The sequence below is a fragment of the Thermophilibacter sp. ET337 genome (genome assembly GCF_024733715.1).
Taxonomy (GTDB): domain Bacteria; phylum Actinomycetota; class Coriobacteriia; order Coriobacteriales; family Atopobiaceae; genus Thermophilibacter.
Genome location: NZ_JANRHO010000005.1, coordinates 114587 through 160779 on the forward strand (window position 1 = coordinate 114587; position 46193 = coordinate 160779).

General features: G+C 67.9%; 46 protein-coding genes (1 of these 46 cut by a window edge). 40 read left to right on the top strand and 6 right to left on the bottom strand.

Annotation, left to right across the window (positions count from 1 at the left end; translation table 11 throughout):
• The 10 genes from NW198_RS06170 to NW198_RS06215 all read left to right on the top strand — a co-directional run.
• Positions 1-115, top strand: the end of a protein-coding gene (locus NW198_RS06170; RefSeq protein ID WP_258340429.1) for a NifB/NifX family molybdenum-iron cluster-binding protein. 248 nt of this gene lie to the left of the window's left edge; 115 of the gene's 363 nt are visible here — the last part of the coding sequence; the start codon falls outside the window, past its left edge; the stop codon is at positions 113-115.
• A 20-nt stretch (positions 116-135) separates the two neighbouring features.
• Positions 136-855 (top strand): sirohydrochlorin cobaltochelatase, encoded by a 720-nt coding sequence (locus NW198_RS06175; protein WP_258340430.1) that lies wholly within the window; start codon positions 136-138, stop codon positions 853-855.
• Positions 856-1022: 167 nt separating this feature from the next.
• Positions 1023-1571, top strand: a complete 549-nt coding sequence (gene yfcE / locus NW198_RS06180) for a phosphodiesterase (RefSeq protein WP_258340431.1) — start codon at positions 1023-1025, stop codon at positions 1569-1571.
• A 159-nt stretch (positions 1572-1730) separates the two neighbouring features.
• Complete coding sequence (dnaK, locus tag NW198_RS06185) at positions 1731-3632, top strand: molecular chaperone DnaK (protein WP_087313865.1); 1902 nt, start codon at positions 1731-1733, stop codon at positions 3630-3632.
• 118 nt (positions 3633-3750) lie between these two features.
• Positions 3751-4545: a nucleotide exchange factor GrpE gene (gene grpE / locus NW198_RS06190; RefSeq protein WP_258340432.1), complete on the top strand. Its 795-nt coding sequence runs from the start codon at positions 3751-3753 to the stop codon at positions 4543-4545.
• Between the two features lie 113 nt (positions 4546-4658).
• Positions 4659-5630 (top strand): DnaJ C-terminal domain-containing protein, encoded by a 972-nt coding sequence (locus tag NW198_RS06195; protein ID WP_087313869.1) that lies wholly within the window; start codon positions 4659-4661, stop codon positions 5628-5630.
• Positions 5614-6075, top strand: a complete 462-nt coding sequence (locus tag NW198_RS06200) for a heat shock protein transcriptional repressor HspR (protein WP_258340433.1) — start codon at positions 5614-5616, stop codon at positions 6073-6075. The genes NW198_RS06195 and NW198_RS06200 overlap by 17 nt, the downstream gene beginning before the upstream one ends.
• A 158-nt stretch (positions 6076-6233) precedes the next feature.
• On the top strand, positions 6234-8900 hold the full coding sequence (gene clpB / locus NW198_RS06205) for an ATP-dependent chaperone ClpB (protein WP_087313879.1): 2667 nt from the start codon (positions 6234-6236) through the stop codon (positions 8898-8900).
• Positions 8901-8982: 82 nt separating this feature from the next.
• Entirely contained in the window at positions 8983-10716 is a 1734-nt protein-coding gene (locus NW198_RS06210) for a PASTA domain-containing protein (RefSeq protein WP_258340434.1), read from the top strand.
• 3 nt (positions 10717-10719) lie between these two features.
• Positions 10720-10887: a hypothetical protein gene (locus NW198_RS06215; RefSeq protein ID WP_158094541.1), complete on the top strand. Its 168-nt coding sequence runs from the start codon at positions 10720-10722 to the stop codon at positions 10885-10887.
• A gap of 33 nt (positions 10888-10920) precedes the next feature.
• Here NW198_RS06215 and NW198_RS06220 read toward each other — a convergent pair whose 3' ends face one another.
• A complete protein-coding gene (locus NW198_RS06220; protein ID WP_258340435.1) occupies positions 10921-11370 on the bottom strand; it encodes a hypothetical protein in 450 nt (149 codons plus the stop codon).
• A gap of 292 nt (positions 11371-11662) precedes the next feature.
• Between NW198_RS06220 and NW198_RS06225 the strand changes: the two genes are divergently transcribed.
• A complete protein-coding gene (locus tag NW198_RS06225; protein ID WP_087313886.1) occupies positions 11663-12094 on the top strand; it encodes an Hsp20/alpha crystallin family protein in 432 nt (143 codons plus the stop codon).
• A 60-nt stretch (positions 12095-12154) separates the two neighbouring features.
• On the opposite strand, the gene NW198_RS06230 is transcribed toward NW198_RS06225, so the two are convergent.
• Entirely contained in the window at positions 12155-12967 is an 813-nt protein-coding gene (locus tag NW198_RS06230) for an MBL fold metallo-hydrolase (RefSeq protein ID WP_258340436.1), read from the bottom strand.
• Between the two features lie 152 nt (positions 12968-13119).
• On the opposite strand from NW198_RS06230, the gene tilS reads away from it, so the two are divergent.
• From tilS to NW198_RS06260, 6 genes are all read left to right on the top strand, one after another.
• Positions 13120-14652: a tRNA lysidine(34) synthetase TilS gene (gene tilS / locus NW198_RS06235; protein WP_258340437.1), complete on the top strand. Its 1533-nt coding sequence runs from the start codon at positions 13120-13122 to the stop codon at positions 14650-14652.
• A gap of 16 nt (positions 14653-14668) precedes the next feature.
• On the top strand, positions 14669-15217 hold the full coding sequence (hpt, locus tag NW198_RS06240) for a hypoxanthine phosphoribosyltransferase (RefSeq protein WP_087313891.1): 549 nt from the start codon (positions 14669-14671) through the stop codon (positions 15215-15217).
• A gap of 81 nt (positions 15218-15298) precedes the next feature.
• On the top strand, positions 15299-17278 hold the full coding sequence (ftsH, locus tag NW198_RS06245) for an ATP-dependent zinc metalloprotease FtsH (RefSeq protein WP_258340438.1): 1980 nt from the start codon (positions 15299-15301) through the stop codon (positions 17276-17278).
• 293 nt (positions 17279-17571) lie between these two features.
• The gene (locus NW198_RS06250; RefSeq protein ID WP_087313895.1) at positions 17572-17901 is read left to right on the top strand and encodes a hypothetical protein; all 330 of its coding nucleotides are present in this window, start codon (positions 17572-17574) and stop codon (positions 17899-17901) included.
• 96 nt (positions 17902-17997) lie between these two features.
• Complete coding sequence (locus NW198_RS06255; protein ID WP_258340439.1) at positions 17998-19182, top strand: pyridoxal phosphate-dependent aminotransferase; 1185 nt, start codon at positions 17998-18000, stop codon at positions 19180-19182.
• Between the two features lie 36 nt (positions 19183-19218).
• The gene (locus tag NW198_RS06260) at positions 19219-20046 is read left to right on the top strand and encodes a phosphatase (RefSeq protein WP_258340440.1); all 828 of its coding nucleotides are present in this window, start codon (positions 19219-19221) and stop codon (positions 20044-20046) included.
• A gap of 223 nt (positions 20047-20269) precedes the next feature.
• Here the strand turns inward: NW198_RS06260 and NW198_RS06265 are convergent, their stop codons facing one another.
• Positions 20270-21346: a hypothetical protein gene (locus NW198_RS06265; protein ID WP_258340441.1), complete on the bottom strand. Its 1077-nt coding sequence runs from the start codon at positions 21344-21346 to the stop codon at positions 20270-20272.
• A 373-nt stretch (positions 21347-21719) separates the two neighbouring features.
• Between NW198_RS06265 and NW198_RS06270 the strand changes: the two genes are divergently transcribed.
• Positions 21720-22499 carry an exodeoxyribonuclease III gene (locus NW198_RS06270; RefSeq protein WP_087313902.1) on the top strand — a complete coding sequence of 260 codons (780 nt, stop codon included), beginning with the start codon at positions 21720-21722 and terminating at the stop codon, positions 22497-22499.
• A 21-nt stretch (positions 22500-22520) separates the two neighbouring features.
• On the opposite strand, the gene NW198_RS06275 is transcribed toward NW198_RS06270, so the two are convergent.
• Positions 22521-23474, bottom strand: coding sequence for a patatin family protein (locus NW198_RS06275; RefSeq protein ID WP_258340442.1), 954 nt, complete (start codon positions 23472-23474; stop codon positions 22521-22523).
• A gap of 193 nt (positions 23475-23667) precedes the next feature.
• Between NW198_RS06275 and NW198_RS06280 the strand changes: the two genes are divergently transcribed.
• The 3 genes from NW198_RS06280 to NW198_RS06290 all read left to right on the top strand — a co-directional run bounded on the left by NW198_RS06280 (position 23668) and on the right by NW198_RS06290 (position 26459).
• A complete protein-coding gene (locus NW198_RS06280) occupies positions 23668-24405 on the top strand; it encodes an NAD-dependent protein deacylase (protein ID WP_258340443.1) in 738 nt (245 codons plus the stop codon).
• Positions 24406-24498: 93 nt separating this feature from the next.
• Positions 24499-25947 carry a dihydropteroate synthase gene (folP, locus tag NW198_RS06285; protein WP_087313965.1) on the top strand — a complete coding sequence of 483 codons (1449 nt, stop codon included), beginning with the start codon at positions 24499-24501 and terminating at the stop codon, positions 25945-25947.
• Positions 25938-26459 carry a hypothetical protein gene (locus tag NW198_RS06290; RefSeq protein ID WP_258340444.1) on the top strand — a complete coding sequence of 174 codons (522 nt, stop codon included), beginning with the start codon at positions 25938-25940 and terminating at the stop codon, positions 26457-26459. The genes folP and NW198_RS06290 overlap by 10 nt, the downstream gene beginning before the upstream one ends.
• 30 nt (positions 26460-26489) lie before the next feature.
• On the opposite strand, the gene NW198_RS06295 is transcribed toward NW198_RS06290, so the two are convergent.
• Positions 26490-27269, bottom strand: a complete 780-nt coding sequence (locus NW198_RS06295; RefSeq protein WP_087313910.1) for a type III pantothenate kinase — start codon at positions 27267-27269, stop codon at positions 26490-26492.
• Between the two features lie 183 nt (positions 27270-27452).
• Between NW198_RS06295 and rpmE the strand changes: the two genes are divergently transcribed.
• A complete protein-coding gene (gene rpmE, locus NW198_RS06300; protein WP_087313912.1) occupies positions 27453-27869 on the top strand; it encodes a 50S ribosomal protein L31 in 417 nt (138 codons plus the stop codon).
• A gap of 100 nt (positions 27870-27969) precedes the next feature.
• Here the strand turns inward: rpmE and NW198_RS06305 are convergent, their stop codons facing one another.
• Positions 27970-29382 carry a hypothetical protein gene (locus NW198_RS06305; RefSeq protein ID WP_258340445.1) on the bottom strand — a complete coding sequence of 471 codons (1413 nt, stop codon included), beginning with the start codon at positions 29380-29382 and terminating at the stop codon, positions 27970-27972.
• Between the two features lie 248 nt (positions 29383-29630).
• On the opposite strand from NW198_RS06305, the gene prfA reads away from it, so the two are divergent.
• The 18 genes from prfA (at position 29631) to NW198_RS06395 (ending at position 46138) form a co-directional block, all read left to right on the top strand.
• Positions 29631-30695 (top strand): peptide chain release factor 1, encoded by a 1065-nt coding sequence (prfA, locus tag NW198_RS06310; RefSeq protein ID WP_258340446.1) that lies wholly within the window; start codon positions 29631-29633, stop codon positions 30693-30695.
• A 365-nt stretch (positions 30696-31060) separates the two neighbouring features.
• The gene (prmC, locus tag NW198_RS06315; RefSeq protein ID WP_258340447.1) at positions 31061-31972 is read left to right on the top strand and encodes a peptide chain release factor N(5)-glutamine methyltransferase; all 912 of its coding nucleotides are present in this window, start codon (positions 31061-31063) and stop codon (positions 31970-31972) included.
• On the top strand, positions 31972-32619 hold the full coding sequence (locus tag NW198_RS06320) for an L-threonylcarbamoyladenylate synthase (RefSeq protein WP_204204598.1): 648 nt from the start codon (positions 31972-31974) through the stop codon (positions 32617-32619). The genes prmC and NW198_RS06320 overlap by 1 nt, the downstream gene beginning before the upstream one ends.
• 128 nt (positions 32620-32747) lie before the next feature.
• Entirely contained in the window at positions 32748-34001 is a 1254-nt protein-coding gene (gene glyA, locus NW198_RS06325; protein ID WP_258340448.1) for a serine hydroxymethyltransferase, read from the top strand.
• 77 nt (positions 34002-34078) lie between these two features.
• Positions 34079-34726 (top strand): uracil phosphoribosyltransferase, encoded by a 648-nt coding sequence (gene upp, locus NW198_RS06330; RefSeq protein WP_087313920.1) that lies wholly within the window; start codon positions 34079-34081, stop codon positions 34724-34726.
• A gap of 122 nt (positions 34727-34848) precedes the next feature.
• Entirely contained in the window at positions 34849-35139 is a 291-nt protein-coding gene (locus tag NW198_RS06335) for a hypothetical protein (RefSeq protein ID WP_087313922.1), read from the top strand.
• A gap of 21 nt (positions 35140-35160) precedes the next feature.
• Positions 35161-35970, top strand: coding sequence for a F0F1 ATP synthase subunit A (atpB, locus tag NW198_RS06340; RefSeq protein WP_258340449.1), 810 nt, complete (start codon positions 35161-35163; stop codon positions 35968-35970).
• 109 nt (positions 35971-36079) lie between these two features.
• Positions 36080-36283 (top strand): ATP synthase F0 subunit C, encoded by a 204-nt coding sequence (atpE, locus tag NW198_RS06345; RefSeq protein WP_075278954.1) that lies wholly within the window; start codon positions 36080-36082, stop codon positions 36281-36283.
• A gap of 30 nt (positions 36284-36313) precedes the next feature.
• Positions 36314-36919 (top strand): F0F1 ATP synthase subunit B, encoded by a 606-nt coding sequence (atpF, locus tag NW198_RS06350; protein ID WP_258340450.1) that lies wholly within the window; start codon positions 36314-36316, stop codon positions 36917-36919.
• The gene (locus NW198_RS06355; RefSeq protein WP_258340451.1) at positions 36906-37382 is read left to right on the top strand and encodes a F0F1 ATP synthase subunit delta; all 477 of its coding nucleotides are present in this window, start codon (positions 36906-36908) and stop codon (positions 37380-37382) included. The genes atpF and NW198_RS06355 overlap by 14 nt, the downstream gene beginning before the upstream one ends.
• On the top strand, positions 37383-39047 hold the full coding sequence (atpA, locus tag NW198_RS06360) for a F0F1 ATP synthase subunit alpha (RefSeq protein WP_258340452.1): 1665 nt from the start codon (positions 37383-37385) through the stop codon (positions 39045-39047).
• 3 nt (positions 39048-39050) lie between these two features.
• On the top strand, positions 39051-39965 hold the full coding sequence (gene atpG / locus NW198_RS06365) for an ATP synthase F1 subunit gamma (RefSeq protein ID WP_258340453.1): 915 nt from the start codon (positions 39051-39053) through the stop codon (positions 39963-39965).
• Complete coding sequence (atpD, locus tag NW198_RS06370; protein ID WP_087313931.1) at positions 39965-41449, top strand: F0F1 ATP synthase subunit beta; 1485 nt, start codon at positions 39965-39967, stop codon at positions 41447-41449. Before atpG ends, atpD begins: the two co-directional genes overlap by 1 nt.
• 4 nt (positions 41450-41453) lie before the next feature.
• Positions 41454-41888 (top strand): ATP synthase F1 subunit epsilon, encoded by a 435-nt coding sequence (gene atpC / locus NW198_RS06375; RefSeq protein ID WP_087313933.1) that lies wholly within the window; start codon positions 41454-41456, stop codon positions 41886-41888.
• A 12-nt stretch (positions 41889-41900) separates the two neighbouring features.
• A complete protein-coding gene (gene murA, locus NW198_RS06380) occupies positions 41901-43184 on the top strand; it encodes a UDP-N-acetylglucosamine 1-carboxyvinyltransferase (RefSeq protein WP_258340454.1) in 1284 nt (427 codons plus the stop codon).
• A gap of 42 nt (positions 43185-43226) precedes the next feature.
• Positions 43227-43649, top strand: coding sequence for a metal-dependent transcriptional regulator (locus NW198_RS06385; protein ID WP_258340455.1), 423 nt, complete (start codon positions 43227-43229; stop codon positions 43647-43649).
• A gap of 187 nt (positions 43650-43836) precedes the next feature.
• A complete protein-coding gene (locus tag NW198_RS06390; protein ID WP_258340456.1) occupies positions 43837-44742 on the top strand; it encodes a UTP--glucose-1-phosphate uridylyltransferase in 906 nt (301 codons plus the stop codon).
• A complete protein-coding gene (locus tag NW198_RS06395) occupies positions 44735-46138 on the top strand; it encodes a phosphoglucomutase (protein WP_258340457.1) in 1404 nt (467 codons plus the stop codon). The genes NW198_RS06390 and NW198_RS06395 overlap by 8 nt, the downstream gene beginning before the upstream one ends.
• Positions 46139-46193 lie beyond the last annotated feature (55 nt).

A 46193-nucleotide genomic window follows, 5' to 3' on the forward strand; every position in this document is an offset into this window, starting at 1 on the left:
GGCGGGCATCACCGTCTTCTTTGAGAACCAGACGCCTGGCGTGGGCGACGTCGCTCAGATGGCCGCCGCCGGCACCCTTCCCGTCATGGGCGAGGAGCACGCCTGTCACCACTAGTTGACAGGGGGACAGTCCCTTTGTCACGTTATGCGCTTGTCATAGCTGGGTGCCTTTCCGGGGAGCGCGGGGACGCGGGCGTCGCGGCGCTGGTGGACGAGCTGGCTGCGGCGGCCGGTGCCGACGTTGTCCTGCGCGCCCGTACGGGCGGGCGACCCGTGGGCGCCTCGCTGCCCGAGGTGCTGGTGGATCTGCGCGAGCGCGGCGTGCGGCGTGCACTCGTGGCCGTCACGCACGTGGCCGACGGCCGCCTGCAGCGCGAGGCTGCGGGCGCGGCGCGCGCCGCGGCCCCCGGCTTCGACGAGCTCCGGCTTGCCTCGCCCCTTCTGGCGAGTGGCGAGGACCTGGCCGCCGTTGCTCGCGCGCTGGACGAGGCGCTGCCCGCGGAGCCCGGGCGCGTCGTGGCGCTGGCGGGCCACCGCGGCGCCGAGTGCGAGGTCGCCCTCGCCCGGCTGGAGGCCGCGCTGCGCGCCCGCGGCCGGGGCGACGTGCTGGTGGACGCGCCCGACCGTCTGGCGGCGCGCCTGCGGGAGCGCTCCGGGCGGCGGGTCCTTCTCGCCCCCCTCCTCATGGCCCTCGGCCATCACGCCCGTCATGACGTGCTGGTGGACCTGCGCGCAAGGCTGGAGGGTGCCGGCCTTGACGTCGCCATCTGGCCGCATTCCCTCGCGGAGCTGCCCGCCGTCCGAGGGCTCGCGATCGCGCACGCGCTCGCCGCGGAGCGGATTATGGTGGGATAGAATGGGCGCGGCCGGTGCGTCTCGCCGCGCCCCCGAAAATTAACGGACACGAGCGGGGCTTCTCGGCAACCTGTCATCAAAGCCAACTGGGAGAACGCTGTTACCCCCAGAGCTTCGTGTCCGTTAATTTTCCGACCCTCCGGAAGACCGCGTCGAAAGGACCGCCCATGAAGCTCGTCATCGCCTCAGATATCCACGGCGCCGCTGACGCCTGCGCCCGGCTCATGTCCGCCATCGAGGCGGAGTCTCCCGATCGCGTGGTCCTTCTGGGCGACCTGCTCTATCACGGACCGCGCAACGACCTCCCCGCGGACTATGCGCCAAAGCGCGTGATAGAGATGCTCAACTCCATCGCTGACCGCGTGATCGCCGTGCGAGGCAACTGCGAGGCCGAGGTCGACCAGATGGTCCTCAACTTCCCCTGCATGGCCGACCACAACATCCTGGTTGACCCCACCGCAGACGGCGACCCGTACACGCTCTTCCTCACGCACGGCCATGTCTACGGCCCCGGGTATCACAACAGCGTGGACGCATGGCCCACGCTTCACGAGCGCTCGGCCCTGGTTTATGGCCACACGCACATCAAGGTGAGCGAGAAGAACGAGGAGCGCGGGGCATGGGTCTTCAACCCCGGCTCGGTGGGCATTCCCAAGGACGGCTCGGCCAGCTACGGCGTCTACGAGAACGGGCGCTTTGAGCACCGTCTGCTGTAGGCGTCTCTGCCTCAACTCCACATGACAAAAAATCTCATATGTGGAGACTTAGATAATGTATAGAATCGAAGCGCATGGGGGATAAACTCCACCGTACAGAAAAGGAATCACGCGAAGGGCCGGCGCACGCCGTCCCGCGCACAACAAAGGAGAGCAACCATGGGCAAGATTCTTGGTATCGACCTGGGCACCACCAACTCCGCGATGGCGGTCCTCGAGGGCGGCGAGCCCACGATCATCGTCAACGCCGAGGGCGACCGCACCACCCCGTCCGTCGTCGGCTTCCGCGCCGACGGCGACCGCATCGTCGGCAAGGCGGCCAAGAACCAGGCCGTCACCAACCCCACCAACACGGTCTTCTCTATCAAGCGCTTCATGGGCCGTCGCTACGACGAGGTAGGCTCCGAGCTCAAGACCGTCCCGTACAAGGTCAAGTCCGGCACCGGTTCCCGCGCCGTCGTGGAGATCGAGGGCGAGGACTTCACCCCGGAGCAGATCAGCGCCATGATTCTCTCCAAGATGAAGGCCGACGCCGAGAAGTACCTCGGCGAGCCCGTCACCGACGCCGTCATCACCGTCCCGGCCTACTTCAACGACGCCCAGCGCCAGGCCACCAAGGACGCCGGCAAGATCGCCGGCCTCAACGTCCAGCGTATCGTCAACGAGCCCACCGCGGCCGCGCTGGCCTACGGCCTCGACAAGAAGGGCATCGACCAGAAGGTCCTGGTCTTCGACCTGGGCGGCGGCACCTTCGACGTGTCCCTGCTCGACCTCGCCGACGGCGTCGTGGAGGTCCTCGCCACCAACGGCGACAACCACCTCGGCGGTGACGACTGGGACCAGCGCGTCATCGACTGGCTGGCCGACAAGTTCCAGGCAGACAACGGCATCGACCTGCGCAAGGACCCGATGGCCCTGCAGCGTCTGAAGGAGGCCGCGGAGAACGCCAAGAAGGAGCTCTCCTCCGCCCAGCAGGCCCAGATCAACCTGCCCTTCATCACCGCTGACGCCACCGGCCCCAAGCACCTCGACTACACGCTGACCCGTGCCGAGTTCGAGCGCATCACCCGCGACCTTCTCGACCGCTGCAAGGGCCCCGTCACCAAGGCGCTTCACGACGCCAACCTGCAGCTCTCCGAGGTCAACGAGGTCATCCTCGTCGGCGGCTCCAGCCGCATGCCCGCTGTTCAGGAGCTCGTCAAGCAGATGACCGGCAAGCAGCCCAACATGTCCGTGAACCCGGACGAGGTCGTGGCCGACGGCGCCGCCGTCCAGGGCGGCGTCCTCACCGGTGACGTCTCGGGCATCCTGCTGCTCGACGTCACCCCGCTGTCGCTGGGCGTCGAGACCATGGGCGGCGTTATGACCAAGATGATCGACCGCAACACCACGATCCCCACGTCCAAGACTGAGATCTACTCCACGGCGGCCGACAACCAGACCTCCGTCGAGATCAACGTCCTGCAGGGCGAGCGCGAGATGGCCGCGGACAACAAGTCCCTCGGCAAGTTCAACCTCACCGGCATCCCGGCCGCCCGCCGCGGCGTGCCGCAGATCGAGGTCACCTTCGACATCGACGCCAACGGCATCGTGAAGGTCACCGCCAAGGACAAGGCCACCGGCAAGAGCCAGCAGATCACCATCTCCGGCTCCACTGCGCTCTCCGACGACGAGGTCGATCGCATGGTCAAGGACGCCGAGGCCCACGCCGAGGAGGACAAGAAGCACAAGGACGAGATCGAGATCCGCAACCAGGTCGACAGCCTCGCCTACTCCACCGAGCAGACCCTCAAGGACCTGGGCGACAAGGTCCCGGCCGACCAGAAGAAGGCCGCCGAGGACGCCGTGGCCGAGGCCAAGAAGGCCCTCGACGGAACCGACGTCGACGCCATCCGCGCCGCGGGCGACAAGCTCCAGGAGGTGGGCCACAAGCTCGCCGAGGTCGTCTACTCCGCCACGCAGGACCAGGCCGCTCAGGGCGGCGCCAGCGCGCAGGGCGGCTCCGCGGACGACGTGGTGGACGCCGACTACGAGGTCGTTGACGACGACAAGAACAACTAGCTCGGGGCCGGCGCAACGTACTTGAGATCGGGGGCGGCCGCGGCTTCGCGACCGCCCCTTCGCAGAAGGTGGCAAGGGGAGCGCCCCTTGACCCATCGGAATGTTTGAGGAGGGTGACGTGAAGGTGCCCATCGAGGTAGAGGACGAGAAGAACAAGGCCGTGGAGCCCGAGGAGACGGAGTCCGTCGAGACCACGTCGGCCGAGCCGACGGAGGCAGAGGACGGGGTCGATGCCGAGGCCGCGGCCGTCGAGCCGGAGGATCCTGGCGACAAGGACGAGGAGGCCGAGGAGCGCGCCCGCGTCGAGGCCGCCATCCGCGCCGGCGAGGAGGCCGCGGAGCGCGAGCTCGCGGCCGACGCCGGCAAGCTCCGCGAGGAGCGCGACGAGCTCCAGAAGAAGCTCTCCGACGTCGAGGACCAGATCGAGGCGGCGAAGAAGGAGGCCTCCGAGGCCACCGATCGCATGCTGCGCCTCCAGGCCGACTGGGAGAACTACCGCCGCCGTACGGCGGCCGAGCGCCTCGCCGAGAAGGAGCGCGCGGCCGAGGGGCTGGTCACCAACCTGCTCCCCGTGATCGACGACATTGAGCGCGCCATCGAGCACGCCGGCGCCACGGAGGACAACGATCAGCTCAAGCAGTTCGTCGACGGCGTGAGCGCCGTGCACGCGAAGATGCTGAGCGTGCTTTCCAAGGAGGGCGTCGAGCCCATCGACCCGGCGGGGAAGGCCTTCGACCCGCTTGCCCACCAGGCCGTCGGTCGCGTGGAGGACAAGGACGCGTTTGACGAGACCGTCGCGCAGGTTTACCAGAAGGGCTACAAGATGGGCGAGAAGGTCATCCGCACCGCCATGGTGACGGTGACCTACGGCGGCCCCAAGCGCCCCGCGGAGCCTGAGCCCGAGGAGGAGTAGCCCTTCGCGCCCGGACGCGCCTGTGAATTGGGGACAGTCCCCAATTCACATAAAAGTTTTCTGTAAATTGGGGACTGTCCCCAATTCGCACACCGAGAGGAGGCTCGTGCAACATGGCAGGTAAGCGAAGCTACTACGACGTGCTCGGCGTCAAGCGCGACGCCTCTGACGATGAGATCAAGAAGGCGTTTCGCAAGCTCGCCGCCAAGTACCACCCCGACGCGGGCGGCGACGAGCAGAAGTTCAAGGAGGTCAGCGAGGCGTACACCACCCTCTCCGACCCGCAGAAGCGCCGCGAGTACGACCAGCTGCTGATGTTCGGCGGCATCCCGGGCGCCGACTTCGGCGGCTCGGGCGGCCGCGGACGCTACACCTACACCACCAACGTGGGCGGCGACTGGTCCGACATCTTCAACAACATGCGAGGCGGCGACGGCGGCTTCGGCGGGTTTGACTTCTCGTCGATTTTCGGCGGCGCCGCGGGGGCGCGCGCCGCGAGTAACCGGCCGACCAAGGGCAGCGACCTCACAATGTCCGTGGACGTGTCCGCCGAGGAGGCCTTCCGCGGCGCCACGCGCAAGGCCACCTATCGCGTCCCCTCGACGGGCGAGGAGCAGACCCTCACCATCAAGATCCCCGCGGGCGCGGTGGACGGCGGCAAGCTGCGCTACCGCGGCCGCGGCGAGTATGGCACCAACGGCGGCGACCGCGGCGACCTCGTGATCACCACGCACGTGGCCGAGCACCCGCTCTTCAAGCGCGACGGGGCCGACGTCCGCATGGACCTGCCCGTGAGCGTCTTCGAGGCCGCCCTCGGCGCGACGGTGGACGTGCCCACGCCCGACGGAACCGAGGTTCGCCTCAAGGTTCCCGCAGGCACGCAGGACGGCAAGACCTTCCGCTTCCGCGACCTGGGCGCCCCCAACGTCAAGCGCAAGGGCTCGCGCGGCGCGCTCTACGTAACCGTCCGCGTGAAGGTCCCCACGATGCTCACCAAGAAGGAGCGTGACGCTCTCGAGGCGCTGCGCGACGCCGACGCACGCGACTATCGCGAGGAGGTCAATCGCTATGGCACGAGGTCGTGACGAGGCCAGCGAGGGAACCGGGCGCGACAAGCCTCTCTACATGATTAGCGTGGCCGCCGAGCTCACCGGCATGCACCCCCAGACCCTGCGCGTCTATGAGCAGAAGGGCCTGGTGACGCCCGGGCGCTCGCGCGGCAACACGCGCCTGTACTCGCAGTCCGACATCGACCGGCTCAACCTCATCTCAAAGCTCACCGACGAGGGCATCAACCTCGCGGGCGTGGTCCGCATCCTCGACATGCGCGAGCGCATGCTCGAGCGCGAGGACGAGCTCGAGGAGCTGCGCCGTCGCGTGCGCGAGCTCGAGGACGAGGTTCACGAGTACAAGATGCAGGAGAAGATCACCGCGCTCGCTCGCTACGACAGCGCCGGGAGCCCCGAGCAGGTCATGCGCCGCCTGCTGCTGGGCGGCGGACGAGACGAGGCCGAGAAGGACGAGGCGTAGGCCTTGCGCCCTTCTCGGCCCCCTTCTTTTGGCGGCCGTCTGCCCTTCTCGCCGTCATATAGAAAATCTACTATGTAGACGCTTAGATTTGCGTATAAGGCCCCGCTCGCCGGGTATAACTGCCTGTGATAAACAGCAGACCCAAGAAGGGGGCAACCATGAGACTCGACAAGTGGGCCGTCACGGCCCAGGAGGCGCTGCAGGCGGCCGTCGGCATCGCAACCGACGCAAACGCGGGGCAGCTCATGCCCGTTCACGTGCTCAAGGCGCTGCTGAGCTCCGGCGAGCACAACATCCGTGCCATCATCGAGCGCGTGGGCGCGGACCCGGCCTCGATCGAGGCCCAGACAGACGAGGCCATCGCACGCCAGCCGCGCGTCTCCGGTGACACCGCGCAGATGGGCATGGCGGACGCCACCGTGCGCGTGGGCAACGCCGCGGAGAAGCTCGCCGCCAAGATGGGCGACTCCTACGTCACCTCCGAGCACCTGCTCTGCGCGCTTGCCGACGACAAGACGGACGCCGGCTCGGTCCTCAAGGCCGCCGGCGTCACGGCCAAGCGCGTCGAGGAGGCGTACAACACCCTGCGCGGCGACGAGCGCGTGACCAGCCAGGACTCCAAGCCGGAGTTCGAGGCGCTCGAAAAGTACGGCCGCAACATCACCGACCTCGCCCGCCAGGGCAAGCTCGACCCCGTGATCGGCCGCGTGGAGGAGATCCGCCGCACCATCCAGGTCCTCAGCCGTCGCACCAAGAACAACCCGGTGCTCATCGGCGAGCCGGGCGTGGGCAAGACCGCCATCGTGGAGGGCCTCGCCCAGCGCATCGTGAGCGGCGACGTCCCTTCGACCCTGCGCGACAAGGACCTCGTGGAGCTTGACATGTCCGCCCTGGTGGCCGGCGCCAAGTACCGCGGCGAGTTCGAGGACCGCCTCAAGTCCGTGCTCAAGGAGGTCGAGAAGTCCGACGGCCGCATCATCCTGTTCATCGACGAGCTGCACACCATCGTGGGAGCGGGCGCCACGGAGGGCTCCATGGATGCCGGCAACATCCTGAAGCCGGCTCTCGCGCGCGGCACGCTGCACGCCATCGGAGCCACGACGCTCGACGAGTATCGCAAGTACATCGAGAAGGACGCGGCGCTCGCCCGCCGCTTCCAGACCGTCATGGTCTCGGAGCCCACCGTCGAGGACACCATCTCGATCTTGCGCGGTCTCAAGGAGCGCTACGAGCAGCACCACCGCGTGCGCATCACGGACTCCGCGCTCGTGTCCGCAGCGGACCTCTCCAACCGCTACATCTCGGACCGCTTCCTTCCGGACAAGGCCATCGACCTGGTGGACGAGGCGGCGAGCCGCCTGCGCATGGAGCTCGACTCCATGCCGGCGGACATCGACGCCGTGGATCGCCAGCTCACGCAGATGCAGATCGAGGAGCAGGCCCTCATGAAGGAGGAGGACGCCGCCAGCAAGGAGCGCCTCGAGACCCTGCGCGGCGAGATCGCCACCACCCGCGAGAAGCTCGACGGCATGAAGGCCAGCTGGGAGAACGAGAAGGGCGCCATCGACCGCGTGCAGGACCTCAAGTCCAAGATCGAGGACGCCAAGGTCGAGATGGAGCGCGTGACCCGCGAGGGCGACCTCGCGCGCGCCTCCGAGCTGCGCTACTCCACCATCCCCGGGCTCCAGCGCGAGTACGAGGAGGCGGAGGCCGCCCTCACCGCCAAGCAGGAGGCCGGGGGGCTCCTCAAGGAGGAGGTTACCTCCGAGGAGATCGCCGAGGTCGTGAGCTCGTGGACGGGCGTGCCGGTCTCCAAGATGATGCAGGGCGAGATGGACAAGCTCAAGAACCTCGAGTCCGAGCTGCACAAGCGCGTGGTGGGCCAGGACGAGGCCGTCTCGGCCGTGGCCGCCGCCGTGCGTCGCAGCCGCGCGGGCCTCTCCGACCCCAACCGTCCCATCGGCAGCTTCTTCTTCCTCGGCCCCACCGGCGTGGGCAAGACCGAGCTCGCCAAGGCGCTCGCCGAGTGCCTCTTCGACGACGAGCGCGCGCTCGTGCGCATCGACATGTCCGAGTACATGGAGAAGTTCAGCGTCCAGCGCCTCATCGGCGCGCCCCCGGGATACGTGGGCTACGACGAGGGCGGCCAGCTCACCGAGGCCGTGCGCCGCAGGCCCTACTCCGTCATCCTGCTCGACGAGATGGAGAAGGCGCACCCCGACGTCTTCAACATCTTGCTGCAGGTGCTCGACGACGGCCGCCTCACCGACGGTCAGGGCCGCGTGGTGAGCTTCAAGAACACGATCATCATCATGACGTCCAACGTCGGCAGCCAGTTCATCGCCGGCGTGAGCGCCTCGAGCGACCCGGACGAGGTCCAGCGCCAGGTCAACGACGCCCTGCGTCAGACCTTCAAGCCGGAGTTCCTCAACCGCATCGACGACGTGGTGGTCTTCCACGCCCTCGGCCTTGCCGACATCGAGCGGATCGTGGACATCCAGCTGCGCGACGTCCGCTCCCGCCTCGACCGCGACCGCATCCAGCTCGAGCTCACGCCGAGCGCCAAGCAGTCGCTCGCCCTCGACGGCCTTGACCCGGTCTACGGCGCGCGCCCGCTCAAGCGCCTCATCCAGCGCCAGGTCGTGGACAACGTCGCCAACCTCATCATCGAGGGCTCGCTCGGCGAGGGCGACGTGGTTCGCATCGACGTGGGTCCCGACGAGCGTCTGTTCGCCACCCGCGACGACGCCGCCTCCGAGCGACGCCGCTCGGGCGCGCAGCCCGCGCCCGACGACGAGCCCATCGAGCCCGACGCCATGGAGTAGCCCAAAAGGGGCGAGGGAGCAGTTCCCCCGCCCCTTTTTCTGGGTAGGATAGTGTCACGTTCAACGGATGGTTGGAGGGGGCATGGCGGTCTCAGGCGAGAAGAGCGGGCGAGACGAGAAGGACCTGCGGGACGAGACCGTCGCGATCCCCGCCGACCCGGACGCCACGGTGCTGGCCGACGCCGCGCCCGCCGACCCGGACGCCACGGTGCTGGCCGACGCCGCGCCGACCACGATGCTTGATGACGGCCTGCCCACGACCGTGGTGCCGCGCGATGACGCCGCCCCGACGACCGCCCTCGACGCGGGCGACGGGATCGACGCCCTGGATGACCCGTACTTCTCGCCCGCCGCTCCCGAGGACCTCACGTCCGTCCGCGAGCCGATGGTCTCCATCCCCTCGCCGGTCCAGAGCCTTCCCGAGCGCAAGCGGCGCCTGCCGGCCTGGGCGATCGCCCTCATTGTCGCCGTGCTGCTCGCCCTAGGCGGGGGCGTGGCGTACTACACCTACGACCAGGAGCTCTGGGGCGGCAAGACCGTCCCTGCGGTCCTCGGCATGACGCAGGAGGAGGCGACCGCCCTGCTCGAGGGGATGGGGTTTGTCGTGAACGTCGAGCCGGTCGTCTCGGATGATGACCACGGTACGGTTCTGTCGTGCAGCCCTGATCCGGGCGTGCGCGCCGACCCCAAGGACGGGGTCACGCTCGGCGTCTCCTCCGAGCGCGTCGTCCCCAAGGTCGTGGGCCTTGACGAGGAGGCCGCGCGCGAGGCGCTTCTCGCCGCGGGCGCCCAGAACATCCAGGTCAGCTCCGAGGGCTCGAGCCAGCCCGCGGGCACGGTGATCTCCGTGACCCCCGGCGAGGGCGAGCCGTTTTCCGCGGAGGATCTCGTGACGCTCGTCGTGGCGCGCGCCTACACCGTGCCGGACGTCCTCGGCAAGTCGCTCGAGGAGGCGCTCTTTGACCTCGAGCAGGCCGGGCTCACCGGTACCGTCTCCTATGTCGACTCTACCTCCGAGGGCGGCACCGTCATCGAGACGGTCCCGGGCGTGGGGACCCAGATCGCCGGCGGCTCCGCCGTCGAGCTGCGCGTCGCCGTGGCCTATCCGGACGAGGCCTATGACCTCATGGCCTACTTCGGCGTGCCCCCCGAGGCGCTCTCGACCTATCTCACCCAGAGCGGCTACACGCTCGAGTACGGCGAGCTCTATGCGTCGGGCGGCAACGCCCACGCGGCCTGGTCGGGCTCGCGCGGCGACCTCCTGCAGATCTCCAACTACCCCGAGACCGGCCACTATGCCGGAGGCTCGCAGGTCGACGTCCTCGCGCAGGGCGCTGGCGTGGGAGGCGTGCGCTACGCGTTCTCGGCCGACACGCTTCCGACCGGCGGTGGCAGCGTGTCCGAGGAGGGCCTGCGCGCCGTCATGGCCGCGTGCGGGCTCGAGGGGCTGGAGGACGCCTGCACCCAGGACGACATCGTGGCGCCCGGCGTCAACGAGAAGAAGACGGAGGAAGAGCCTGCGGACGAGGAGCCCTCCGGGGACGCGGGGAATGAGGGCGCCCCCGAGGCGCCCGAGAGCGAGGCGGGCGAGAACGGGGGGCAGGCTGCGGCCGAGCAGACCAGCTCGCCGAGCTTCATCTGCGGCTGCGGGCGGCAGGACGGCTACGTCTGGGCCGTCATCATCGGCGGGCGCGGGGAGAGCACGAGCGTCGTGGCGCTTGTCGCCCCGTCGGCGCACTTCGACACCGTTGACCTGTCGCCGTTTGGCGGCAGCGTCTGCGACTACATTGCCTACATCGACCTGTACACGGGGTGAGACATGGACGAGAAGAACGCGAAGAACGAGAAGAGCGCGAAGCTCGACCCCAGGGAGCGTCCTGACAAGGAGTTCGTCCGGGCCGAGAACGAGGACGACGACGGGTACGACCCCTACTCCGACCGCAGGCCGGAGCCCGAGCCGCTCTTCGAGCGCGACCCCTGGGCGTGACGTGCGGAGAGCGCCTCGGGAGGTGCCGCGTGCCTAGCTCGTGGCACCCCAGTTGGTCTGCATGTAGCCCCACAGGTAGTAGACCACGATGGCCAGGATGGCGAGGACAAAGACCAGCGCGATGAAGGTCTTCACGCGCGTCTTGCGCTCCCGCGAGACAAAGATGTCCCGGCGCCCCTTGGGGATCTCGAGATACTGGCCGTAGTGGAGGTCGCGGCGGAGCTGCTGCCCCTCGGTGCGGGAGCGTCGGTAGGCGCGGCCCGAGAGCGCCCCGCCGGGGGCGGTGTACCCGGAATCGTGCGTGACGGGGATGCTCTGCTCCTCGTCTTCGGCAAGGTCGTCGATGGGCTCGACGCTGCGGCGCGGCGGGCTCGTGCGAACGAAGGGCGCGGGCGAGGGGACCTGGTCGACCCCGTCATTGGCGCTCTGGGCGCCCTCGACGCTTCCGACCTCGGTGTTCTCCAGCTCGTTCTCGTTGGCCATGGTGCCTCCTGCCGGGTACGAACAGCAATGCTCCAATTCTATTCCAGCGCAGGCGTCCTGCCATCCCTCAGGACAAAACTATACAAACCGTAAGAAAGGTCGTGCCGCGCGCTCTTCTCGGCACTTCTCGTCCCTCGAAGGGATTCAGCAATATCTAAGTAAGGTCGACTTAGATATGGTGAGTATGTGTCGCTCAGAAAACATTGGTTCTAGCGTATAAAGACGGGCGATGGGGGAACAAGAAGAAGTGAGCAACGGGTGCAAGGCACCAATCACAAGGGAGTGATCGATTATGGCAAGCATGGTTCCGTATGATCGTTACACGCGCGCGCTTCGCAACTGGCCGTTTGATGCGCTCGACAGCTTCTTCGACGCGCCGTTCGCCCCGCTTTCCTCCACGGCGGCGAGCTTCAAGATGAACGTCGAGGACGCGGGCGACAAGTACGTGGTCACCGCCGAGCTTCCTGGCGTCAAGCGCGAGGAGATCGACGTCGAGCTCAACGAGGGCCGTCTCTCCGTCTCCGTTGACAAGAAGGAGACCGAGGAGGAGAAGGGTAAGAACTACCTCTACAAGGAGACCTCGGACTGGAGCGCCACGCGCGGCGTCTATCTCAAGGACGCGGCCGTCGCCGGCCTCTCCGCCAAGCTCGAGGGCGGCGTCCTCACGGTCAACGTCCCCAAGCAGGTCGAGAAGACCAACGTCACCAAGGTCTCCATCGACTAGCCTTCAGCCGCAGAGCGTTCATACTGGGCCGGCGCCTTCGGGCGTCGGCCCTTTTGCGCCCTACCACACGGTGAGCGGCCAGTCCTGCGCGGCACAGCAGATCGTGAGGCGGCCGTCGGGCGTGCGCGCCTCGGGGCGACCGTCCTCGCCGCTCGCGACCTCGGCGCCAACCGCCTCGGCGAGCGTCCTCACGCAGACGCTCGGCCGGTTGTTCTCCTGCGAGAGATGCATGGCAACCACGGTCTCGGTGTCGTCGCACGCCAGCGTGCCGAGCGCCTCGGCCGTCTGGGCGTTGGAAAGGTGGCCCGTCGGCCCGGCCACGCGCGCCTTGAGGTAGCCCGGGTAGCTGCCCGTCGCGAGCATGCGCTCGTCGTGGTTGGACTCGAGCGCGAGGATACGCGCGCCCGTCAGGGCCTCGAGCGCCTCGTCGCCAAGTCGGCCCGTGTCCGTGCAGAACCCGAGCGCGTCGTCTGCCGTGGAGAAGCGAAAGCCCACGGGGTCGGCCACGTCGTGCGAGGTGGGGAAGGTCCGCACGCGCATCCCGGCGAGCTCGAACTCATCCGAGTGACCCACGATTGTGAACGGCAGCCGGGACAGGTAGCTTCTCGCCGCGGCGGTGCCCGCCGTCGTCAAGAGCTCCCCGTCGAAGTGGTTGCAGAAGACCGTGAGGCCGCCCACATGGTCGGAGTGCTCATGGGTGAGCAGGACCGCCACCACGCGGCTCAGGTCCAGGCCAAGCTCGTCCGCCCTGCCGAGCAGGGCGCGGTGCGAGATGCCGCAGTCCACGAGCACAAGTCCGCTCGGCCCCTCCACCACGGCGGCGTTTCCCTTGGAGCCGCTGGCAAGGACGTGCAGGTGAATCTCGGGGGTCATGTCGGTCCTCTCGCTGTCGTACACTGGGTCCGGGCAAAATAGGATACATCCGTTTGGCTCGCCGTCTCGTTTGCCCAGGTACGCATCACGCGACCCCAAGCGAATGCATGTTATTTTGCAGCTCCCTAGGGTAGCCGTTATGGAGGTATCGCATGCCGAGCGTCTCTCGTCGATACGCCAACGCCAGGAGTCGCTTTGACCGACCGAGCGGCCAGCCTGACGAGAGCCTTGCGGCTCCCGTCGTGCTCATGGTCTCGGGCGGCGCCGACTCGACCGCCTTGCTCGTCCTCGCGGCGACCTCGAGCCTCGACGTCGATGACGGGCGCGGGGTCGCTCGCATCGCGCGCGAGCGCCTGCACGTCCTGCACGTCAATCACGGGCTTCGGGGAATCGATGCCGAGGAGGACGAGGAGTTCGTCCGAGACCTCGCGCAGCGCTACGGCATCCCCTGCACGATCCGTCGCGTCGACGTCGAGGAGCTCGCCGCGGCAGGGGACGGCAACGTCGAGAACGCCGGTCGCATGGCGCGCTACGCCGAGGCGACGCGCCTGGCCAACGACCTCTCGGAGGCCTTTGGGACGCCTCGCTCGGCGGCGCGCATCCTCACGGCGCACACCGCCGACGACCGTGCGGAGACCTTCTTCATGAACGTCATCCGCGGGACGGGCGCCGCGGGCCTCTCGTCGATCCCGCGCCGGCGCAACCGCATCGTGCGCCCCCTGCTCGACCGGACCCACGCCGAGCTCTGCGACCTGCTGCGCATGCGCGGCATCGTCTGGTGCGAGGACGCCACCAACGCCGACACGCGCTATCTGCGCGCCTTCGTCCGGCACGAGGTCCTGCCGGTGGCGCGCGGGAGAAACCCGCGCGTGGTGGCCAACCTCTCGACGACCTGCGACATCCTCTCCGACGAGGACGCCTATCTCACGGCGGTCTCAGCCCGCGCCCTCCGAGACCTCACGAGGAGGGAGGGAACGGGCCTGCTCGTCCTCGACGCGGCGCGACTTGCGGCGACCGACGTCGCGATCGCCCGCCGCGTCGTGCGCACGGCCATCCTGACGGTGTGTCCGGAGGCCCGTCTCGAGGCGCGCCACGTCGCCGCGGTCCTCGAGATCGTCGCGGCGGGGGAGGGCGCCGCCAACATCCCGCTGGGAGCCGAGGCGCGCGTGGAGCATGGTCTTCTCGCCCTGCGCTCCCGCATGGCGCCGGCCGTCCCGACGGCTGCCTGGCTCGAGGTGCCAGGGCGACTCGTCCTTCCCGGCGGGCGCGTGCTGTCCGCCCGTCTCCGTCCGGCCCCCGAGGCAACCGACGTCGCCGCCTATGCCCGCTCCCATGCGCTCGAGTGGTCGGGCGAGTCCGTTCTTCTCGATGCCGTGCAGGCTGGGGTCGACCCCGCGCGCGGGGGCAGGCTTTGGGTGGACACGCCCCATGCGGGCGAGCTGCTCTGCCCGCTCGGAATGCACGGGCAGTCCAAGAAGCTCTCCGACCTGCTCGGCGAGGCGCGCGTGGACCGGGACGAGCGCGCCCTCGTCCCGGTGGTGCACGCGTCTCCCACGGGTCCGGTGGTGTGGGTCGCGGGCGTTCGCGCCGACGAGCGCGCCCGCTGCACGTCGCAGACGAGGTGGCTGCTAGAATTGACCCTGACGCACGACGAGACGGGACCGTCCGCGCCGGACGGCCGGTGAGAGGAGAGGAGCGCGCATGGAGGCACTGCATCCGGACGTCAAGGAGACCCTGCTCAGTGAGGACGAGATCAGGCAGATCGTGGCCCGCATGGGCGAGGAGATCTCGCGTGACTATGCCGACAAGAACCCGCTGGTCGTGGCCGTGCTCCGCGGCGCGGTGGTCTTCATGGCAGACCTCATGCGCGCCATCGACTGCCCCATCGGCATCGACTTCATGGCTGTCTCGAGCTACGGCGACGGCGCCAAGAGCTCGGGCGTCGTGCGCATCGTCAAGGACCTCGACACCAAGATCGAGGGGCGCGACATCTTGATCGTCGAGGACATCCTCGACTCCGGCCTCACGCTCTCTTATCTCATGGAGCTTCTGCGGGGCCGTGGCCCCGCCTCCGTCGAGGTCGCCGCCTTCCTCGTGAAGGACGTCCCCGGCAACACGCCCGCCGTCAAGCCGCGCTACGTGGGAGCCCACGTCCCCGACGAGTTCATCGTCGGCTACGGCCTCGACTACGCCGAGCGCTATCGCAACCTGCCCTACATCGGCGTCCTCAAGCCCGAGGTCTACCGGTAGCCTGACGTCCGGGAGCTTGTCCGCCGGGTTCATCCGGCCCGCTCCCCGCCTTGACCGCCAGTCGCACGCAAGGAGAGTCGCTTGCCCGAGAAGAACAACCATCCGCTCGGCCCCGAGGGGCGCACGCGCTCCGCGGTGTTCACCACCGCGGTCGTGGTCGCGATCATCCTCTACCTCGTCTTCTCGGGCGGAGGGGGCGGCCTGTCGGGCGGCAGGCGGACTGACGCGCTCGCGACCAACGAGTTCGTGACGGCCGTGAGCGAGGACCGCGTCGAGAGCGTGACGTACCGGACCGACGACGGCAGCGTCTCCGGCTCGTACTGGCACAGCGAGGCAGAGCGCGAGGACGGCGCGGAGGCGACCAACTTCACGAGCGTCTATGTGGGGTCGGACTCCTTGGCCGAGCTGATGGCGGAGCACCCCGACGTCACCTACAAGATCGACACGAGCGACTCGAGCATGCTCGAGACCGTGCTTATCTCCGTCGTCCCGACGCTTCTGCTCGTCGGCGTCTTCGTGTACTACATGAGTCGCATGTCCTCCCAAAACGACAAGACGATGGCGTTTTCCAAGACGCGGGCCCTCACCTCGGAGGCGCAGCGCCCCAAGGTGAGGTTCGCGGACGTCGCGGGGGTCGACGAGGCGGTCGAGGAGCTCCAGGAGATTCGCGACTTCCTCTCCGACCCCGAGCGCTATCACCAGATGGGCGCCCGCATCCCGCGCGGCGTCCTGCTCGTGGGCCCCCCGGGCACGGGCAAGACGCTGCTCGCCAAGGCCGTGGCCGGCGAGGCGGGAGTCCCGTTCTTCTCGATCTCCGGCTCGGACTTCGTGGAGATGTTTGTGGGCGTGGGCGCCTCGCGCGTCCGTGACCTCTTCAAACAGGCCAAGGAGGCAGCTCCCTGCATCGTGTTCATCGACGAGATCGACGCGGTGGGCCGCCAGCGCGGCGCGGGTCTGGGCGGCGGTCACGACGAGCGCGAGCAGACCCTGAACCAGCTGCTCGTCGAGATGGACGGCTTCGAGGAGAACTCCTCGGTCATCCTCATCGCCGCCACCAACCGCCCCGACATCCTTGACCCGGCGCTGCTGCGTCCTGGCCGCTTTGACCGTCGCGTGACCGTGGACCGGCCCGACGTGGCGGGGCGCGAGAAGATCTTGCACGTGCATGCCGAGGGCAAACCCTTCGACGGTGACGTCGACTTCGCTCGGCTCGCCAAGGTCACGCCCGGCTTCACGGGCGCCGACCTCGCCAACCTGGTGAACGAGGCGGCTCTGCTCGCTGCCCGTCGGCGCAGGGGCTCCATCGGCGAGGGCGAGGTCGAGGAGGCCATGGAGCGCGTGATGGCGGGTCCCGAGCGCAAGAGCCGCGTCATCACCGAGAAGGAGCGCCGCGTCATCGCCTATCACGAGTCGGGTCATGCGCTCGTGGGGCACGTCCTGGAGAACTCCGACCCCATCCACAAGATCTCGATCGTGAGCCGCGGCCAGGCGCTCGGTTATACGATGCAGGTGCCCGAGGAGGACCACTTCCTCGAGACGCGCGACAGCATGCTCGACCAGATCGCCGTGCTCCTCGGCGGCCGCACGGCCGAGGAGCTCTTCTGCGACGACATCACCACCGGCGCCTCCAACGATCTCGAGCGCGCGACCAAGCTCGCCCGCACCATGGTCACGCGCTACGGCATGAGCGAGGAGCTGGGGACGCAGGTCTTTGGCGAGGCCCAGCACGAGGTCTTTCTCGGCCGCGACTACGCCAACCGCCAGGACTACTCCGCGGAGACCGCCAAGCGCATCGACGACGAGGTCGAGCGCATCATGCGCGAGGGGCACGATCGCGCCCGCCAGGTCCTCGAGGCACGCTCGGCCCAGATGGACACGATGGCGCACGTGCTCCTCGAGCGCGAGACGGTCGAGGGCGACGCGGTGAAGGCGCTGCTCGACGGCAGCTGGGACGCCCACGTCGCCGCCGAGGGGGCGAGCGGCTCCGCGGCCGGTGCCCAGGAGGCCGGCGTCCGAGAGGCGGGCGCCCAGGAGGCGGACGCCCAGGAGGCTCGCGCATAAAAAAAGTGAGCAGGGCCCCTGCTTGTGTATTCATCGTGTGCAAGCTACCTGCACATAATCTGAAAGATCTGAAAAAGTGCTCAGGGGGGTACTCACCTTATGACCCCCTGTAGCAAAACAGCACATAATGGGGTGGCACCAAGGGTGGCCCCTAACCGGGCATACTCAAATAACGAGCAGGTCAGGTGGTATATAAGCGGCAAGCCAGCCCGCCTTCGATGATACCGTTTGCACGCAGGGCCAAAAGATTTTGCCTAGGGCCCCCAACAAGCGTGCAGGGAGGTGTCTGGCTGATGGCGCGCAAAGTCGAGTTCGAGATCAAGCTCACCATCAACGAGACCGAGCACCGCCTCCTGCACTGCCTCGGCGAGCTCGCTCCAAAGCAGGGTCAGGTCGCTGCGGTCTCGGCAAGCAGGTTCTCCTCGCTGCTCAACACGAGCGTGGCGACGGTCAGAAGGTCATGCGAGTCCCTCGACGAGATGGGCCTCATCTCCAAGCGCGGGAAGGTGCGCGAGGACGGCGGCAGGGACGCCAACGAGTATGTCATCACCCTGCTCGGATGGGAGGTCCTGCGCAGCAAGGGCTACATGCGGCCCCGTCATCCGGAGGACGAGCTCTCATAGTCCTTCTCGCCCGCCGTCTTGCCTTCGGAGCTGTCCCGCGCGAGTACAATGGCCTTGCAGCACAGAGCGAGCAGACACGTTGCGCGAGGAGGCCCCATGTCCATTAACGAGAAGAGCCGCGCCTACGGGGCGCAGAAGTCGTCCATCCGCGAGATTGCGGCGTATGCCGGGGCCCGCAAGGCCCAGATCGGCGCCGAGAACGTCTTCGACTTCTCTCTTGGCAACCCCTCCATCCCCGCACCCGACTCCGTTCGCGCCTCGATCGAGCGCTGCCTGGCGCTTCCCGCCACGCAGCTTCACGGCTACACGCCCGCCAGCGGCCTGCCCGCCGCCCGCGAGGCCGTCGCGGCGAGTCTCTCGCGGCGCTTTGGCGAGGGCGCGGCGTCCGCGGACGACCTCTATCTCACCTGCGGGGCCGCGGCTTCGCTGTCCATCACGTTCCACGCCGTCGTGAACCCCGGCGACGAGGTCATCGTGATCGCCCCGTACTTCCCCGAGTATCGCGTCTGGATCGAGACCGCGGGCGCCACGTGCGTCGAGGTGCTCGCCGATCCCCAGACCTTCCAGATCGACGTCGCGGCCGTCGAGGCGGCGCTGACCGCGCGCACCAAGGCCGTGGTCATCAACTCCCCGAACAACCCCGTGGGCTCGGTCTACTCCCGCGGCAACCTCGAGGCCCTCGCCGCCGCCCTCGCTGACGCCGAGGCGCGGCTCGGCACGGCGATCTACCTCGTTGCGGACGAGCCCTATCGCGAGATCACCTACGGCGCCGAGGTGCCCTGGGTGCCCTCCGTCTACGACCGCTCCATCGTGTGCTACAGCTACTCCAAGTCGCTCTCGCTCCCGGGCGAGCGCATCGGCTGGGTGCTCGTGCCCCCCACCAACCCCGATCACGACGAGCTCGTGCTCGCGGTCGCGGGCGCTGGGCGCAAGCTGGGCTTCGTGTGCGCCCCGGCGCTCTTCCAGCGCGTGCTCATCGACTGCGTCGACGAGCCGAGCGACGTGGAGGCCTACGCGCGCAACCGCCAGGCGCTGACCGAGGGCCTCGCCCGCCTGGGCTACGAGTTCATCGCGCCCGAGGGGGCCTTCTATCTCTGGGTCAAGGCGCTCGAGCCCGATGCCAGCGCGTTCTTCGAGCGCGCCAAGGCCCTCGAGCTGCTCCCCGTTCCCTCGGACTCCTTCGGGTGCCCGGGCTGGGTCCGCGTGGGCTACTGCGTCTCCTACGAGACCATCGTGAACTCGCTGCCCGCCTGGGAGGAGCTCGCCAAGTCCTACCGGTAGCGCGGAGGGCCCGCCCTTTTCCGCATGAGGAGAGCCATGTACGAGAACCGCTGCGACACGCACACCCACACGCTCTATTCCCGCCACGCCTACTCGACGGTGCGCGAGAACGTGCTCGCGGCACGCGACGCGGGCCTCGAGCTGCTCGGCGTGACGGACCACTTCAGCGACATGCTCTTCCCGAGGACCGACCTCGCCCATGCCGACCTGCGCGACTACCAGCACTTCATCAACATGCGGGTCTGGCCCCGCGTCTGGGAGGGCGTGCGGCTCCTTCATGGCATGGAGGCGGACATCCGCGCGCTCGACGGGAGCCTCTTCGGTCAGGCCATCGAGGTCGCCTCGGACATCACGGGGCGGCCGGCGCGCTCGGCGGCGTCCCTTTACGCCCGCGCGTGCTCGGGATGCGACTACGTCATCGCGAGCGTTCACTACAAGGACTTCGCCGAGGGCGCGTCGCTGGCGCAGACCACCGAGATGTACCTCGGCGCCCTCGCGCAGCCCAAGGTGCTCGTGCTCGGCCATACCGGGCGCGCCGGCGTTCCCTTCGACGTCCGCGAGGTGGTGGGGGAGGCCGCCCGCCTCGGCAAGCTCATCGAGATCAACGAGCACAGCCTCGAGACCGCCCGTCCCGACGGGCGCACCCACACGAGCTGCCGGGCCATCGCCGAGACGTGCGCGGAGCTGGGCTGCCAGATCGTCGTGAACACCGACGCCCACATCAGCAGCTCCGTCGGCAGGACGCCGCACGCGCTCGCCCTTCTCGAGGAGATCCGCTTCCCCCAAGAGCTCATCGCCACGCGCTCCGCCGAGGCGTTTCTTTCCGCCATGGCCGGCGCCGGGCTCACGGTGCCGGAGTTCTAACGGGTCCTCGGCCTCGGACCCCAGCCCTGCGCCCGCCGCGTGTTCGACCCTCGCTGTCCGTGTGGGTGGCGGGCGAGTTTTGTACGGCGAGAATGCAGCCCTCTCGGTACGAGCCAGTGTTTCCGCAGGTCACGCTGTTCCACTTTACCGAGAAGAACGTGCTCGCCGTACATATCTCGATCGAGTATGGCACGGCGTTGTCGGGCGGGGCGCATCCGTGCCCCTATACGTCTGGCAGGCTCTCCCAGTCAACGAGCACGCTCGCGCGCAGGTCTTCCTGAGCCCGCTTCTCTCGCTGGGTCCTCTCTTGACGCTCGACGCCGAGCTTCTCGGCAAGGAGCCGAGAGAACGCTTCAAAGCGTTGCGCATTCTCCATTTGCGCGTAGGTGAGCTGAATCACCTCGATGCCCATCATCTGGAGCGCCGTTGACCTGTCCGCGTCGGAAACCGAGCTCCTTGACCCAAAGTGATGAGAGCTGCTCTGGCACTCCACGTCAACGTCGCCGCCCTCGCGCTCCCAGAAGAGATCGCAATAGCAGCTGCTCAGGCCGCACAGCCTTTTGGCGTCCGCCGAGAGGGTGACGCGGCGGTTGTGCTCGAGTCCGAGGTAGCCCTCGCCACCGTGACGCACGCTTTCTGCCAGCAGCATGCCCGCCTGCGCCTCAAAAGGCGAGGCGGCGCCCACCCGAGCGCGTCGCGCCGCTTCGGTCAGCGCCCTCTTTCCTCGGGACGAGGCGAGCGCGAGATGGTTTTGCAGGCGGTCGAGGCTGAGCAGGGGAGGACGCGACCAGAGCCCCGTCAGCTTCCCGCCGTTGTTTCTTGCGGCCCGCCAGCCCCGATACGCTGGAAGTCGATTGTGGTCTGCCAGCTCCTGCAGCACCTTGGCAAGCGGGCCGGGAGCCTGGTAAACAGAGAACGTCCCCAGAAGCTCCGAGAGGAGAAGGGCTGTCCGAACAGCGTCTGCGCGAACCGCGAGCTGCTGGAGCGCGAGCTCGGGGGAGACGACCTCAACCCCCTCGCGGATGACGCTCGTCGAGTTGTCGGGAAGCGTCGCTCCCCAGACGCGTGGCCGAATGACCCCCGACGGCCTTCGGTCCTCAGGGGTTGCCGCCAGCACATCCACCGGTCCTCCGTAATTGGTGGCAAGCAGAGGAAGCGTGCCTGCGACGCGCAGCCCGGCGATGCCGCAGTGCGACCTGCGACCAGTTAGTCCGTAGGAGCTGGAGACGAGCTCGGATGACTCCAGCAGCTCAAGGCGGAGCGCTCTGATCGTCCCGACGTCGAGCAGGGCACGCAGCATGGGATCATCCTCCGGGCCCGATGCCAGGAGGCGCGCTATCGGCGGTGTGCGCCAATAGAGAAACGCGGATCTGTCGCACAGAATCGTCTCCATGAAGTGACGCTAGCACCAACGTGACGGGCGCGCTTGCGGCGTGGGTCGAACCCGTGCCGCGATTCTCGAGAAATGTATGGCGAGAAAGTTCTTCTCGCCCGAGGGCAGGGCTGTGAGCTGGGAAAAGAATCGATGAAATGTGGGATGAGGGTATTTCGCCGTACAAAAGTCGCGCGGGTGCCCACCGCCGTCAGCTTGCGGTACGTTTCGCAGGCGGCGCGCTTTCGCCGGCGGGCGGCAAACGGGTAAGATGGCGGGGACCCCGAGCGGAAGGATTCCCATGCCGAGCCCACGCGAGCTGCGCCTCGTCTCCTGGAACGTCAACGGCCTGCGCGCCGTCATGAAGAAGGATCCGAGCTTCACCGACGTCGTTGCCGCCACCGACGCCGACGTGTTTGCCGTCCAGGAGACCAAGCTCCAGGAGGGTCAGATCGAGCTCGACCTGCCCGGCTACCACCAGACCTGGAGCTACGCCGAGCGCAAGGGCTACTCTGGGACCGCCGTCTTCTCACGGGAGGAGCCACTGCGGGTCATCAACCACATCGGCGCGCCCGAGGCGGACGACGAGGGTCGCGTCTGCGCGCTCGAGTTTCCGGGCTACTGGTTCGTCGACGTCTACACGCCCAACGCCCAAAACGAGCTCGCGCGCATCGACACGCGCCTGGCCTGGGATGCGGCGTACCGCGACTTTCTCGTGGGACTTGCCGCCGAGAAGCCCGTGGTCACGTGCGGGGACTTCAACGTGGCGCACAACGAGATCGACCTGAAAAACCCCGGTCCCAACCGCGGCAACGCGGGCTTTTCCGACGAGGAGCGAGAGAGCTTCACGCGCCTGCTCGACGCCGGCTTCACCGACACCTTCCGCGCTCGTCACCCGGACGTGACCGGCGCCTACAGCTGGTGGAGCTACCGCTTCAACGCGCGCAAGAACAATGCAGGCTGGCGCATCGACTACTTCCTCGTCTCCAACGACATCGCCGATCGCGTGACCGGCGCCTCGATTCTCTCCGAGGTCTTTGGCTCGGACCACTGCCCCGTCGAGCTCACGATCGAGCTCTAGGACGGGGCCCGCGCCGTCGCCCTAGCCCAGCGTGATGTAGCCGGTGCCGGCGTCGGGGTCTTTGGGCGTCGGGCCCCCGTCGGCCGAGCCGAAGAGAAACTCGCGGACGCGCGGCATCTCGCGCAGGTACTGGGCGTGGCCGGCGTCGTAGGCGGCGGCGAGCTTGCGGGGATTGACCGTCGCGTTTTCCACGGGCATCTTATCGGGGTAGAGGATGAGCGCTCGGCCCTGCTCGGCGAGCTGCTCGACGTGCTCGATCGCGGCGTTGTAGCGCTCCCAGCGGGTGAGCAGCGCCTTTCGCAGGTAGGGGTGGTCCTTGGCGACGGCCTTGAACATCTGCCTGTCCTTGGCGCCGGGCTCGCTCTTGCGGTACCCGCGCGGCCTAGTCGCCACAAAGACCAGGCGCTCGAAGCCGTCCTCCTCGGCCATGCAGACCGGGATCCCCGCGCCCTCTCCGAGGCCGCCGTCAAGCAGCACGCGCCCGTCGACCTCGAGCGGCTTCATCATGCCGGGCAGCGTGGAGCTTGCGCGGACGAGGTCGATCATGCGCATCGGGTCGGTCATGTCCTCTCGGCCAAAGCGCACCGTTCGGCCGGTGTCGCGCTCGAAGGCCTGGATGCGCAGACGGGCGGGGTTGGCGGAGAACGTCTCCCAGTCAAACACGAGGGTCCCCTCGCGCAGCGCCCCCTCATAGAGGGCGTCGGCGTCGAAGTAGCCGTGCCCGCGAAGCAGCGAGCGCAGGCCCACGAGCCCGCGAGCGGGGCCGTCTGTCATGAAGGCGTCGCGGACGCGCTTGCGGTCGCGGGAGAGATAGTTGACGGTGTTGCTGGCCCCGGCGGAAAGACCGCAGACGTAGTCGAAGTAGATGCCCTGCTCGAGCAGGACGTTCGCGAAGGCGCAGGTGTAGCTCGCCCGATAGCCGCCCCCCTCGAACACCAGGGCGCAGTCGAACACGTTGCTGACGGGTGACTCCATGACAACCTCCTCCGAGCGCGCTGCGGCGGATCACGTGACAGATACGCAGGACAGATGCCCCGGAGGCGTCTGTCGCGCATAAACCTTGTTGTTCCCCAAACGCCGCTGCCCGAACCGTCGCCGACGGATTCTCCATCATGTGTCCCGGGGGCATACCATGGCACCATGGCTCGCGGCGACGAAGGGACGGCACATGGCATGCACGATAACTGATTCCCAGGAAGCGGCGTCTGAGCTCGCCAAACGCTTCGATCGGGCGAGAAGGGCGGTCTTCTTCGGCGGGGCGGGGGTCTCCACCGCCAGCGGCATCCCGGACTTCAGAAGCGCGGACGGCCTCTATCACCAGCACTTTGCCTACCCGCCCGAGGAGATGCTCAGCCACGGCTTCTTTATCTCCCACACCGAGGAGTTCTTCGACTTCTATCGCGAGCGGATGATCTGCCTCACGGCGCGGCCCAATCGCGCCCACGCGAGGCTCGCCGAGCTGGAGCGCGAAGGGCATCTCGCGGCGGTGGTCACGCAAAACATCGACGGGCTCCATCAGATGGCCGGGTCGCGCGCCGTCCACGAGCTGCACGGCTCGGTGCACCGCAACGTCTGCCAGCGGTGCGGCGAGACCTATTCGGCGGAGTGGGTCCTTGAGTCCGAGGGCGTGCCCCGGTGCGAGAAGTGCGGGGGACTGGTGAAGCCCGATGTCGTGCTTTACGGGGAGAGCCTGGACGAGCGCGTTCTTATCGCCAGCGTCCAGGCGATAGCGCAGGCGGATCTGCTGGTCATCGGTGGAACGTCGCTGGTGGTGTATCCGGCGGCGGGGCTCGTGGACTACTTTGGGGGCTCTGAGGTTGTGGTCGTGAACCGCGACCCCACGCCGGCAGACTCCCGTGCCGACCTCGTCTGCGCCTGCGACATCGCCGCCGCGTTCGACTTCTGAGGAAGGAGCGCCCCCGGCGATTGAACCCGTCCTCATTGTCGGCGGCCCGGGTACAATGGACGAGTACGGCGGTCGGCCCGAAAGGGGATGGTCATGCTTCGAGAGAACTACGCCACCTGGCATTGTGGCGCCCACGAGATTTCGCTCGCGCGCCCGCGCATCATGGGCATCCTCAACGTCACCCCGGACTCGTTCTCCGACGGCGGCGAGAACGTCGACCCCGAGGCGGCGATCGTCCGCGGCCTCGAGATGCTCGACGAGGGGGCCGACATCATCGACGTGGGCGGCGAGTCCACGCGCCCGGGGCACACGCCCGTCTCCGCGAAGGTCGAGGCCGAGCGCGTCGTCCCCGTGGTGCGCGCCCTGGTCGAGGCGGGCGCGATCGTCTCGGTGGACACGCGTCACGCCGAGGTCGCCCGCATGTGCGTGCGCCTGGGCGCCTCGATCATCAACGACGTCTCGGGCTTCACCGATCCCGAGATGGTCCAGGTGGCCGCGGACACGTCCTGCGGCTGCGTCATCATGCACTGGAGCCACGAGGGTCTCGGCACGCGGGCGCCGCGCCGCCAGGTCACCCTCGACCAGAGCCGCCCCAACGGGAGCGCCCTCCCGCGACCCGTCCTCTCCCAGCGCCGCTTCACGCTTCCCGAGGAGGCGCCGATCATGCGCCAGGTGATGGGCTTTCTGGGCGACCAAGCGCGGACGCTGCTGCGCGCCGGCGTGGGCCGCGACCGCATCTGCCTCGATCCCGGCGCGGGGTTTGACAAGCTCGCCGACGAGGACGTGGTCATCCAGCGCTCGACGCGCTCGATGGCCTCCATGGGCTATCCGCTCGTGTGCGCCGTGTCGAGAAAGCGCTTCGTCGGCGCCGTCTCCGGCGTCCCCGACGCGGCCGCGCGCGACGCCGCGACCGCCGGCATCTGCATCGCCGCTATCGAGGGTGGCGCGCGCATCCTGCGCGTTCACGACGTGGCGGGCGCCGCGCAGGCGGTCAACGCCTACTGGGCCGTCTCGCACAAGGACCCGCGCCAGGGGTTCGTGAGCCTCGGCTCCAACGTGGGCAACCGCGTGGGCAACATCGCACGCGCCGTCCGGCTCATCGACGAGATCCCGCTGACGTGCGTCGTCAGCGTGAGCCACGCCTACGAGACCGAGCCTGCCTACGGCATCGCGACGCCCGTCGCCAACGCCGTGGCCGAGATTCGTACCGAGCTGCACCCGCTCGTGCTCATGGGCAAGCTGCTCGAGGTCGAAGACGAGCTCGGCAGAATCCGCGAGAAGGACCGCGACCCCAAAAAGCCCGGGTCGGGCCCGCGCACCATCGACTGTGACCTCGTGTGGGTGGAGGGGGAGCGCCACTTTGGCACGCGTCTCACGCTCCCGCACCCGCGCGCCGGCGAGCGCGACTACGTGATCGTGCCCATGGAGGACCTCATGCACAGCCCCGAGCGCTTCCTCGCCCACGAGGGCGTCGACGTCGCCGAGCGCGAGGCGCGCGTCGGCCATGTGACGTCCGATCTCGGGGAGGTCGCATGGGAGTAGGGACGTCGGTGACCCTGCGTCCGGGCGTCCCGATGGGGTTTTCGACGGGCGTGCCGTTTGTGTGCGCCCTCGCCGTCGCCCGCGAGCTTGGCGCTCGCGTGGCGTGGCCTCACGAGGTGGTCTCAGCCGAGGGCACGCCGCTCGTTCACGTTGATGCCCGCGCCGGCTACGACGAGCTGGGCGTCTTTGTCCGCTGCGACCTCACGTGGGACGCCGAGAAGAACCTTGACGCCGCCGCTCTCGAGCGCGCGGCGACCGAGGCGGTCGGCGCCTGGGAGCAGGCCTATGCCGCCGGCCGCGGAAAGGCCGGGCCGCTCGCCTCGATCCTGGGCGACTACTTCGACGCCCTCCGCGGCATGAGCGAGCGAGTCGAGGTCGTGCGCGGGGGTCGCGTGGTCGCGCGCGGGACGCTTTCCGGCGTCGACGTCTGGGGACGCGTGACGGTGAGCCGTGAGGGCGGCGGCGAGCTCGAGCTCGCTCCGGAGCAGGCGACGCTGCGGGTGCTCCCCTAGCGTCTTGCTCCTGTGCGCCTCGGCGTCCGGCTACGCGCGGGCGCGCTCTCGAAGCCAGATCTCCCGGATGCCGCGCAGCGTGAGGTCGGGGTCGATCGCGTCGAAGAGGTCCGTGGCCCGCGCCACCGTGCGAGCGAGCCCCCCGGTTCCCACCACCGTCGCGTTGGGCGCGCCGAGCTCGGCGCGGATGCGTGCGACGAGACCTTCCGCCTGGGCGGCCGCCCCGATCACGAGGCCTGACTGCAGCGCCGCCTCGGTGCTGTCGCCAAGCGCCCGCTCGGGGGCCTCGATGGGGATGCTCGCGAGCTTCGCCGCACGCGAGAAGAGCGCGGAGGCGGAGAGCATGAGCCCCGGGGAGATGGCTCCCCCGCGGTAGGCGCCCGCCGCGTCCACCACGTCGATGTTGGTGGCGGTGCCAAAGTCGACCACGATCACCGGCGAGCCGTAGGTGCTCCGTGCCGCGATGGCGTTGGCGATGCGGTCGGCGCCCACCTGGCGGGGGTTGGGCATGGCGACGTCCATGCCGTAGCCCTCGCCCGCGCTCACGACGATGGGCTCGTGGCCGAGATGGGCCTCGAGGCAGCGCCTCCAGGATCGCTCGAGGGCGGGGACCACGCTCGCGACGCCGGCGTCGGTCACGTCCTCGAGGTCGAGGCCGTCTTTCATGAAGAAGCCCCAGAGACGTGAGTGCAGCATGTCGGAGGTGTCCGCCGCGGTGGTGGACATGCGCCAGCCGCGGACGAGCCCGCCCCCGTCGTCAAAGAGGCCGAGCGTGGTCTGGGTGTTGCCGACGTCGATCGCCAGGAACATGGGGCACCTCCCGGATGGCTGCCGCCCGAGGCGGCGCGTTCTTCTCGCCCCATCTTACGCGCAAATCTTCACAGACGTGTCACAGCCTTTCTGATATAGTCATACGGCTATTGTGTCTCGGTCGGAACCGAGACGAACCCCCGCCCTGGTCGGAAACCAGGGCCGATGAAGAGGAGTCCTGCCATGAAGCAAGGTATCCACCCCGACTACGTGGAGTGCACCGTCCGCTGCACCTGCGGCAACACCTGGAAGACCCGTTCCACCAAGAAGGAGATCGTGGTCGACCTCTGCGACAAGTGCCACCCGTTCTACACCGGCCAGCAGAAGCTCGTCGACACCGGCGGCCGCGTCCAGCGCTTCGCCGACAAGTTCGGTGGCGCCGCTGCCGCGCAGCTGAAGAAGGCCCAGGAGGCCAAGGCCGCCAAGGCCGCCAAGGCCGCCGAGGAGGCCGCTGCCAAGAAGGCCGCCAAGGAGGCCAAGGCCGCTGAGAAGGCCAAGCGTGCCGCCGAGTACGCCAAGAAGGCCGAGGCCGAGGCTGCCAAGGCTCCCGTCGAGGAGGCTCCCGCCGAGGTCGCCGAGACCACCGAGGCCGCCGAGTAGCACCTGCTTCACGGCATGTGAGGGGCGCCCCGCGGACTGCGTGTCCGCGGGGCGCCCTTTTGTGATGCGCGGATGGCGCCTCTAAGGCGCCTGTCACATGCTATGCCGTGCGGACGAGCGAGAAGGTGTCGGTGTAGGCGACCGTCTCCTCGACGGGGAAGAACAGGATCGAGCCCGTCTGCGTGGAGGAGCTCGTCAGCTCGGCGACGGCGGCCGCGGGATTGTCCTTCTCGCCCAGACGCAGGGTGAGCGTGGTCGTGCCGTCGACGTCCTCCGGAAGCGTCGCCTCGAGCACGAGCGTCCCGTCTTCGTCATCGACGAGCGTGGCGGTGAAGGGCACCTCGGTGAGCGTGAGGTCGCCCGGGCAGCCCTCGGCGTCGCGCGACGGGTGCCCGTGGTAGTGGGCGACGCCCGAGACGGTGCCCGTGGCCTGCGTGACGCCGCCCTCGGTGCGGGTGCTCTCGACATTGAGAGAAAGTCCTGACGGCCGGCCCGCCAGGCACTTCGTCCCGTCAGTTGCCTGGCTCACGAACGTGCCCGACCACGTGCCGACGAGCGGTTCGAGGCTGCGCGTCTTGCCGCCGTCCGCGACGGAGAGTCGCTCGAGCTCCCACTTGCCGTTCGACGAGCGGAAGGCGAGCCCGGCGCTCAGGCGGCACTCGTACGCCTCGAAGGTCTCGGTCTTGGTGCAGGTGAGCTCCATCGAGCAGCTCCCGCTCTCGGAGTCGAACTCAAGAAGGTCGAGTCGCACGTTAGCGCCCTGGTAGAGCTGCTCGAGCGTGGCGTCCCCGTCCTCCCCCTGCCCGGAGAGCTGCTGATCCGCCCGGGCGAGAAGAACGCCGACGTTCGAGACGATCTTTCCCGCGTCGGGCCCCTCGAGGGCGCTCCACGAGACGCGCGCGTCCTCGGAGCTGCCATCTGCGACCCAGGAGCCCTCGCTCAGGGCGTAGCCGATGGTCGTGACCTTCTCGGCCTTGACGTAGCTTCCGAGATAGGTGACGAGCACCTCGGCCCGGGCGGTCTCACGCTGGTCGCCCGCGACGATCGATCGAACCTCAGCCTCGCGGGCCACGAGGATGTCGTCATGGCCAAAGCTGCCGGGGGCGTAGACGGGCGCCTCGAGGGCGAGGGCGTCTTGCTCGACGAGCTCTCGGGCGGGGAGCTGCGGCGCTGCGGTCAGGGCGGCAATCGCCGCGACGGCCGCTGCGACGACGGCGAACGCGGCGATCGCAGCGGCGACCCGGTGCGCGCGCACGAGCCGCGCGAGGGAGCCCGCGCGACCGCGCAGATAGCTCCTCAGTGCTCCGGTGACGTCGTGCAGCCCCGCCTCGCTCGCGGACTCGGGCTGCGGTGAGGTCGCCTCGACGGGGGGACGTCGCTCGGTCTCGCCCGGCTGGGGACCCTCCGGGGAGAGCGTCGCCGTCTCACCCGCGAGCGTCTCGCCGGGGTCCGAGGCGGGCCCCTCGTTCTTCTCGGCCTGCGCGTCGCGCTCTGGCCTGGGTTCGTCCGGCATGGGTGCACCTCCTGACTTCTGGTCCCTAGTTTCTCACAAGAGCGGGGCGTTTTGCTGTTTGCCGGGCTCGCGTGGACTTTGCGCAGATGCGTGCGGCCCGCGACGTTCGGGGTATGATGTGATGGCTGAAACGACGAGACTCCGGGGAGGTCCCGTGTATCTGAGGTTTGACAAGCTCTAGCTGCGCCAAGGCGGCACTGCCGCATGGCTCGACGTTGTTATCCCCACATTCTCCCCAAGGAGTCATCATGCGAGACAAGCTCACCAAGATCATCATTGCCTACGAGGAGCTCGAGAAGAAGCTCATGGACCCTGCCGTCGTTTCCGACCCCAAGGAGTACGCGCGCCTTGCCAAGGAGCACGCGAGCCAGGCCGAGCTCGTGGCGCGCGCTCGCGAGTACCTTGGCGCGCTCGACGACATCGACGCAGCCAAGGAGATGTTGCACGAGGCCGATGCCGAGGAGAAGGCGATGCTCCAGGAGGACATCGCGGCCAACGAGGCCAAGCTTCCCGCGCTCGAGGACGACATCAAGTTCCTGCTCATCCCGGCCGATCCCAACGACGAGAAGGACACCATCGTCGAGATTCGCGCGGGCGTGGGCGGCGACGAGGCGGCCATCTTTGCCGGCGACCTCTTCAAGATGTACCAGCACTTCTGCGAGGGCCGCGGGTGGAAGATCCAGATCCTCTCCTCGTCTCCGAGCGAGGCCGGGGGCTTCAAGACCATCGAGTTCAAGGTCGCCGGCGACAAGGTGTACTCCGTGATGAAGTACGAGTCCGGCGTGCACCGCGTCCAGCGTGTTCCCAAGACCGAGAGCCAGGGTCGCATCCAGACCTCTACGGCCACCGTGGCGGTGCTCCCCGAGGCCGACGAGATCGACATCCAGATCGATCAGTCCGACCTGCGCATCGACACCTACTGCGCCTCCGGTCCCGGCGGTCAGTGCGTCAACACCACCTACTCCGCCGTGCGCATCACGCACCTGCCCACCAACACCGTGGTGCAGTCTCAGGACCAGCGCTCCCAGATCCAGAACCGCGAGGTCTGCATGCAGATGCTGCGCGCCCGCCTCTACGAGATGGAGCTCGAGAAGCAGCAGGCCGAGCAGGGGGCCGCGCGCCTCTCCCAGATCGGTCACGGAAACCGCTCCGAGAAGATTCGTACCTACAACCAGCCGCAGGATCGCGTGACCGACCACCGCATCGGCTTCAACAGCACCTACAACGGCGTCCTGCTCGGTGACGGGCTGTCGAGCGTCATCGAGGCGCTTGCCGCGGCCGAGCGCGCGGAGAAGCTGGCCCAGGCGGTGTAGCGTCCCACACATCGCACACCACAAGGCCGCCCGTGCCTTCGGCACGGGCGGCTTTGCGTCGCGGGCTGCAAAAGTGATCTTCGGTCCATATTCGCGCGGGCCGGGAAACAAAACCTGCCTTCGATCCATGCGTTTTGGCCAGCAAAACCGCTTCTGGCGTCTGTCGGAGCGAGGTCGTCTTCTCATCAACTGGGAAAACGCGATTGGCTGCAGGGGCGCGCCGCGAAAAAGCCATGGATCGAAGGCAGGTTTTGTTTCCCGGCCCGCGCGAATATGGACCGAGGGCTGATTTTGCAGGGCGGCAACGCTGGAGCAGGCCCCTGCGGCACGCTATGATGCTATGACGCACAGCCGGAGGGAGGACGATGCCACGCACCGAGCCATGGACAATCAAGAGGGTGCTCGACTGGACGAGCGGTTACCTCGAGCGCAAGGGTGACGAGCATCCCCGCCTCTCCGCCGAGTGGCTGCTTGCCAACGTCTGCGGCCTTTCGCGCGTGGAGCTCTACGTTAACTTTGACAAGCCGCTCGAGGCAAGCGAGCTCGACGCCATGCACGCGGCCATCGAGCGGCGTGCGGCGGGAGAGCCGCTGCAGTACGTGACCGGAGAGATGGCCTTCCGGCACATCGTCCTCAAGTGCGAGCGCGGCGTGCTCATCCCCCGTCCCGAGACGGAGATTCTGGTGGACGCGGCGCTCGAGGGCGTGGACGCGACAAAGGCCAAGCGCGGCGGCGAGGCCGAGGCCCCCGTCCGCGTGCTCGAGGTCGGCACGGGAACGGGCTGCATCGCGCTCTCCGTTGCATCCGAACGCCCCGGCACGCTCGTCACGGCCACCGACCTCTCGCCTCGCGCCGTCGGGCTTGCGATGCGCAATCGTGAGGCTCTGGGCCTCGAGCAGGCTGTGGACATCGTCGAGTGTGACCTTGCCTCCGGGGTCGACCCCGAGCTTATGGGCTCGTTCGACGTGCTCGTCTCAAACCCGCCCTACATTCCCACGCAGGTCCTGCGCGAGGAGGTTCCCGCCGAGGTCGCCGACTTCGAGCCGCAGCTCGCGCTCGACGGCGGAGACGACGGGCTCGACGTCTTTCGTCGCCTGCTCGATCTGGCCCCCGCGGCGTTGGCGCCTGGGGGCATGCTTGCCGTGGAGCTCTTTGAGGGCTCGCTGGATGCCGCCGCGGCGCTCGTGCGCGAGCGGGCCGGCTGGGCGACGGTCGAGGTGCGCGAGGACCTCACGCGCCGCCCGCGGGTGCTCGTTGCCGTGAGGGAGGGACAGTGATGGAGGTTCTTCTCGCTCGGGGACAGGATCGTCCTGAGTCCCTGATGGTCGCGCGCGTCGTGGAGGTTCTACGCGACGGCGGCGTTGCCGTGCTGCCCACCGACTCCGTCTACGGCATCTGCTGCGCCGCGACGCCCGCAAACCCCGCGCACGCAAGAATCTTCGAGGTGAAGCGCCGCGACCGCGCGCAGACCCTCCCGTGGTTCGTCGCCGACGTCGCCGACCTTGACGTCTACGGGAAGGACGTGCCCGAATGGGCGCTTCGTCTCGCCAAGCACTTCTGGCCGGGCGCCCTCACACTCGTGGTGCGCGCCTCCGAGGCCGTCTCCCCGGAGTACGCGCAGGAGGGAGCGGACGGCCTCACCATCGCCTTGCGCGTGCCCGGCTCCGAGCTCGACCGCGCCATCGTGCGCGCCTTGGGCTGTCCCGTCGCCCAGACGAGCGCCAACACGCACGGCGAGGCCGCCGCGGCGTCTGGCGCCGAACTGGAGCCCGGCATCGCCGCGGCGGTCGACCTCGTGGTCGATGCCGGGCCCGCGCCCGTGGGGGTCGCCTCGACGATCGTGGACGCCACCGGTTCCGAGCCTCGCATCCTGCGCGAGGGCGCCCTGACCGAGGCCGAGGTCCTTCTCGCCTGCCGCTCCTAAGCGTTACATCTCGCCTCAATCTGCGGGCCCGGCGCAGGGACGTCTGCCCGCGCCGTGCTACAGTTGTCCTGCGGCGTCCTGCAACCGCCGGGACGGGCATTCTGCACAGCGCATAAAGGAGGGGTTTTATGGCCTACGAGCACCTGAGCGCGTCCGACCCCGAAGTCTTCGCTGCCGTGAGCGACGAGCTGCGCCGCCAGCGCTCCTCGATCGAGCTCATCGCCTCGGAGAACTTCGTCTCGATGGCGGTGATGGAGGCTGTTGGCTCTCCGCTCACCAACAAGTATGCCGAAGGTCTTCCCGGCAAGCGCTACTATGGCGGCTGCTGGGCGGTCGACGAGGCCGAGAACCTCGCTCGCGAGCGCGCCAAGCGCCTCTTCGGCGCCGCCTTTGCCAACGTGCAGCCCCACTCGGGCGCGCAGGCCAACTACGCGGCCCTCTCCGCGCTCGCCCAGCCGGGCGACAAGATCATGGGCATGGCGCTCGACAACGGGGGGCACCTCACCCACGGCTCTCCCGCCAACTTTTCGGGCAAGCTCTTCCAGGTCGTCTCCTATGGCGTTGACTCCCAGACCGAGCGCATCGACTACGATGCCGTCGCAGCGCTGGCCGAGGCCGAGAGGCCCAAGGTCATCATCGCCGGCGCCTCCGCCTACCCGCGCTTCATCGACTTCGAGCGCTTCGCTGAGATCGCCCACTCCGTGGGCGCCTACCTCATGGTCGACATGGCCCACATCGCGGGCCTCGTGGCGACGGGCCGCCACCCCTCGCCGGTGCCCTGCGCCGACGTCGTGACCACCACCACGCACAAGACGCTGCGCGGCCCGCGCGGCGGCCTCATCCTCTCCAACGACCCCGACCTCGCCAAGCGACTCGACTCCGCGGTGTTCCCGGGCAGTCAGGGAGGCCCGCTCGAGCACGTCATCGCCGGCAAGGCCGTCGCCTTTGGCGAGGCCCTGCGCCCGGAGTTTGCGGACTACGCCGACGCCATCCTCGCCAACGCCAAGGCCCTCGGGCGAGGCATGGAGTCGCGCGGGCTGAGGCTGGTCTCCGGCGGCACTGACAACCACCTCCTGCTCGTTGACCTCACGCCTGCCGGCGAGGTCACGGGCCGCGACGCCGAGCGCGCGCTGGACGAGGTGGGCATCACCGTCAACAAGAACACCATCCCCGGCGAGAAGCGCTCCCCGTTTGTCACGAGCGGCATCCGCGTGGGCTCGGCCGCCGCGACCACGCGGGGCTTCTCCGAGCAGGAGTGCGAGCGCATCGGTCAGCTCATCGGCGAGGTGGTCGCTTCGTCCGACAACCCCGCGCTGCTCGACCGCGTGAGCATGGAGGTCCGCGAGCTGCTCGCCGAGCACCCGCTCTACCCCGAGCTGTAGTGTCTGCGAGTTGGGGACAGTCCCCAACTCACATATGTACGTTGGGGACTGTCCCCAATTGACAGAAAGGACCAGAAATGGCAGAGGAGTTCGACACCGAGCGCTTCACGGTCATCGATCACCCGCTCGTCCAGCACAAGCTCTCCATCCTGCGCGACAAGGCCACCTCGACCAAGCAGTTCCGCGAGCTGGTCAACGAGCTCGCCATCTTCGAGGGCTACGAGGCCATGCGCGACTTCCCGCTCGAAGACGTCGAGGTCGAGACCCCGCTCGAGGTCACGACCTGCAAGCGCCTCGCCGGCAAGAAGGTCGCCATCATCCCGATTCTGCGCGCCGGCATGGGCATGGTCGACGGCCTGCTCGAGCTCGTCCCCTCGGCGCGCGTGGGACACGTGGGCATGTACCGCGACGAGGTCACCCACGAGCCGCACCAGTACTACTGCAAGTTCCCTGATGATATTCAGAACCGCATCTGCCTCGTCGTCGACCCGATGTTGGCCACGGGCGGCTCGCTCACCGCTGCGATTCAATTCCTGCGTGAGGCGGGCGTGCGTGACATCCGCTGCCTCACCCTCGTCTCGGCCCCCGAGGGCGTGCGCACGACGCTCGAGTTCGACAAGGACGTCCGCCTCTACACCTGCGCGCTCGACCGCCAGCTCAACGACCACGCCTACATCCTGCCGGGTCTCGGCGACGCGGGCGACCGCATCTACGGAACCAAGTAGCGCCGGGCGTCTTTATCCGCTCTTTATGACGAATGGGGGGCGCCCGGGCGCCCCCCCTTGACGTTTGGGGTCGGCGCGCTAGACTTCTCGTATTTCGGAATCGCTCGGACGGGACGGAGGCCATGGACTTCTCGGTTGCCGTCATCGCGGGCGCGCTGTTCGGCCTTCTGGGCTGCGCCGCGCCAGCGGCCCTGTTCGAGCGGGCTCTGAGGGGCGGTGCCGGCCTGAGTCTGGCGTCCGGCATCGCGGCGGTGGGCGCCTCCATGGTGTCGCTGACCGTCGTCCTGCTTGTGGTGTACACTGCCACGGACACGGGCTTCTTGGAGTTCGGAAGCTCTATGGTCGCCTCGTTTCTGCTCTTCTGGGTTATCGAGGCGGTGAGGGGCTGGCGCGCCGCCAATGGCAGCCGCTAGGCCGGGAGGAAAGGACAGAGCGTGGGCAATCCTCTGGACAGCCTGGGCGAGGAGGTCAACGAGCTCGTTGCGAGCTTCACGTCGCAGCCGATTGTGGGCAGCCTCGATTCCATCGGCTTCACGCAGTACTCGTTCTGGTTCGCGGTCGCCGTCATCTTGATGCTCGTCGTGCTCTTTGTCTTCAAGAAGAAGCAGGCGCAGAGCCTCGTTCCGCAGGGCGCCTTCGTCAACGGGGTCGAGTACGTCATCGAGTTCGTGCGCGACGACATGTGCAAGGGCCTGCTCGGCGACTCCTGGAAGCGCCACTTCCCCTTCATCGCCACGGTGTTTCTCGTGGTGCTCGCCAACAACATCGTCGGCATCATCCCGGGCTGCAAGCCCGGCACGGGCACCATCTCCACCACTGCCGCCCTGGCCATCTGCTCGTTCGTCTACTTCATTGCCTGCGGCGTCAAGAAGAAGGGCGCGCTCGGCTATGCCAAGAGCCTCGCGCCCGCCGGCGTGGCCTTCCCGCTCAACGCGCTCGTGTGGCTGATCGAGGTCTTCTCCACGATTCTGCGCCTCATCACCCTCGCCGTCCGACTCTTCTGCAACCTTTTCGCGGGCCACGTGGTCATGGGAACCTTCGCGATTCTGGCCTCGCTCTTCTTCGAGCCCATGGTGCAGGCCTTCTCGATCGCCACCGCCGCGCAGGCGGGGGCGTCGGTCCTGTGGGTGGGCATCCTGCTCGTCATCTACGTCGTGGAGATCATGGTGGCCGCCATCCAGGCCTATGTCTTCGCGCTTCTCTCCGCCGTCTACATCCAGATCGCCGAGTCCGACGAGGAGTAGGCGAGAAGAACGGTAACTCGCGGGTGTTCGCCCGCTGAGGAATAGCACGTTGGTTTGAAACTCGTCCCGGCTCACAACACCCATCGGGGCGAATGTCAAAGGAGGAACAGTGGGAGCTCTCGGTGTCGTTGGTTATGGTCTCGGCGTTATCGGCGCGGGCATCGGCATTGGCCTGGCCGCCAGTGGCGTCGCGCAGGGCATGGCTCGTCAGCCTGAGGTCCAGGGCCGTCTGTTCACGGTCTTCATCCTGGGCTCCGCCTTCGTCGAGGCGCTCGCCCTCATCGGCTTCGTCGTCAGCCTCATCGTAAAGTAGGGCTGTCGGACGAGCGAGTTGGAGGCACGCATGAACAACACTGCTAGAAAGCTTGCCGCCCTCGCGGGCGCGACGGGCGTGGCCGCGTGGTCCGCGCCCGTGGTGTCGCTCGCTGAGGAGTCGGCGGTCGGCCCCGACATCCTCATCCCCAAGGTGGCCGAGTTCGTCCCGGCGCTCATCGCCTTCCTCATCATCCTGGCGGTCCTCAGCAAGCTCGTGTGGCCGTCGGTCCTCGAGATGATGGAGAAGCGCCAGGCGAAGATCCAGTCCGACCTCGACGAGGCGGAGCGCTCCAAGCGCGAGGCGGCCGAGGAGGTCAAGAGCTACGAGAGTAAGATCCTCGAGGCACACCACGAGGCCGACGCCATCATCGCCAAGGCCAAGAAGGAGGCCGAGGAGGTCCGCTCCCAGGTGCTCGCCAAGGCCCAGCGCGAGGCGGCTGACATCATCGCCAAGGCGCACGGCGCCGTGGACTCCGAGCGCCACAAGGCCATGATCGAGCTCTCGAGCTCGGTGGTGGACCTGTCCGTGGAGATCGCGAGCAAGATCATTGGCAACGACCTCTCCGAGGACGAGCAGCGTCGCCTTGCCGAGAAGTACCTTGCGGAAGTGGGCGCGCCCGATGAGCGGAAGTAAGCGCGGCCAGGCCGAGAAGGTCGAGGCGTACACCCGGGCGCTGCTCGAGGCGGCCCGCTCCGAGGGCCGTGCCAACGCGGACCTCGTGCAGTGGCAGCATGCCCGCAAGTTCACGCCCGAGGTGCTCGAGACCCTGGCCGCCATGCAGCGCGAGGACGACATCGGCCTGCTCGAGGAGGTCGCCAAGCGCTACAAGGAGCTGCTCGACTCCCAGGACACCACGGTCTCCGTCACGGTCACCACGGCGGTCCCGCTCGACGACGACCTCCGCGCCAAGGTGCGCGCCAAGGCCGAGTCAGACCTCGACGCCCCGGTTTACCTCGTCGAGCGCGTCGATCCCTCGATCATCGGCGGCATCATGCTCGAGGTGCGCGGCAAGCGCTACGACGCCTCGGTGCGCGCGCAGCTCGCCAACATCAGAAAGACGCTCTCGTCGACCTTCATCGAAGGCGAGGAACGATAAATGGAAACCATCAGCTCCGAGAAGATTATGAGCACCCTGCGCGAGGAGCTCGCGCGCATCAACGCGACGGTCGACCGTCAGGAGGCCTCGGTCGTCACCGAGGTCGCCGACGGCATCGCCCGCGTCTCGGGCCTCAAGAGCGCCATGTCCGGCGAGCTTCTCAAGTTCACCAGCTCCGCCACGGGCCGCGACGTCTACGGCCTGGTGCAAAACCTCGACCAGGACGACGTCGGCGCGGTTCTCTTCGGTGAGGTCGAGGACATCAAGGAGGGCGACGAGTGCCGCACGACGGGCCGCGTCATGGACATCCCCGTCGGACACGCCATGCTCGGCCGCGTGGTGAACCCGCTCGGCCAGCCCATCGACGGCCTCGGTCCGATCAACACGACGCATCGCCGTCCCATCGAGTTCAAGGCCCCCGGCATCATGGAGCGTCAGCCGGTGTGCGAGCCCGTTCAGACGGGCCTGCTCGCCATCGACGCCATGGTCCCCATCGGCCGCGGACAGCGCGAGCTCATCATCGGCGACCGCAAGACGGGCAAGACGGCCATCGCCATTGACGCCATCGTTAACCAGCGCGCGACCGACATGATCTGCATCTACGTCGCCATCGGCCAGAAGGCCTCGACGGTTGCCGCGATCCGCGAGTCCCTCTCGCAGCACGGCGTCCTGGACAAGACGGTCATCGTCGCGGCGACTGCCGCCGAGTCCGCCCCCATGCAGTACATCGCCCCGATGGCGGGCGCCGCCATCGGCGAGTACTTCATGTACAACGACGAGCACGGCAACCCCGCCGACGCCGAGCACCCCGGCGGTCACGTGCTGGTCGTCTACGACGACCTCTCCAAGCAGGCCGTCGCCTATCGTCAGATGTCGCTTACGCTGCACCGTCCGCCCGGACGCGAGGCGTACCCCGGCGACATCTTCTACCTGCACTCTCGTCTGCTCGAGCGTGCCTGCAAGCTCTCCGACGCCAACGGCGGCGGCTCGCTCACGGCGCTCCCGATCATCGAGACGCAGGAGGGAGACGTCTCGGCCTACATCCCCACGAACGTGATCTCGATCACGGACGGCCAGATCTATCTGCAGTCCAACCTGTTCTTCCAGGGCCAGCGTCCCGCCGTTGACGTGGGCATCTCGGTGTCGCGCGTCGGTGGCGACGCGCAGATCAAGGCCATGAAGCAGGTCGTGGGCACGCTGCGCCTCGATCTCGCCGCCTTCCGAGAGAAGCAGGCCTTCTCGCAGTTTGGCTCCGACCTCGACGCGACGACGCAGTATCAGCTCAACCACGGCGAGCACATGATGGAGCTGCTCAAGCAGCAGCGCTACTCTGCGCTTGACGTGCGCGACCAGGTGATCGCGATCTTTGCCGCCAAGGAGGACTTCCTCGACGACATCGACCTCGACCACGTGACCCTGTTCCGCGACGGCCTCGCCAAGTACATGGCCGACCACTGCCCGAAGCTGCGCGCCTCCGTGCTCGAGGGCAAGCTCGACGACGCGACGTCGAGCCGCCTGCGCGCACGCATCGCGCGCTACAAGAAGCTCTTCCTCGCCGAGCACCCCAACCGGCGCCGCGTCGAGGACGTCGAGCAGGCGGCGGAGCAGACGGTCACCGCCCCGCCCGAGGGCGGGCACGAGCCGCTGGACGGCCAGGAGCAGTAAGCGATGGCCAACCTTCGTGAAATACAGCGTCGCATGAGCTCGATCAAGAGCACCATGCAGATCACGCGCACGATGGAGATGATCTCGACCGCGCGCATCCAGAGGGCGCTCGCCCGCGCCGAGCAGGCCGAGCCCTACAAGGATGCCATCACGCGCATGCTCGCCAACGTCGCCGAGGCCGGCTTCACGACCGGGCAGCCCCTTCTCGCCAAGCACGCGGAGGAGCGCAGCGCCTTGTTCATCGTGGTCGCCTCCGACAAGGGACTCGCGGGCGGATTCAACATCGTCCCACAGCGCGCGGTCGAGGCAGAGGTGCGCCGCCTGAAGGCCCAAGGGGTCTCGTCCTCGATCATCACCTGCGGCCGCAAGCCTACCGAGTACTTCACGTACCGCAAGATGGCCCCGGTCATGTCCTTCGTCGGCATCTCCTCCGAGCCCAACCAGGACCAGGCCGACCGCATCGCGTCCTACGTCATGCGCGGCTACGCCCAGGGCGAGATCGACCGCGTGGTGCTCTACTACTGGCACGCTCGCAACCGCGTCGAGCAGACCCAGGTCATCGAGCAGCTGCTCCCCATCACCAAAGAGCAGCTCACGATGCCCAACAAGCCGCGTGAGCGCGAGGCGCTCTCGCGCGTCGAGGGGCACGCCTACACCGACTTCGCGTTCGACCCGTCCGCGGAGGAGGTGCTCGGCAAGCTCATGCCGGCCTACTTCAGGACCGTCATCTTCCACGCGCTGCTCGACTCGGCGGCCGCGGAGCACGGGGCGCGCCGCCGCGCCATGCAGTCCGCGACCGACAACGCCCAGGAGGTTCTGGGCAACCTCGAGCGCACGTTCAACCGAGTCCGCCAGGGCTCCATCACCACCGAGCTCAACGAGATCATCGGCGGCGCTTCCGCATTGGAGGACAACTGATGGCAGAGAAGAACCAAGAGACGCGCACCGCCCTCGAGGAGGCGGCGTACAACAAGCTCAACCGCACCGTCGGCATGGGCTCGATCGTGCGCGTCGTCGGCCCCGTCGTCGACGTCAAGTTCGACGGTCAGGTCCCCGGCATCTACACGGCCCTCGTGGTCGACGGCGACACGCCCGTCGGGCACGTCAGCACCGTCCTTGAGGTGGAGTCCCAGCTTCCGGGCGGCATCGTCCGCACGGTCGCCATGTCCTCGACCGACGGCCTCACGCGCGGCCTGAAGGTCCGCGACACGGGGCACCCCATGATGATGCCCGTGGGCCCCTCGACCCTGGGGCGCGTCTGGAACGTCATGGGACAGCCGGTTGACGGCCGCCCGGTGCCCGAGGACGTGCAGTACTACCCGATCCACCACCCCGCGCCCTCCTTCGACGAGCTCACCACCCAGACCGAGATCTTCGAGACGGGCATCAAGGCCATCGACCTGCTCGAGCCTTACGTCCGTGGCGGCAAGACGGGCCTTTTTGGCGGCGCCGGCGTCGGCAAGACGGTCCTGATCCAGGAGCTCATCAACAACCTCGCGCAGCAGCACGGCGGCACCTCGGTCTTCACCGGCGTCGGCGAGCGCACCCGCGAGGGCACCGACCTCTACCTCGAGATGACCGAGTCCGGCGTCATCGAGAAGACCTGCCTGGTCTACGGCCAGATGAACGAGCCGCCCGGAGCCCGCATGCGCGTCGCGCTGGCCGGCCTCACCACCGCCGAGTACTTCCGCGACCAGGGCCAGGACGTCCTTCTCTTCATTGACAACATCTTCCGCTTCTCCCAGGCGGGCTCCGAGGTCTCGGCGCTTCTCGGCCGCATGCCGTCCGCTGTTGGCTACCAGCCCACGCTGGCGACGGAGATGGGCGAGCTCCAGGAGCGCATCACCTCCACCAAGGAGGGGTCGATCACCTCGGTCCAGGCCGTCTACGTCCCCGCCGACGACCTCACCGACCCTGCCCCCGCGACGACGTTCACGCACCTTGACGCCACGACGGTCCTCTCTCGCGCGATCACCGACCTCGGCATCTACCCTGCGGTCGACCCTCTGGCGAGCTCGAGCTCCGCGCTCGACCCCTCGATCGTGGGCGAGGAGCACTATCGCGTGGCGATGGCCGTCCAGGAGACGCTCCAGGAGTACTCCGACCTGCAGGACATCATCGCCATTCTCGGCATGGACGAGCTCTCCGAGGAGCAGCAGCACGTCGTCGCGCGTGCCCGCAAGATCCAGCAGTTCCTCTCCCAGTCGTTCCACGTCGCCGAGAAGTTCACGGGCAACCCCGGCGTCTACTGCACCGTCGAGGATACCGTCCGCAGCTTTGCCGAGATCGTCGACGGCAAGTGCGACGACCTGCCCGAGCAGGCGTTCCGCTTTGCCGGCAACATCGAGGACGTGCGTCGTCGCGCCGCCGCCATGACGGCGTCCGACGAGGCGAAGGAGTAGGCCCATGGCCGAGCTCAACTGCCAGTTCGTCCGTCCCGACCGGCTGCTGTTCGAGGGCCCGGTCGCAAACCTCGTGCTCGTCACCTATGCGGGCGAGCTCGGGGTGTGGCCGGGCCACGCGCCCGAGGTCGTCGCCCTGGGCGACGGCGTCGTGCGCATCAGGCGCCGGCCCGAGGACGGCGGAGGGGAGTATGACGTCGTCGTCTCCGGCGGCTACGCGGAGATCGACCGCGACGGCGTGATCATCCTGGCCGACCACGCGCGCCGGACCGACGACATTGACCCCGACGTGGTGCGCAACACGCGCGACGAGGCGATCGAGGCGCTCGAGGAGCTCGGGCACGGGGACTACCGCAGCGCGTATTACGAGAAGAAGATCAAGTGGTGTAACCTTCTGCTCAAGCAGTCAATGGGAAGCGCCACGCCGTCTTCCCACTAGCACGGAGGTTACATGGACGTCATTCGAGTCGAGGGTGGTCATCGCGTCACGGGGTCTGTGAAGGTCGAGGGCGCCAAGAACTCGGCGCTCAAGCTCATGGCTGCGACCATCATGGCGCCGGGAACGACGACGCTCACCAACGTCCCGAACATCGCGGACGTCCACGTCATGGGCAAGGTGCTCAAGAACATCGGCGCCAAGATCGAGGTCGTCAACGAGCACGAGCTCAAGATCGACACCTCCGACGTCGACTCCTGGGAGACGCCCTATCACCTCGTCGCACAGATGCGCGCCTCGACGGCGGTGCTCGGGCCGCTGCTCTCCCGCTTCGGCCGCGCCGTCGTCGCCATGCCCGGCGGCTGCAACATCGGCGCGCGCAAGATCGACATGCACATCCTCGGCCTCGAGGCGCTCGGCGTCGAGTTCAAGGTCGACCACGGCAACATCTACGCGAGCGCCCCAAACGGCCTCGTCGGCGATACGGTCACCCTCTCCTTCGCAAGCGTCGGCGCCACGGAGAACCTCATGATGGCGTCGGTCTTCGCAAAGGGGACGACCACCATCGACAACGCCGCCCGCGAGCCCGAGATCGTCGACCTCGCCAACCTTCTCAACGAGATGGGGGCCAAGATCTCCGGCGCCGGCTCCCCGGTCATCGAGGTCGAGGGCGTCTCCGAGCTTCATCCCGTCACGCACCAGGTCGTCGGGGACCGTATCGAGGCGGGCACCTTCCTTGCCATTGGCGCGCTGACGGGGGATCCGGTGAGGGTCACCGGGTTCGCCCCGTCGCACCTCGGGCTTGTGCTCAAAAAGTTCGAGCAGATGGGCGCCACGGTCGAGCGGGGGACGCGCGAGTGCACCGTCTGGCGCGACCGGCCGCTGCTCCCCGCCGATATCCAGACCCTCCCGTTCCCCGGGTTTCCCACGGACATGCAGGCGCAGACCATGTGCCTGCTCGCACTTGCAAAGGGAAGCTGCATCATCACCGAGAACGTCTTCGAGAACCGCTTCATGTTCGCGAGCGAGCTCTCCCGCATGGGCGCTGACATCGTCATCGAGGGCCATCACGCAATCGTGCACGGCGTCGAGAGATTCTCCGGCGCCGAGGTCCGCTCGCCGGACCTTCGCGGCGGCGCGGCGCTCGTCATGGCGGGCCTGGTCGCGGACGGCACGACCACGGTCTCGGACATCCATCACATCGACCGCGGCTACGAGGGCTTTGTCGAGAAGCTCGCGTCTCTTGGCGCCAAGATCGAGCGGGCGACCGTGCCCGACGTCGAAGACGAGTGCTTCTAGGGCCTCTGGCCCGTGGGGGAGACAGACTGGGCGGAGGCCGGCATGACCAACGACGCGCTTCACGAAGATCACGCGCTCACCAAGGCGAGCGAGGACTACCTCGAGACGATCTATCGCCTCTCGCTCGAGGGAGCGGGTGACGGGACGGTTCGCTCCGTGGACGTTGCCGAGCAGCTCGGCGTCTCCAAGGCGAGCGTCAACAAGGCGCTCTCCACGCTCAAGGAGTCCGGTATGGTCGAGCAGAGCCGCTATGGCCGCGTCACCCTTACCGAGCGCGGCCGGGAGTACGCGGCGCTGGTGTGGCGCGCGCATCGGGCGATTCGGCTTTTCCTCGAGTCCGACCTCGGCGTCGAGGCGCAGCGCGCGGACGAGGAGGCCTGCCTCATGGAGCACGTTCTCTCCGAAGACACCATGGGGAGGCTCATCGCCTATCTCGAGCGCCAGGGGCTCGACATTCCCGAGTAGGCCTGTCGAGAGGCTCGGCTTTCCAACTATATGAACGCCCTGTGATGAAGCGCGCCCGACACGACGGAGGGCGCGCTTCTTAGTCCGCTTACGGCTTAGTTGAAATCTGGGTGAGCCAATGGGGTATGTTTCTTGTGCCGCCGGCACGCGCCGGAGGAACACGGTTCATCCGATTGAAGGGACGTTGATGAAGGCGATCATCCCCGCTGCCGGTCTCGGCACGCGCTTCCTTCCCGCCACCAAGTGCACCCCCAAGGAGCTGCTGCCCGTTCTCGACAAGCCCGTCATCCAGTATGTCGTCGAGGAGGCCCTCGAGCCCGAGGGGGTCGATGGCGTCGTCATCATCAACTCGCACGAGAAGCCCCAGATCGAGGCGTACTTCTCCGTCGACCAGGAGTTTGAGGACATGCTGAGCTCGCGCGGCAAGCAGGCGGAGGCGGCTCGCGTTCACGCCGCCTCGACCCTGCCGGTCTCCTTCGTCTATCAGGACGAGGCCCGCGGCCTTGGCCACGCGGTCCTGCAGGCTGCCGAGACCGTTGACGAGGACCCGTTCTTCGTCCTTCTCGGCGATTACTTTGTCCCTGACCGCCAGATGTGCGTGCGCATGGCCGAGGTCTCCAAGGCCCACGGCGGAGTCTCCGTCATCGCCGTCGCGCCGGTTCCCGCGGACCAGGTGAGCCGCTATGGCATCATCGCCGGCGAGTGCGTCGGCTGCCTGCCGGGCGCCGAGGCCACGGGCGAGCAGGAGGGCGCCGTGTGGAAGGTGACCGGGCTCGTCGAGAAGCCGCGGCCCGAGGACGCCCCGTCGCACCTCTTTATCGTCGGGCGCTACCTGCTCTCGCCGCGCATCATGGAACTGCTCGCCACACAGGGCCCCGGTGCCGGCAACGAGATTCAGCTGACTGACGCGATGGAGCGCCTGCTGGCCGAGGAGGAGATGTACGCCCTGGTCGTCGACCCGTCCGAGGGCTGCGACACGGGAACCCCCGCCGCCTGGGCCGCCACCAACGCGCGTATGGCGCTTGAGGACCCGGCCTTCGCCGAGGCGTTTCGCGAGGAGCTTGGCGAGAAGGGCGAGCGCTTCTTTGGATAGAAGGTCTGACATCATCCGTTTTGGAATCGACGGGTGGCAGGCGCGCTTCGAGGATGGCTTCGACGCCGATAGCGTGGCGCGCGTCGCCGATGCGCTGGGCCTCGTCTGGGCGGACGCCGCCCCGGGGGCAACCATCTACGTCGGCTACGACACTCGTCATGACGCGCGAGACCTTGCCCTTCTCATCGCAGGCATCCTGGCGTCCTACGGCCTCGTTGCCAAGGTCTCCGACGTCCCCTGCCCAACACCTGCGGTCTCCTGGTGCTGCTCGCGCGACGATGCCGCCTACGGCGCGGTGATCGTCACTGCGAGCGAGCTGCCCAGCGAATATGGGGGACTGCTGGTCAGGGGCTTTGACGGCGGCCCGGTTTCTCGTGGGTTTTTGGACAATGTCGAGCAGGCCATCTCCGCTGCGCCCACCCAGGCTCGGGGGGCGTTCGAGGAGATCGACCTGGTCGGCCCGTACCTTGCAGACCTTGCCTCGCTCGTCGATGGGGCATCCATTGCCGCCCGCCGTCCGCGCGTGGTGGTCGACGCGATGTGCGGCTCGGGGACGGGGCACCTTGCCGGGCTTCTGTCCGATCTTGGGTGCGACGTGATCGAGATTCATGTCGAGCCGAGGGAGGACTTCGGCGGCATCCACCCCGAACCGCGTGACCCGTGGGCGGACGCCTGCGAGCAGGCGGTGGTGGTCCATGGTGCCGACATGGGCCTTCTGCTCGACGGGGATGCCGACCGGGCCTCGATAGTTGACGAGCGCGGCAACCTCCTTCCGGCGCGCGTGATCGTTCCGATGCTGCTGGGCAACCTCGTCATGAGTCACGGCGCGCACGGCCGCGTGGTGACAACGCTCACGTGCTCCGCGTGCATCGCCCGAGAGGCGGCGCGCCTGGGCTGCGAGACGACCTCGGTCCCCGTTGGGTTCTCACGCATCTATAGAGAGACGCTCGACTCGGACGTGATCATGGGGGTCGAGGAGTACGGAGGCGTCTGCGTCCCCTCCCATCTGAGGGAGCGCGACGGCCTGCTCGTGTGCCTGCTTGCGGTGGAGATGCTCGCACGCTCCGGGAAGACGGTCTCGACGATGACCGAGGAGCTTGAGGCCATCATCGGGACCATGTCCTATGCGAGAAGAGACATCCGTCTCGAGTCCGCCGCAAGCCAGGCGTTCCGCAACGTCCTCCCCGGCCTCAACCCCGGGGAGCTTGCCGGGAAGCTCCCCGTCGAGGTGTCCCACGCCGACGGCCTCCGCGCGCAGTTCGAGGACGACTCCTGGGTGCTCATCAGACCCTCTCGGACCAGTTCGGTGGTCAGGGTCTATGCTGAGGCGACCGACGCGCGAGACCGAGACGCACTGCTTGCGGCTGCCTGCGAGCTCGTAAGGTCGGGCTTCTAGCCCCCCCCGATTGTGCAGAAATCGTGAACCCGCGGATTCACGCCGCGGCGGGGCG

Excerpts from the sequence above, each read along its gene's own strand:
- NW198_RS06220 (WP_258340435.1), bottom strand. The coding sequence starts at position 11,370 with ATGGCCAACGAGAACGAGCTGGAGAACACCGAGGTCGGAAGCGTCGAG.
- NW198_RS06280 (WP_258340443.1), top strand. The coding sequence starts at position 23,668 with ATGGCATGCACGATAACTGATTCCCAGGAAGCGGCGTCTGAGCTCGCC.
- NW198_RS06250 (WP_087313895.1), top strand. The coding sequence starts at position 17,572 with ATGGCGCGCAAAGTCGAGTTCGAGATCAAGCTCACCATCAACGAGACC.
- prmC (WP_258340447.1), top strand. The coding sequence starts at position 31,061 with ATGCCACGCACCGAGCCATGGACAATCAAGAGGGTGCTCGACTGGACG.
- atpA (WP_258340452.1), top strand. The coding sequence starts at position 37,383 with ATGGAAACCATCAGCTCCGAGAAGATTATGAGCACCCTGCGCGAGGAG.
- murA (WP_258340454.1), top strand. The coding sequence starts at position 41,901 with ATGGACGTCATTCGAGTCGAGGGTGGTCATCGCGTCACGGGGTCTGTG.
- NW198_RS06230 (WP_258340436.1), bottom strand. The coding sequence starts at position 12,967 with ATGACCCCCGAGATTCACCTGCACGTCCTTGCCAGCGGCTCCAAGGGA.
- NW198_RS06335 (WP_087313922.1), top strand. The coding sequence starts at position 34,849 with ATGGACTTCTCGGTTGCCGTCATCGCGGGCGCGCTGTTCGGCCTTCTG.
- prfA (WP_258340446.1), top strand. The coding sequence starts at position 29,631 with ATGCGAGACAAGCTCACCAAGATCATCATTGCCTACGAGGAGCTCGAG.
- atpC (WP_087313933.1), top strand. The coding sequence starts at position 41,454 with ATGGCCGAGCTCAACTGCCAGTTCGTCCGTCCCGACCGGCTGCTGTTC.
- NW198_RS06390 (WP_258340456.1), top strand. The coding sequence starts at position 43,837 with ATGAAGGCGATCATCCCCGCTGCCGGTCTCGGCACGCGCTTCCTTCCC.
- glyA (WP_258340448.1), top strand. The coding sequence starts at position 32,748 with ATGGCCTACGAGCACCTGAGCGCGTCCGACCCCGAAGTCTTCGCTGCC.
- atpG (WP_258340453.1), top strand. The coding sequence starts at position 39,051 with ATGGCCAACCTTCGTGAAATACAGCGTCGCATGAGCTCGATCAAGAGC.
- NW198_RS06270 (WP_087313902.1), top strand. The coding sequence starts at position 21,720 with ATGCCGAGCCCACGCGAGCTGCGCCTCGTCTCCTGGAACGTCAACGGC.
- yfcE (WP_258340431.1), top strand. The coding sequence starts at position 1,023 with ATGAAGCTCGTCATCGCCTCAGATATCCACGGCGCCGCTGACGCCTGC.
- NW198_RS06225 (WP_087313886.1), top strand. The coding sequence starts at position 11,663 with ATGGCAAGCATGGTTCCGTATGATCGTTACACGCGCGCGCTTCGCAAC.
- NW198_RS06275 (WP_258340442.1), bottom strand. The coding sequence starts at position 23,474 with ATGGAGTCACCCGTCAGCAACGTGTTCGACTGCGCCCTGGTGTTCGAG.
- atpD (WP_087313931.1), top strand. The coding sequence starts at position 39,965 with ATGGCAGAGAAGAACCAAGAGACGCGCACCGCCCTCGAGGAGGCGGCG.
- NW198_RS06260 (WP_258340440.1), top strand. The coding sequence starts at position 19,219 with ATGTACGAGAACCGCTGCGACACGCACACCCACACGCTCTATTCCCGC.
- NW198_RS06200 (WP_258340433.1), top strand. The coding sequence starts at position 5,614 with ATGGCACGAGGTCGTGACGAGGCCAGCGAGGGAACCGGGCGCGACAAG.
- folP (WP_087313965.1), top strand. The coding sequence starts at position 24,499 with ATGCTTCGAGAGAACTACGCCACCTGGCATTGTGGCGCCCACGAGATT.
- NW198_RS06305 (WP_258340445.1), bottom strand. The coding sequence starts at position 29,382 with ATGCCGGACGAACCCAGGCCAGAGCGCGACGCGCAGGCCGAGAAGAAC.
- NW198_RS06355 (WP_258340451.1), top strand. The coding sequence starts at position 36,906 with ATGAGCGGAAGTAAGCGCGGCCAGGCCGAGAAGGTCGAGGCGTACACC.
- NW198_RS06215 (WP_158094541.1), top strand. The coding sequence starts at position 10,720 with ATGGACGAGAAGAACGCGAAGAACGAGAAGAGCGCGAAGCTCGACCCC.
- rpmE (WP_087313912.1), top strand. The coding sequence starts at position 27,453 with ATGAAGCAAGGTATCCACCCCGACTACGTGGAGTGCACCGTCCGCTGC.
- NW198_RS06255 (WP_258340439.1), top strand. The coding sequence starts at position 17,998 with ATGTCCATTAACGAGAAGAGCCGCGCCTACGGGGCGCAGAAGTCGTCC.
- clpB (WP_087313879.1), top strand. The coding sequence starts at position 6,234 with ATGAGACTCGACAAGTGGGCCGTCACGGCCCAGGAGGCGCTGCAGGCG.
- dnaK (WP_087313865.1), top strand. The coding sequence starts at position 1,731 with ATGGGCAAGATTCTTGGTATCGACCTGGGCACCACCAACTCCGCGATG.
- atpF (WP_258340450.1), top strand. The coding sequence starts at position 36,314 with ATGAACAACACTGCTAGAAAGCTTGCCGCCCTCGCGGGCGCGACGGGC.
- hpt (WP_087313891.1), top strand. The coding sequence starts at position 14,669 with ATGGAGGCACTGCATCCGGACGTCAAGGAGACCCTGCTCAGTGAGGAC.
- NW198_RS06385 (WP_258340455.1), top strand. The coding sequence starts at position 43,227 with ATGACCAACGACGCGCTTCACGAAGATCACGCGCTCACCAAGGCGAGC.
- NW198_RS06265 (WP_258340441.1), bottom strand. The coding sequence starts at position 21,346 with ATGCTGCGTGCCCTGCTCGACGTCGGGACGATCAGAGCGCTCCGCCTT.
- tilS (WP_258340437.1), top strand. The coding sequence starts at position 13,120 with ATGCCGAGCGTCTCTCGTCGATACGCCAACGCCAGGAGTCGCTTTGAC.
- NW198_RS06195 (WP_087313869.1), top strand. The coding sequence starts at position 4,659 with ATGGCAGGTAAGCGAAGCTACTACGACGTGCTCGGCGTCAAGCGCGAC.
- NW198_RS06290 (WP_258340444.1), top strand. The coding sequence starts at position 25,938 with ATGGGAGTAGGGACGTCGGTGACCCTGCGTCCGGGCGTCCCGATGGGG.
- upp (WP_087313920.1), top strand. The coding sequence starts at position 34,079 with ATGGCAGAGGAGTTCGACACCGAGCGCTTCACGGTCATCGATCACCCG.
- NW198_RS06295 (WP_087313910.1), bottom strand. The coding sequence starts at position 27,269 with ATGTTCCTGGCGATCGACGTCGGCAACACCCAGACCACGCTCGGCCTC.
- NW198_RS06320 (WP_204204598.1), top strand. The coding sequence starts at position 31,972 with ATGGAGGTTCTTCTCGCTCGGGGACAGGATCGTCCTGAGTCCCTGATG.
- NW198_RS06210 (WP_258340434.1), top strand. The coding sequence starts at position 8,983 with ATGGCGGTCTCAGGCGAGAAGAGCGGGCGAGACGAGAAGGACCTGCGG.